The organism is Flavobacterium sp. RSSB_23, assembly GCF_051547145.1.
Taxonomy (GTDB): domain Bacteria; phylum Bacteroidota; class Bacteroidia; order Flavobacteriales; family Flavobacteriaceae; genus Flavobacterium.
The window spans coordinates 346,028-403,698 of record NZ_JBPTTO010000002.1 but is presented as its reverse complement, the minus strand read 5'-3'; the positions used below and the strand labels follow the sequence as shown (position 1 = coordinate 403,698).

The following is a 57,671-nucleotide window of genomic DNA, read 5'->3' as shown; positions in this document are numbered from 1 at the left end:
ACGGATTGGACATCAACAACATTGCCGTGCTAACTGCTTTAGGGAAAGAAGTTGGATTGGAAGAGCAAAGCGTAAACTCAGTGCTCTCCTCTGATAGGTTTGGTGATGCCGTTAGAAAAGACCAACAAGAAGCACAAGCCATAGGCGTGCAAGGAGTTCCATTTTTTGTTCTGAATAATAAATATGCCGTTTCAGGAGCGCAATATCCAGAAACTTTTTTGAATGCCTTGAAACAAATTTGGGAAGAAGTAGAAAACACTAGCATCAACACGGAAGCAGATAATTCTTGTTGTGGCATAGACGGATGCAATTAAAAGACAATGGATATAAAAAATAAAACAATCCGCTGGGGAATTATTGGTTGCGGTAATGTAACCGAAATTAAAAGTGGCCCCGCCTATCAAAAAACAGAAGGTTTTACCATCGGAGCTGTGATGCGACGTGATGAAGAAAAAGCGGCTGATTATGCCAAAAGACACGGCATAGCCAAATACTACACCGATGCTGATGCCATAATCAACGACCCTGAAATAGACGCGGTTTATATTGCAACGCCTCCAGATGTTCATAAATTCTATGGCCTAAAAGTAGCCGAAGCCGGAAAACCCTGTTGCATAGAAAAACCATTAGCTCCTAACTATAAAGATTGTGTTGCCATCACTGAAGCATTTGCTGCTAAAAACATTCCTCTATTTGTTGCCTATTACAGACGTACTTTGCCAAGATTTGAGCAAATAAAAGAATGGATTAACAGTGATAAAATTGGCACCATTAGACACCTTCATTGGCATTTGAGCAAACCCACCTCAGCACAAGACCTTTCTGGAGATTACAATTGGAGAACCGATAGTAAGATAGCTACAGGAGGCTATTTTGATGATTTGGCCAGTCACGGATTGGATTTGTTTGTGCATTATTTTGGAACCATAACTAATGTTTCAGGAATTAGTCTCAACCAACAAGGGTTATACACCGCAAAAGATGCTGCAACAGCTTGCTGGCTCCATCAATCAGGTATAACTGGAAGTGGTAGTTGGAATTTTGGCACTTTAAAACGAGAAGACAAAGTTACTATTTATGGTAGCGAGGGTACTATTACTTTTTCCGTTTTTGAAAACGACCCTATTCTAATCACAACATCAGAAGGCACAACAGCACACGAAGTAGCACACCCCGAAAACATTCAACTGTATCATGTGCAACAAATGAGAGAGCACTTATTAGGTCGTTCACAACATCCCTCAACAGGAGCAACAGCTACTCATACCAACTGGGTTATGGATAAAATTATTGGAAATGAATTATAAAAAAAGCGACACTTGTCGCTTTTTTTACCATAAAATCTCTTGAATTTCACCCTTCTTTAGCTTTATCACTTTGGTTTGATTCCCATAAATAAGAGTAGCCTTCCCCCCCAATTTACTTGAAATAATCAGCTTATCAAGCCTTTTATTGTTCCAATACAATTCGAGTTCGAAGCCTCCTCTGGCACAGATTCCTTTGATAGTTCCAGCATCCCAAGCATCGGGTAAAGCGGGCAGTAGTCTTATTTCATTTTCATTAGATTGTACCAACATTTCTACTATCGCCGCAGTACCACCAAAATTACCATCTATTTGGAACGGTGGATGAGCATCAAATAAATTTGGATAGGTTCCCCCTCCTCTTCTAGGTTTTTCGCTTTTCTTTCCATCTGGGTCTACATATCGAAGTAATTCTCTAAACATCTTGTAAGCACGATTCCCATCCCAGAGTCGCGCCCAAAGATTAATCCTCCATCCTTTAGACCAACCAGTAGTTTCATCTCCTTTTATCTCTAAAGTATTTTTACAGGCTAAAGCCAATTCTGGTGTTTTGGAAGGTGTAATATGATTACCTGGAAACAATCCGAATAAATGTGATTGATGACGATGTTTAGTATCTTTATCCTCCCAATCAAAATACCATTCTTGTAAATTTCCCTTTTGCCCAATTTGATAGGGATGCAATCTCGCTAAATCTCTTTCGAGCCCAGCTCTAAAATCAGCATCAATATTTAGAACTTTTGAAGCTTTTATTGTTTTATCAAAACATTCACGAATCATCGCCAAATCGGCTGTTCCGCCATAAAGCGTTGCTCCCACAAAACCATTTTCAAGCTTGTATTGATTTTCAGGCGAAGTAGCAGGCGAAGTAATTAAATTACCGTTTTTATCTGAGACCAACCACGCTTTACAAAACTGTGCTGCACCTTTCATCAACGGATATCCCTCCTTTTTTAAATACTCTTTGTCTTGTGTAAACACAAAATGTTCCCAAATATGAGTACTTAGCCAAGCGCCCGCCAAAGGCCAACAAGCCCACATTGGGTCTTCTTTTCCGAATTGACCAACTGGATTTGACATCGCCCAAATATCGGAATTATGAGCAGCTGCCCAACCTTCATTGATTCCGTAAAAAGTCTTGGCAGTTACTTTTCCAGTTACCGAAAGATTCTTGATAAAACTCAATAAAGGCAAATGCATTTCAGATAAATTGCAATTTTCGGCCAACCAATAATTTTCTTCAAGATTGATGTTCATCGTATAATTACTGCTCCAAGGTGGATTTAAGTAAGGATTCCATAATCCTTGTAAATTAGCAGGAACACCTAGAGTTCTCGAACTACTAATGAGTAGATATCGGCCATAATTAAAGTAAAGGATTTCTAGATTTTTATCTTCTGCCCCATCAGCATAGCGCAATAAACGTTCGTCTGTTGGTAAATTAACTGCCGTAGTTTTCCCTAAATCAAATTGCACTCGTTGGTAAAATTTTTGATAATCTGTTACGTGTGCTTGCTTTAATTTATCGAAAGAAAGAGCAAAAGCTTGATTCAACTTTTTAGTTGCAATTTTATGCGCATCTAGCCCTTCTGAGGCGGGATTTTTATCAAAACCATTGAAGCTAGTAGCGATAGATACATAAAGTATTGCTTCAGTAGCATTTTTTACCCCCAAAGTTGAATCGGTAGTTGTAACTACCCCATCCGTACTTTTTATTTTTACTAAAGAAGTAAATCGCGTTCCTCTCTCTTTTTGAGTAAAGAATGAGGCAGGGACTGTGTACCCAGCATTTTCATGAATGGGTGCAGTACCATTCATTTCCAAAATTGTATTCTTGCTGGTTGTTTGATGTTGTAATAAACTATTGCTGTTGATATTAAACTCTAAAGCGCCTTTTTGACTGGATTTTATTTTGATAATCAAAACTTGATGTGGCGCAGAAACGAAATACTCTCGAGTATATGTTACTCCCTGACTAACATAACTAACCTTTGAAGTAGCAGTCGCAAGATTCAATTCACGATAGTAGTTAGTTGCCTTCTCTGTATGATGAAAATTAATTTCAAGTGTTCCCAAAGGAGCAAAAGATTCCGAATTTTTGCCTTGTATTTTTTTGTTTAATTCTTCGGCCAAAGAGTAGTTTTCTTGTTCCAATGCTGCACGGATTGCTGGAATATTTTTGTAAGCATCGGGGTTCATATTAGCATTAACAGGTTCGCCTGACCATAATGTGATATCATTCAAATAAATCTTATCTGAAAGGACGCCACCAAAAACCGTAGCCCCCATTTTTCCGTTGCCTAAAACCAAACTTTCTTCAAAAAAATCTGCGGGTTGTTTGTACCAAAGCACATGATTGGATTGAGCAGCAAGGTTTGAGTAAAAAACAAAAACAACCCAAAATATATATATCTTTTTCATCCTTATTTACAAAGTTGGACTCATACTAACAGATTTCAAAAGGAAAGTTTTAAAACCCGTATGCTGCGTTATGGATTTATTTTATATTTTTCATTGACAGTAATCAATTCCCAATTATCGGTTCGGAATGGGGAAGCTGGAAACTTTTCTTTATTGAAAAGATTGATTTCAGTATCATCATCTGCCCAACCGTAACGAACTGCAACAGGATTTAGCACCTCATCGGTAGAAACAATAATTTTATTGTCTTTAATAAAAGCTTTGGCTGGATGATAAACTTTGTCGGCACCCGCAATTTCAAATCCTTTTAGTGGAACGTTGTTTGGTGTTGCAAGTCCACCACCAATAGCATCGAAAGTTAAAACAATCTGATTCCCTTTTATTTGTTGTGCTTTATAAATTGGACCTCCAAAAACTCCTTTTTGACCATACAAATTATTCAAAGCAATAGCTGCCAGACGCAAACCAACGTCTTTTTTATTGGTTGGATGAATGTCTTTCGCATTACCTATATCAGTAGTAACCGCCATTCCTGTATTTTTAATGTGTAAGGTTTCGGATTGAGCTTCGCGCAATTCTGCCCAGCGACTTCCTTTGTTACTGTTTCCACCAAGCTCATCAAAAGTGGACAGTTGTACAAAATAAAACGGAAAATCTCCTTGCCCCCAATGGGTTCGCCAATCCTGAATTAGTAAGGGGAACGCTTTTTTATATTGATGAGCTCTCCAAACATTGGCTTCGCCCTGATACCAAAGTACCCCTTGAAAAGCATACGGAATTAATGGATTAACCATAGCATTGTACAATAACGAAGGGAAAGAATTGGGTGAAATGGCAATTTTTACTTGAACGACATTAAACTTCCAAGTGCCGTCAATTTTAATTTCAGAATCATTGAAGGTTAACTTTAAATCAGAGGCATCACCGTAAATTCCACCACCACCAGTATAGTCGCTAATTCGCACTGCAATAACATTCATGCCTTCTTTTAAAACTCCAGAAGGAATCGTATACTTTCTTGGAACATCCCAAAGTTTATTGGTTCCAACCTGAACCCCATTGACATAGGTAATATCTTCATCGTCTATTTTAGACAAGTGCAATACGGCTCCTTGTTGGGCTTGCTGTGCTGTTAAAATAATGGACTTTCGCATCCAAACGACACCATCAATATTGCCAATTTGCTGATTCTCCCATAAGGAAGGAAGCTTAATTTCGGGCCATTTCGAATCATTGAAATCTGGTGTCTTAAATTGATTTTCATTATTCAAAGACACCTCAAAGCCTTGAACTTTTTGAATATTGTCTAGAAGAGATTTCTTGTAGGTTTCAAAAACAGCGTCCATATTAACTTGGGGTATATGGGCAACACTATTTTTAAACTCGTTGTTGTTGGCCAACGCTTCTCGACTGGTCCAAGTTTCAACACAAGTTCCACCCCAAGACGTATTGATAATTCCAATGGGAACTTTCAATTCGGCATATATTTTTTGGGCAAAAAAGTACCCAACTGCGGTAAAATCTTTTAAGCTTTCAGCATTAGCATTTCTCCACTTTCCTTCTTTAAGCTGTTCTTTGGGAGTTCCACTCAAATCTTGAGCCACTAGAAACTGACGAATCATTGGGTTATTGGCTTGAACTTTTTGAGTTTCAAAATCCGGCAATTTATACATTTGAAATTCCATATTGGATTGTCCGCTACAAATCCAAACTTCGCCTACCAGAACATCCTTGAGAACTATTTGGTTTTTACCCTTTATAGAAAGTACAAAAGGCCCACCCGCTTTCTCAGAATTTAATTTTACCATCCACTTCCCGTTAGCGTCGGCAACAACCGTTTGGGTTTGTTTATTAAAATGGACAACAATTTTTTCATTGGCGTCTGCCCAACCCCAAACTGGAATTGGTTTGTTACGTTGCAATACCATTCCATCAGCAAAAATTAGCGGCATACGGACATTGGCATTTACAGCTATACCTGCAATGAAGAAAAGAAAAAAGATATATTTTTTCATTTTTTTGATTTAAAAAACAGCTAAGCTATTGAAGGTCTTTTAAGCAAATCAAAAACGCTCAACAACTTAGCTATTCAAAATTATTTTAATCCGTCTTGCAAAGCTGTTAAAGCCTGCGTATCGTATACTGTATTGTTAGTACGATTGAATATCGTCATAGTGTTAACCCCCATAAAACCAGCATCCCAATAGAATGGAATCATACCATTGGCTCTGGATTGTTTCACTACATATTTAAGGAAATCAGCTCTTGATTTAAGGTGTAAAGTCAATGCATCTCCCGTTAAATCACGTCTGATGGCACCAAATTCACCAAGAATCACAGGAATTCCTTTGTCTACAAATTGTGTTTTCATCGATTTGAAAAGCTTGTCTATATCTGCTTCTTCTCCCCAAGTTGGATTTCGCTCTGTATCGGTAGTAGAATGATTTCCTGCTCCCCAATAGTAAAACATTTTACCCCAAGATTCATCTTTGGTCATCAACGTAAATTGGTAAGGATAAAAATGAACTTCGGCCATCATACGATTCGCTACCTTATCTGTAGGTAAAGTAGTCATCAACTTATTGGTTTTTTCGATATCTGTTGATGGTCCTTGAATGATTAAATTACGATAAGCATTTTTCCCACCTGTAGAACGAACAGCATCAATAAATGTTTGGTGGTAAGAGTTTAGAACCGCCATTTGAGTTGCATTTTCAACGTTTGGTTCATTGGCACTAGCAAAGAGTAAATGCTCATCAAAACCTCTCAATTGTGTGGCAATTTGTTCCCAAAATGCTTTTTGCTTAGCATTATTTTCAACTTTCTTAGTCTCAGTACAGTTGTTTTCTAACCAACCACCATCCCAATGGATGTTAACAATTACATACATATCATTGTCTACACAATACTGCACCACTTCCTTTACTCTAGCCAACCAATCCGCTTTAATCTCTGCCGTCGTGCTATTGGCTAAATACTGATTCCAAGAACAAGGGATTCTAATGGCATTAAAACCATTGGCTTTTACAAAATCAATCAAAGCTTTCGTGACTTTAGGATTGCCCCATGCTGTTTCGCCACCGGTCGCTTCCAAAGTGTTTCCGATGTTCCAGCCCAGCTTCATTTTACTAGCTAATTCTGTTGCATTACTACTCATTCCCGTTGCATCTGCCGCAATTGGATTGGTATTATAACTAGGATACAAACTCGAACTTGCCGCTTGGGTTACAGTAACCTTAACATTTTTTTGCGCATTACCATCCATTACAAAAGTAAGAATGGCTTGGCGTGCTGATGTTGTCGTATTGGAGGTAACATTGATTGTAACTTCTTGACTTTGCAAAGAAGAGCTTGTAACCGATAGCGTACACCAAGCTTGGTCAGAAACAGCAGCCCAATCTTTACCAGTCATAGTAATGGTAATGGCTGCACTTCTACTAGACTCCGCAATTGAAACACTAGTTGCACTAGAAGTTATTGTTGTCTCAGCAGGCGTTGGATTAGTAGGTGTAGGCTCTGCATCGTCTTTACTACAAGAAATTCCTACGAATACACATAAAGTAAGTAAGAGTTTTATAAAATTATTTTTCATATGTTATATAGTTTTAATTAGTGGTTATGTGTTATCTCCTTATAATCTCTATTGTTCTTGACGATTTTATAAGTGATTTTTAGTTAATAGTAATTATTGCTTGGTTTGAATTATTTCTTGAAGAATTCCCAACAAGTAACGTATATTTTCCAGGTTCAACGGTCCATTTTTTGGTAGTCACATTGTAGTATGCCAATTCTTTTACAGGAATTTTTACTGTAACCAGTTGCTCACCCCCAGCTTTAACCCCTACTTTTTGGAATCCTTTTAGCTCCTGAGCAGCACGACTGATTTTAGAATCAGATTTAGTTGCGTAAACTTGTACGACTTCTTTTCCGTCAACTTTTCCAGTGTTTTTTACCATTACTGAAACTGTAATTGTTTCTGTTGGTTTGTATTCTTTTTTATCGGTTTTAGCTGAATCAAAAGCAAAAGTGGTGTATGATAATCCGTAACCAAATGGATAAAGTGGTGCAATTTTTTTGGTATCAAACCATCGGTATCCTACCAAGATTCCTTCCGCATATTGCACCGTTTTGTCACCAGGAAAACTATTCGTAGCATGTGCAGGAGAATCCATAATATTTTTTGGCATGGTCCAAGGTAATTTTCCAGAAGGGTTAATTTTTCCTAACAATACATCGGCTAAAGCATTACCACCTTCAGAGCCATTGAACCAACTCCATACTAATGCTTTGGTATTTTTGGCTACCTCTTGAATATCAAACGGAGCCCCAGCCACCATAACTACAATCGTTTTTGGATTCACAGCTAAAACTTTTTTAATCAATTCTTCTTGACCAAAAGGCAGTTTCAAACTTCTTCTATCCGAAGCTTCGGTTTCGTAATCGCGATTAGAACCTGCAAAAATGATGGCTATATCAGATTTTTTGGCTGCATCGATGGCTTCTTGTAGTTTAGCAGGGTCTAATTGGTCAATTGTCACTGGACCATTCAGGGTGATGTCTCCTAATTTTCCTTTATTTTTTTCGTCATAACGTTCCAAATAGCCTTCGGCATAATTGATTTGGATAGCTGACGGCAATCGGTTTTTCAAACCTTCTAAAGGTGTAATTTCTCTTTTGGTTTTTACCCCAGCACCAAAACCTCCTAAAGCATTTTTCTTGGTGGCATTGTTTCCGATTACAGCAATCGATTTAACACCATTCAATTGTAAAGGCAAAGCGTTATTTTCGTTCTTTAACAATACTATATTCTCAGAAGCAATTTTGTAAGCGTCTTGATAATGCGCTTCGGTCGCAATACTACCTTTTACACGGTCTTTACCACCCATTGCTTTTACTTGGAATAAAGTGCGTAAAATTCTTTTTACATGGATATCGATTTCTGCTTCTGAAATTTCGCCCGCTTTTACAGCTGCTACTAATTTATCAGCTAAGAAAAATTCATTGAACGGTTTTGGTGTTCCCATCTCAATATCTAAACCGCTTTTTAAAGATTTAACCGTAGTGTGAACTGCCGCCCAATCTGAAACTACAATCCCTTTAAAACCCCATTCATCACGCAAAATTTTGTTAAGCATGTAATCATTTTCACATAGGTATTCGCCTCTGAACTTGTTGTAGGCTCCCATGATGCTGTATGCTTTTCCTTCTTTGACAGCCGCTTCGAAAGCGGGTAAATAGATTTCACGAAGCGTACGCTCATCGATTTGTACGTCTACAAAATCACGATTAGTTTCTTGATTGTTGGCAGCAAAATGTTTAACGCAAGCCATCACATCATTATCTTGTAATCCTACTACCATTGGAACCGTCATCTTTTTATTCAAAAAAGGGTCTTCGGTCATGTATTCATACGTTCTTCCTCCCAAGGGTGTCCTAACAATGTTTATAGCAGGCGAAAGCAGCATGTCTTTGCCTCTAGCTCTCAATTCTTGCCCTACACTATTTCCAAAGGTATAGGCCATTTCTTGATTCCAAGTAGCGGCCAATCCACCTGCTGCAGGATAGTACGTTGCAAAATCATTCGTCAACCCAGCGGGAGCCCAACTATCTCGTGAAATTTCTTCGCGCACACCCAATGGACCATCGGCCATTTTTAGTTCTGGAATACCCAAACGAGGTACGGCTCCTGTTGAAAACATACTATTACCGTGAAGCATGCCTATTTTTTCTTCTAATGTCAATTGCGATAATAATGCATTTATTTCTGCATCATACTCAGTCCCGATTTCCTTTCCTTCATAGATTTTGGCATCGGCTGTAGCAACATTTCCTTCATTTTTACAAGAGACAACAGCCATAAAAGCAATCGCTGCTGATAAGTAAATTAGTTTCTTTTTCATAGGTCTATTTTTTTGTTTTTGGATGGTTAAAAATTAGTTTCTAATCCTAATTAATGATTAGCGTTTCACTAACTTTAGCAAGAAGACATCATTCTCACGAAGCTCAAAATCTCTCGTTAAAGTACCCTTGGCTCCAACGGTAACTGAATCCGTTGCTATGGGTGCTCCATTGTTATTTTTCTTTAATACATCGACTTGTTGTGTAGTCAATTGTTTGGGTTGGTTCATGGCCAAATAATCGGTAAAGACATCATTTTGCTTGTAACCCACTTTATAGATTTTTAAATCATATTTGCCTTTTTTCAATCCAGTCAATTCAACCTTTACTTTACCTTTGGGTTTTGCAGGCAAATCTTTGATGTAGTATTGTTGGTTATTGATATTATTCTCTGGAAGTGTATAAGTGTAATCCCAAAATAAAACTTGAACATCTCCCACTTCATTTTTAGTACTCCAAGAAGAAGTATCAGTATTTTGAAGTGCAGTTGTTCCTAATTGGTTCAAAAAAGCATACGGAAAGTAGGCAGGTTTTTTTATACCTTGTGTGTTCAACAATCCAAAACCTCCATGAAAAGGGGTAAATCGAGGGCCAGCTTCTTCAAAAATATCGGTAAAAACCCAATACGACATGGAGTTTGCAGCATTCCCCACTTGTTTTAATTTTTGAAGAATATAGGCCGCCGAGTGATAACTATCGTGAATAGGATCGGCGGGTGTGTAGGAAGAGCTCCATTCTGTGTAATGTAGTTCTAATTTTGGCATAGCCGAACTAGCAATCTGCTGACGAGAAGTGATTACTTCGCCACTTATACTCGATTCCTCTTTGTTCAACACCGTTCCAGAGGTACCAAACTCATCCAAAAAACCTTGCTTTACCCCATAAGTATGAGTCGAAATAAAATCTAATGGCACTTTATTTTTGGCACAAAACTCAATTGTTTCTGGAACCCAAGCTGCACCTGCCGTAGCAGGTCCACCTACTTTGTAAGCGGGATTTACACTTTTTACTGCACGTGCCGTGTATTCATACAATTTGAAATATTCTTCTTGTGTGCCTGACCAAAAACCAGGAGATAAATTAGGCTCGTTCCAAACTTCAAAATACCAATTCTTTACTTCTTCAACACCGTAACGATCTGTAAAATGTTGGGTTAAGTTACGGATGAGCTCTTCCCATTTTTTATAATCTTTTGGAGGCGTTACATTGCCTTTCCACCAAAAAATGGTTTGACTTCCACTTGCCAAATCCGATGGCATAAAGCCTAATTCGACAAAAGGTTTTATTTTGATACTCAAAAGAAAATCATATAAAGCATCGATATATTGATAATTGTATTCTGGATTCCCTTTCGAATCTTCGCGATACACTCCCATATCATCGGTTAGTAAACCATGCATTCGAATGTATTTGAAATCGCATTCTTTTTTTACCATTGCCAATTGTTGTTGCCAATCGGCACGCAAACCCTCATTGGCTCGACCCGCTCCAATACATTCTTTGAACATGGTATTCAATGCTCCTTCTGTTTTATTATAATCGACTTTTATGGTTCGAATCACAGCAGGATTTTGACCAAACAAACTAGAATTGTTTAGAAATAATAGAATAAATGCTATTGCTGAAAAATGCTTCATATGAAATTATTTTTTCAATAGTTGTATCAATAAACTCAACCGTTTTTAAAAACCTAACGGGTTGAATTTTCAGTTATATTTTTTTAAATCGCACGGCACCACCACCTGCACCACCTAAATTCAAAGTAAGTACATCCGAAGCTTTTACGGTTTTCTTTGAAATCGCTACTCCTTCGGGATTGTTTTTTTGATGGGTTCCTTCAGCATCTACATAAATCTGCGCTTCATAAGTTGCCTTTGGGTCTAAGAATGATAATGAAACTTCTACTTTTCTCGGATTTTCATTGGTTAAAGTTCCCAAATACCAATCGGCACTGTTTCTATCTTTTCTTACAGTTGTGATGTATTCTCCAATTTTTCCTTCTAGCACCTTCGTATCCTCCCAATCGGTAGGAACGTCTTTTAAGAATTGTAAAGCTGGTTTTCCTTCGTAGTTTTCGGGAAGATCAGCCAACATCTGAATTGGAGAATAAATGGTAACATACAAAGCCAATTGCTGCCCCACTGTTCCTTGAATCCTTTTGCCTGGATAGCCTTGTTTTACTTCTACATCAAAAATTCCGGGAGTGAAATCCATTGGTCCAGAAAGCAATCTCGTAAACGGAATAATACTTAAATGATTAGGCGGATTCCCTTCGCTCCACGCATTGTATTCCTGTCCTCTTGCGGCTTCTCTAGAAACCATATTCGGATACGTACGACGCTCTCCAGTATCTTTGATGGATTCATGATACAAAACAGCCAAATCATACTGGGCCGCTTTTTCTAAAATGTATCTGAAATAGTTTACTCCAAATTGGCCAAAGTGCATTTGTTTCATATTCAATTTAGAACCTACGTGACCAATTTTTACCGTGTGAATGCCCAACTTTTTATACAAAGCAAAACCTTCATCAACTTCTTTTAAGTAGTTTATTAAGTTAGAACCTGTTTCATGATAGCCTATTAACTCAATGTTCTTTTGTTTTCCGTAAGCCACTACTTTTTCTAAATCGAAATTGTCTGCATTTTTTGTAAAACTGAACATGTGCATGCGGTTTTCATACCAACCAGGTGTCCAGCCTTTGTTCCAACCCTCAATCAATAAATGATGAAAGCCTTCTTTGGCGGTAAAGTCAATATATTCTTCGGCGTGTTTTGTGGTTGCTCCTTGTTTCTCACTTTCCCAAAAAGTGTATTTCCCAATGTGCATTCCCCACCATATTCCTAAATATTTATAGGGTTTGAAATAGGTATTGGTGTTTTTTAATTTGTTGGGTTCATTCAAATTCAAAACCAAGTAAGACGTAATCAGATCTCCAGGTTGTTCACCAATTTGAATCGTTCTCCATGAAGAAGTAAAGCTGTCTTTTACGCGCACTTTTACCCCATCTGCCCAAGGCACCAAATCCGATTTTAGTTCGGTTCCTTTGGTATTGACCAAAGTCATACTAGCAAAATCTATCAAGTTGGCTTCGTGAAAACTCAATGCCAAGCCACTTTTACTTTCGATAGTTAAAGGCGTTAATACCGTGTCTAACGTACTTACCGGTGCATCTTTGAACAGATATTCGTCACGGTTTTCTCTGTTAGCAGGAATCCACCAAGCTTTTCCATCTTCTTTTAGATTGAAAGTTGTTTTTTCATCCATAATGAAAATACTGTCTTTCACTTTTTGTTTGGGATATACGTATCTGAAAGCGATTCCGTCATCAAAAGCACGAAACTGAATTTGTAATTTACGTTTGTTCCCTGTTTTTTGTTGTAAATCGACTACTAACTGATTGTAGTGGTTTCGGATATTTTTCTTTTCTCCCCAAACTTGCTCCCACGTTTCATCAAAAGAGGATGTTTTTACATTTTTAACTTCAAAATTAGAGCTGAAATCTTCATTTCCTTTCAATAAAAACCCCATCGTTGAAGGTGAAATAACTTCGGTTTTTCCGTGAGAAACAGTATATTTTGGAGCATTATTTACTAACTCAAATTTTATTTTGTTTTGACCTCCAGGCGAAGCCAATTCATAGGATGTTGTCTTTTTGCCTTGTGCATGACCCATACTAAGGGATAGAAGTACGGTCGAAAGGAGCAATTTATTTTTCATTGTTTCATTATTTTAAGCAGTTAAATTATCGAGAGTGGTAGCAACCAAGAACTACCCTCGATCTAAAAACCAATCCAACTTATTTATTTTATCCACTCGGTTTTGAAAGTGGTTTTTCCGTTTAGTGCATTTGAGTTGACTTCTCCCTCGTTTCCTTTTTTCACAACTGTTATCGTTTCTACTGCATCGGTTCCTGGTAAGAAGACTTTTGCTGTAGCCGTTGTAGTAGCATCAGAAGCATATACTTTTAAGGTCAATTTGCTCCAATCCATATCTTTGGTAGATTGTGCCAAAGCAATATGAGGAATCGCGGCTCCGTCTCTTACCAAAACTACGATAGGTACTTCGCCCGCTTTAATCTTATGCCATCCGCCTTGGTATACTTTTTTGGTTTGATAATCAATCCAAGTTCCTGCTGGTAAGTATACGTCTCTTTCGGTCACTTCTTCAAACAATGGAGCGACCAACATACTTGACCCAAATAAGTACTCATTATCGACCAACCAAGCTCCAGGATCATTTGGATATTCTACAAATAAAGCGCGCATCATAGGTAATCCTTTTTGTGAACTTTCTTTGGCTTGAGCATAAATGTAAGGCATCAATTCGTAACGCATGTTGTCTGCTTTTCTGAATCCTTCTAAGAATTCTTTACTGTACAACCACGGCTCTCTTGGAGGCTCGCCGTGACTTCTAACATGTGAGGTAAACATTCCGAATGGCGCCCAACGGCGGTATAAATTTTCTGGTGATTTGGTCGCAAATCCTCCCACGTCATGACTCCAAAAACTGAATCCGCTTAATCCTAATGACAATCCACCTCTCAATTCAGCCGACATCGCTCCATTTGTAGTTTCGGCATCGCCTCCCCAATGCAATGGATAGCGCTGGCTTCCAGCCCAAGTACTTCTGGCCCAGATTAAGGTATATCCTTTTTCTTTTTGAGTAACCTCAGCAACCGCTTTGTTGTAGCGCAAAGGATACAAGTTGTGTTCATAAAAACCTGTACGTCCTGAATGATAAATTCCGTCTGGTGGTGCTGCTTCTCCAAAATCTACTTTTATCACTCCCACACCCTGATCAAACAAATGTTTCAATTTAGCTTGATACCAAGTTACCGTAGCTGGATTAGAAAAATCTAAAACCGCATCTTCATAAGGAAGATTGCCTTTACGGTCTCTAACGGCAAGATTTTTATCCATGATTTCGTTGAACAACGTATTCTTTGGTGTAAAATAAGGCAATTGCCACAAGCATACCTGAAAACCATCTTTTTTCAAATCGCTCATCATTTTTACAGGATCTTGAAAACGCGCTTTGGCAAACTCATAATTGTTTCTCCAATCAACATCGAACCAGCCCGTATCAAAATGAATTACATCGGTAGGTATTTTGTAAGCACGTAAATCCTTGGCTACTTGTCGGCCTTCTTTTTCTGAAAAATACGTAATACGACTCATCCAAAACCCAAAAGACCATAGTGGAGGCATGGCCGCTTTTCCTGTCAGGTTGGTGTATTCGTCTAAGATTTCCTTTGGTTCACCAATGAAGAAAAACAAATCCGCTTCGTCATCACCAATGTACATTTCGTTGGCACTAGCATAATATTTTCCAAAATCAACAGTAATGGGAGTAGAATGATGCATAAAAACTCCATATCCACGGCTGCTCATATAAAACGGAACGGGTTTGTACATGGTTTCGTTTTGAATTCCATTGGCGTCATCGGTCCATAAAACAACTTTTTGTCCACGTTTATTGAATTGAGTAAACGATTCTCCACAGCCAAATATTTTTTCATCAGGCTCTAAGCTAAAAGCCGCGCCCATACTTCTAGAATAATCACTGTTTCTGCGTACATACGAAAAAGGAAGTGTTGGCGTGTAGGTGTTTTTAAAATCAGTATCATGTAGTGTACTGGTTAATAATTTCCCTTTTTTGTCATAAATTTTCACATGCCAAGGCTTGGACAAAATTTCTACAGCACCATAAGCACTGGTGTACTTGAAACCGCCTTCAATTTTTGAAAACTTCCATGACTCGGGATGATTTGGAGCTACTCCATTAATTAACATCAACGACTCTTTTTCTGGATGAAATTGTGGTCCCGAAGTCATTTTGATTCGCAAGGTTCTGTCTGAAACAAACTGAATTTGAAACGGTAATTCTGGTGCCACCTCATATTCTGTTGTAGGAAACTCATTGGCAAGAACTACTCCTGGTTTCATCATCATGTTATTAAACGCCTGACGCGTTTGATACGTATTTCGGATGTATTTAATGGTTCCTTTTCCTGTGGCTGGATCAAAATTGGTCAGCTCATCAGCAAAATAAAAAGTATTGAGATAATTCTGAAAATCTTTGCTGATGTCTATCGGTGCATTCAGTACGTCCGCATTTTGAATTTGAGCTGAGGCTTTTGGCATCAAAACAAATCCAAGCACGGCCATCGAAAACAATGCTTTTAGTGATGTGTTCTTCATTGGTTAATAATTCTTGATGTTAGTTTTCCTGCGAGGTTTTCAAAACTTCGTAGGTTTGCATTTTTATTATCTTTTGCTAATTAATAAATACCTACAAGGTTTTGAAAACCTTGCAGGAACTGTTCTTATTCAGTTGATATTACTATTGTCGCTTGTTTAAGTCCATTCGCTTTGGCAGTCAATTCTAGTTTATCGGATGTAGTACCTGATTGAATAATCACTAAGCATTTTCCAGCCAAAGCCGTATGTTTTGTTCCTTTATACGATTCATGACTTACGGGATCACCACTGCAAACGCCAACAATCTTTCCGTTTCCTTTTAATGAAAAATGGATTTCATTTTTGGCATTTGGAGCCAAAGTTCCTTTTGCATCCAAAATCGAAACGGTTACAAATGACAAATCGTTTTTATCAGCTTTGATGGTGCTTCTGTCAGCTTCAAGTTGTAGTTGATAGGGATTTCCTGCTGTTTTGATTTCTTTTTCTAAGACTACTTTTCCTTTTTTACGCGAAACCGCTTTTAAAGTTCCTGGCTGATATGGAATCCTCCACATAACATGTAAATCGTCTCCTTTTTTACTTCTAGTCCCTACTGATTTTCCATTTAAAAATAATTCAACCTCATCGGCTTTGTTATAGTACGCCCAAACATCAACCTTTTGTCCTACTTTCCAGTTCCAATGCGGGAAAAGATGCAAAACGCTTTGGTCTGTCCATTCGCTTTGATACATATAATACACGTCTTTGGGGAAACCCGCCAAATCAACAATTCCGAAATAAGAACTGATCGATGGCCACTCATAAGGCGTTGGTTCACCTATATAATCAAAACCAGTCCAAATGTACATTCCAGATAGGAAGTCGTGTTTTTTTATAATTTTCCAAGTTGCTTCATGTGTAGAACCCCAAGGAGCTTGAACTTGGTCATACGAGGAAACGGTATTTCCAGGATTTCCTTCCGTAAATTTAAGATCCCATCGTACAGGCCATTTTTTTAGACTATCCGAAACGGTATCATAATATCCTCTAGTGGCTAAAGCCGAAGTTGTTTCGGTAGCAATGAAAGGAATTCCTGGGAAATTCTTCTGATGAAATGCATAGGTTTGATGGGCATAATTGTATCCAATAATGTCTAATGCTCCCGAAGCAGCAATCGTATTGTATTGCACCTTTGCTTTATCAAACTGTAATGTCACCTCATCAATATTCATATTTACGGGTGGATTCATTGCCGCTGTAATAGGGCGAGTCTTGTCGTACTGACGGGTAATGACTGCGAGTTCTTTGGCTATTGTTGCTCCACTTTCGTCCCATTGTTGTGGAATCTCGTTTCCGATACTCCACATAAAAATACTGGCATGATTACGATCGCGCAACAATTGATCAATTAAGTCTTGCTTGTGCCATTGGTCCCAATCATTGCCATAATCAAATGGGGTTTTAGTTTTCTTCCACATATCAAAAGCCTCGTCCATGACAATAAATCCCATTTTGTCACAAAGATCTAAAAGCTCAGTAGCTGGAGGGTTATGCGATGTTCTGATACCATTGACTCCCATATTTTTTAAGATTTCTAACTGGCGTTCAATAGCGCGTGTGTTGATAGCAGCGCCCAAAGGACCTAAGTCATGATGCATGCAAACACCTTTTATTTTTACTTGTTTGCCGTTCAAAATAAAGCCTTTGTTAGCATCAAACTTAAAACTCCTAATCCCAAATTGGGTGGTATATTGATCTACAATTTTATCGGCTATGGCTACTTCTGTGATTGCAGTGTACAATTCTGGAGTGGCAACAGACCATAAAATTGGGGCATCAATAATTGTTTTTTGTTGGATAGTTTGTCGGCCATTTGCAGCAATCGTGATATCTTGGGCAACCGAAGTTACTTTGTTGTCTTCCTTATAAATAGTAGTAGTGAGTGTTGCTTTTTGAGCGGTTCCATTTTGATTTTGCACGGTAGTTTCAAGCTGTACTGTAGCTTGTTCATTGGTTACTTTTGGAGTGGTAATATACGTTCCCCATTGTGCAACGTGCAATTTATCGGTCGTTTCTAACCAAACGTTTCTAAATATTCCTGATCCAGAATACCATCTGGAGTTGGGTTGTTTTGAATTATCAACCTTAACAATAATTTCGTTGTTTTGATCTCCGTAATTCAAATAAGGAGTAAGTTCATATTGAAAACCAATGTATCCGTTGGGACGTTTTCCTAGATAATGTCCGTTGATCCAGACCTGACTGTTTCGGTACACACCATCAAAGGTAATTGTGGTTATTTTGGTGCTATCTTGAGCAGCGACTTTAAAGGTTTTTTTATACCAGCCTAAACCTCCAGTAAGCGCTCCACCACCATATCCTGCTGGGCTTTTTTCGTCAAACTTACCTTCGATGCTCCAATCGTGAGGCAAATCTAAACTACGCCAAGCCGTGATCGCACTGATGGTATCGTTGTCTTTGAGACTATCGTTTAAATGAAAACTCCAATCCGAATTAAAAGAAACCTTTCGATCGCTAAAAGCTTCGTTTTTTTTGCCACAAGCTCCTACCAGAAACATGCCTATAAGTAGGACAAGTAGTGGACTGCTTCTATATTTTCTTTTATTCATGAAGTAAATGTATAATGGTATTATTGTTATCACTGATATAAACATACCGATAAGTGGTTTCATTCACTTATCGGTTGTTCATTCAAATAAAAACGTAACTAACTTAAATAATTATTTAGCAATCAAATGATAAATCAAGACTTGACCATCGGCTCTGATGGCGGCATAACTCAAGGTTGTAGCCGTAAGCTCTACCAATCGAACATTTGAGAAACTAAAACCTGAACTCCAACTGTTTGCTGGCCCAGGATGTAACATTTCTAATCCTCCATTAAGAATAATTCTGTCATTTGTAAAATCAGCTGTTCTGTTATAGCTAAAAGTTCCTTTTTTGGTCGTTTTAGTAGTAGAATTAACCTCTGTTGACGTTTGCACTACGGTAACATTATAGCCTCCATTCAAATTAAAAGTAATTTCTCCCCAATCTTTGTCTTCGATTCCAGCCCAAGAAATATCAGAGAAATTAGGATACCAATTCCAATCTCCTCCAACGGTGCTATTGATGTACCCAGGACCTACAAATTCCATTGGTGCCGACATTTTTAGTATCCAAGTTTTACCCTTTACACCATTGGTTAGTAAATCCCATTTTGGATCACTAAATAAGGTTAAATCATTTTGGCTAATCACTACTTTTTTAGGTTCGGCCACTACAATTCCACCGCGAGTATAGGCTGTGAAGTTTACATAATAAGTTCCTGCAAATGGCAAAGCAATGTCTGCTACTTTGTTCGTATTAAAATGCCCCAATTCATTACCTAAAGCATCGGTATAACTCCAATATGGAATAACATCCATATCCAAATTCTCTAAGGTCATGGAGTTGCTTTTGGCTGTTACTGTAAATTTTAAGTCTGCCGCAGTTTTGGTTATGGCAGGCAAGCTATTTCTATCCTCTACTGGCTCGCAAGAAAACACGGATCCTAAAGTTATTATAGCTACTAATATGTGAAGTATACGTTTCATAATCGTTTGTTTTTTGAGTTAATTACCAACCTGGATTTTGTTTCATCGCACCGTTTGAAAGTAGGATTTGAGATTGAGGCAACGGAAACCAACCCAATGTTTCTGTTCTGAACGTAACATTAAATGTTGTTCCTGCACCTGTATTATCGATAGCAGCTTTTGCTACATCTACACCTTGTCTAAGCAAGTCGAAATAACGAAGGCCTTCAAGAGCTAATTCTAAACGACGCTCTTCCATAATATTGGCTTTTGTAGCCGTAACACGATGAGTTGTATCTTTGTAAGCGCGGTCGCGTACTCTGTCTAAACAAGTTTGGGCAAAAGCAAGATTGGTATCCAAGTTTAACTCAGCAGCCATCAATAGCACATCCGCAAAACGAATTACCGCATAATCTTGTACGTTGTCAATTTGGAAGTTTCCTGTTCCGTGTTCATTGGTTACAGGACAATATTTTTTCCAAGCATAACCTGTGTATTGACGTTGTTCTCTAGCCACAGGATCGAAACTTAACCCTTCGCCAGCAAAATCAATAAACGAAGCGGCTTTTCTGGTATCTCCAGTGCCATACGCATCAACTAATTTTTTATTTACTGTTGCACCTCCCCAACCAGTGCCATAAGGACCTATGTTTCCACCACGAGGAGCGATAAGTACTTGGAAACGATTTCCTTCGTGAAGGTTCCAATCGCCTTTTCCTGATCCGTTGAATCGTACAGCAAAAACCATCTCCGTATTGTCTTCTCCAGCAAATTGACCGAAAGAAGCAGCTAACCAAAGGTTGGCAAAATCTGCTACTAAAGCATGTCCGCTATTGTTTACTGCATCATTGATGTAAGTTACCGCTTGCGCTTTAGAAACGACACCCGCTAAATCTGCTTTTTTGTAATATCCTGTGTAGAATAAAAAGGCTCTAGCAATATAAGCCTCAGCCGCCCATTTGGTGATACGACCATAATTGGCATTTCCAGTTTGAGAATAATTTTCGGTTCCTAAATTATCAGCAGCAAATTTCAAATCACTAGCGATTAATTTGTAGGTTTCCTCGGCAGAACTTCTTGGAGAATAATACTCTGCTGTCTTTAAAGTATGATCTAAAGCCACTATGTCTCCGAACATTCTAGCCAACTGAAAATGGAAATGTGCTCTAAGAAATCTAGCTTCGGCTTCGTATTTGGTTTTTAGTGCGGTATCAGTTCCCCAATTTACTTTATTCAAATTTTCTAATAAAATATTGGCTCTATAAATTCCTTGATAACCTGTCTTCCAAGCTGTAGCATTCATGTCTTTGTCTGTAACAAACAAGAAACGATCCCATTCTAAATCTCCTTGTCCATCGGCAATTCCGTATCCTCCAAAACAGTTATCCGAAGCAATTTCGCTGGTAAGTAACGTATTACCATAGCCTTCTCTTTGTAAGATATCATAAACCGCTACTAATCCTTGAAAAGCATCTTTGGGTGTGGAATAAAAATTCTCCGTAACTAATTCAGTATACGGTTCATTCTCTAAGAAATCATCCGAACAAGATCCCAGTGCAAACAAACCTGATACTGCGAAAAGATATATATATTTTTTCATGACTTTTAAAAATTAAAAATTAACATTAAGACCTAACATGTATGTTCTAGGTTGAGGATAAAATCCAACATCGATTCCTTTGGCCCATGATTGGTTTGAGTTTCCAAATCCAATCTCTGGATCCATTCCTTGATATTTGGTAAAGGTGAAAAGGTTATTGGCCGAACCATAAATTCTGAATTTGCTAAAGAAGCCTAAGTTTTTGGTCAACTTTGTCAAATCGCAACCAATAGTTATACTTTTGATTCTAAAGAAATCCGAATCTTGAATGTACAAATCAGAGAATTTAGTGTAATTCCCGTTAGCATCTGTTCCGTAAGTCACTCTTGGAATTTTGTTTGAAGTTCCTTCTGTAGTCCAACGGTCTAGGATAGTAGTAGTAAAATTGTTGTAAGCACGAGTATAATCGTGAACTCCAAAAGCATTTTGACCACCCGCTACTCCATAAGTATAGATTGAAAAATCAAACGCTTTGTACGACAAGTCCATACTCAAACCATAAGTAAAGTCTGGGTTAGGGTCTCCGATTTTAGTTTTATCATTAGCATCGATTTTTCCGTCACCGTTCAAGTCGACAAAACGAACATCTCCAGGTACCGCATTAGGCTGAACAGAAGTTAACTCTGAGGTATTTTGAAAAATTCCGTCGGTTTTTAATCCATAAAAATAACCTATTGGCTGCCCAACTTCTACACGATTCATTTCGTCTAATCCTTGGAATAATAAATTAGATTCTCCATGAATAATACCTTCGGTATTGGCAATTCGTAACACTTCATTTTTATTGAATGAACCATTGGCGTTTACTGAAAAACTCCAGCCATCACCAAAAGAAGTTTTGTATCCTAATGCCAATTCAAAACCTTTGTTGCTAACGTCTCCACCATTAATAAATGGCGCTGCTGCTCCAGCAATATCTGGTACCGATGCCTGAACTAACCAGTCTTTTGTAGTTTTATCATAGTAATCAAACGATATCGTAAGCGAAGAAAACAAAGTCGCATCGAATCCTAAATCTAACTGTTCTGAAGTTTCCCATTTGATGTCTGGATTTTCTAAAGCATCTGGGCTCGCTCCAACTTCTAGCGCAGTACCTCCAGTTCCGAAATGGTAGTTTTTATCATAAGTGCTAATCGTTGACATGTAAGCAAATCGTTTAGCAAATTGATCGTTACCGTTTTGCCCCCAGCTCGCTCTAACTTTTAAGCTTTTCAATACTTTGTTTTCTGGGAAAAAGCTCTCTTTATCTACATTCCAACCTGCTGAAAAAGCGGGGAAGATTGCATATTTATTATTAGGTCCAAATTCTGAAGATCCGTCTCTACGAATGGTCGCTGACAATAAGTATTTGTTTTGATAATCATACAAGAAACGACCAAAGTACGATTGAATAGAATAATCTGTTCTATTACCTGCCACTGTATTAGACGTTTGATCGGTAGCATTACTCAAATAAGCATATTTAAATCCTTCACGAGTTAGATTTCTTCCCGTTGCACTTACATAATCCGAAGTGTTGTCTTTGGCTGAAGTACCAATTAAAAGGTCAAAATGATGTTTGTCATTTATTGAGGCTTTATATTGAAGTGTGTTTTCGAAGATCCAACCCAATCCTTTGTTCGCGCTTTGATTTACACTAGAAACATCGTTGTTGTTGTTGGATGACAAACGGTAGATTGGAGTATAAGAACGGTAGGTACTATTAGTGATATCTACCCCAAAGCTGGTTCTGAAAGTGAAGTTTTTCAAGAATTTAGCTTCTGCAAAAATATTCCCTACGTAGCGGTCAATTTTATTTTCGTTGAAGTTATTGTAATACAAAGCCCCAAGTGGATTGCTAACATCTGCTGAAACTATAGAATTAGCAAAACCTCCATTTGCATCATAAGCAGCATCTATAGGTGCAGCATTCAAGAACGCTCTAATACTGTTATTATAGATTCCGTCATCCGAAATTCCACTTCCTTTAATGTTAGCAAAAGAGAAGTTCTCACCAATTTTCAAATGACCTTCGATGATTTCTGAAGTTGAGTTTACATTGAAAGTGATACGATCATATTTGGACTGATTGGTTTGGCTACCAATTATACCGTCTTGACCATAATAAGAAAGACCAGTAGCAATGGTTGATTTTTTGTCTCCCCCTGTTATCATCAAAGAGTGATTTTGTTTAATAGCTCCCTCATTGAACAAATAGTCTTGCCAATCTGTATTTGGAAAAGCTGCAATTTGTGATTGAGAATACAACGGCGCCATACCTGAGTTTACTCTTCCTTCATTAATAATGGTAGTATACTCTTTAGTATTCAATAAATCCAATCGTTTGGCAATTTGTTGGAAACCTGTGTAACTGTTAAATGACACATTCATTTTTCCATCTTTTCCTTTTTTGGTGGTTACCAAAACTACTCCATTTGCGGCTCTTGCTCCATAGATAGAAGCCGCTGCAGCATCTTTAAGAATATCAACCCTTTCTATTGAAGAAGGATCCAAATACCCAATTCCGTTATCGATTACCACTCCATCTACCACATAAAGCGGAGAATTATTTCCTGCGGTACCTACCCCACGAATGTTCACTACCATTCCTGCTCCTGGCTGACCAGAAGTTGAAGTAATCGATACCCCTGTACTTTGCCCTTGCAAGGCATTTACAACATCTAAGCTGTTTACATTTTGAATATCTTTTGCGCCAACTACAGATGTGGAAGCAGTAGATACTTTTTTCTTTTGAGTACCGTACCCAATAACAACAATCTCCTTTAGTTCGGCAGTTTCTTGCTGAAGATAAATATCGATGTTGGTTTGATTGTTTATGTTTACTCGTTGGGTTCTATACCCTACAAAACTTACTAATAAGACATCGTTTGGTTTGGCATTAATTTTAAAGGTTCCATCAAAACCTGTACTAGTGCTAGTTTTTGAACCTTGTATTGTAATACCTGCACCAGAAACTTCTAAATTATCGTTTGAAGTGTATACTTTTCCTGTAACAGAAATAGTACGGTCTTGTGCATAACCAGATTGTAGCATAAAAATGCTCAATAATAGCGTCATACAAAAGGAAAGCATTGTCGCTATACCATAATTTCTTTTCATGATTTTTGAGTGATTGGTTAATTTTTTAATTTTCAAAGGTGTTTAGCTAATAAGCATTTGATACGATTTGCTCGAATAATTCTTGTTTACCACTAATGGGTTGAGGTTCTCCGTTTGCACGAGCGATTTGGCTTAATTCTTCAAGAGACAATTCTCCTTTTTCGAATTTGGCACCATTTCCGCTGTCAAATGATCCGTAACGCTGAGCGCGTAGTTTTTTGTAATTGGTGTTTTGTAGTATATGATCAGCACAAATAAGTCCGCGGGCAAAAATGTCCATTCCTGCTATGTGTGCAATAAACTTGTCCTCTAAATCGATTGAATTTCTTCTCACTTTAGCATCAAAATTGATTCCGCCTCCACGAATTCCGCCACCTTCTAAGATGACCAACATCGCTTGTGTAATCTCATAAATATCAACTGGAAATTGATCGGTATCCCAACCATTTTGATAATCCCCTCGATTGGCATCAATACTTCCTAACATTCCTGCATCTACCGCAACTTGTAATTCGTGTTCAAAAGAGTGTCCCGCAAGCGTAGCGTGATTGACTTCAAGATTTAGTTTAAAATCATCTTGCAAACCGTATTTATTTAAGAAACCTAAAGAAGTAGCTGCATCAAAATCATATTGATGTTTCATTGGCTCCATAGGTTTTGGCTCGATTAAGAAAGTGCCTTTAAAACCTTGTTTACGCGCATAGTCCTTACAAAGGTTCAAAAACTGCCCCATATGGTCCAGTTCGCGCTTCATATTGGTATTCAAAAGGCTCATGTATCCTTCGCGTCCTCCCCAAAAAACATAATTCTCACCTCCTAAAGCAATAGTAGCATCGATGGCTATTTTGGCTTGACCCGCAGCATAAGCCACCACGTCAAAATTAGGATTGGTAGAAGCACCGTTCATGTAACGAGGATTGCTAAATAAGTTTGAAGTTCCCCACAACAATTTAATTCCAGATTCTTGTTGTTTTTGTTTAGCATAGTCCACCATAGTATGAATGCGCTTTTCAAATGCAGCCAATGTAGGTGCTTCATCTACCACATCTACATCATGAAAACAGTAAAAAGGCATTCCTAATTTGCTCATGAACTCAAAAGCAGCGTCCATTTTATCTTGGGCTTTCAAAATAGCGTCTTCATTTTTATTCCAAGAGAATTTCTCTGTCGAACTACCAAAAGGATCTCCTCCAGTATTGCATAGTGTGTGCCAATAGGCCATAGAAAAACGCAAATGTTCTTTTAAGGTTTTTCCTGCAACTACTCTATTTTCATCATACCATTTAAAAGCAAGAGGATTATCACTTTCTCTGCCTTCAAAGCGGATGGTGTCCATATTTTTAAAATAAGCTTGTTGTGTTGTATTCATTATATTTCGGTATTAATATTATTTTTCCATTCTTGATAAATCTCTTGGTATTGGTCGGATGCGCTTTTGGTGGGTTCTGTTCGTTCCAAACATTGCAATCCTTCAAAGGCTTGTTCCAAAGAGTCATAAAAGCCAAAACCATAAGCGGCTCCACGAGCAGCACCCTCTGCCCCCGAAGTATTGTATAATTCTAAAGTAGTTTGTGTGGTATTGACAAAAATTTCTCTAAACACCGGACTCAAAAACAAGTTGGCTTTTCCAGCACGAACCACATCTCCTGAAGCACCTACTGCCTTCATTACATCAAAACCATAGTTCATCGCAAAGACAATTCCTTCACAAGCTGAACGAACAAGATGGCTGGGTTGATGGATGTTGAAATTGAGATTTTGAATACCCGAAGTCGCCTTTTTGTTATTAAAGATGCGCTCCACACCGTTACCAAAAGGATAAAAACGTAAACCTTCGCTACCTGCTTTTACTTTGGCCGCCTCGGTGTTTAATTGTTCATAGGCTATGAGTGTGTCACGATCTACCGACATTACTTTGCGCAACCATTGGTACAAAATTCCTGACCCATTGATACAAAGCATTACCCCATTATTTTTTTGGGCTTCGGTATTATTTACATGCAAAAAAGTATTGATGCGGTTTTCTTTGTCATAAATATCTTGATTGCTTACTGCATAAACTACCGCCGATGTTCCCGCTGTGGTAGCAATTTCACCAGGTCGCAGTACATTCAGCGACAAAGCATTGTTGGGTTGATCTCCTGCTCGATACGTAATTTTTGCTTTTGGATCCAATCCTAATTCTGAGGCAACGCTTGGATGTATTGTAGCTTGGTGTCCAAAATTGGGAACAATTTCCGGAATGAGTGCATCAGGAAGTCCCATGGCTTTAAGTACTTCTGTAGCCAATCTACCTTTAGAGAAATTCCATAAAGCCGCTTCTGACAAACCCGAAGTACTTATTTGTGCTTTCCCTGATAATTTTGCAGCTATAAAATCGCCCGGTAGCATCATATAAACTGCTTTTTCAAAAACTTCAGGTTGATGCGTTTGTACCCATTTCAACTTTGAAGCAGTAAAATTGCCTGGACTTCCTAAAATTTGTTGCTGGCAAAAGTCGTGTCCCATTTCATCATAAATGGAATTTCCAATAGTTGCCGCGCGACTATCGCACCAAATAATAGAAGAACGAACTGGATTCAACGCTGCATCCGTCAGTACCAATCCATGCATTTGGTACGCAATACCAATTCCTTCTATTTTTTTTAAATCAATACCTTCTTGACTCGATAATAGCTGAATCCCCTTTTTTACATACTGCCACCACAGATTAGGGTCTTGCTCGGCCCAACCAAATTGCGGTGCATGAATATTCATTTCAAATTCTGGGACACTTACTGCCGCAATCGCTTTTCCTTTTTCGGCATCCACTACCGAAAGTTTTATCGAAGAGCTTCCCAAATCTATTCCTAAAAAGTACATATGCTTCTTTTTTTTCGATGACAAATCATCCTTTTTTATCTTTTGGTCAAATCAACCTTAAGCTTATGGTTAATTTGACTACAAGTATAATTCAAATTCTGATATTAACAAAATTTTAGAAGTTGTTTTTTTTGAATTAGATAATTTAAAGCATTAAAAAATAAACATCTAACAAAACAAGAACTGAAAACCCTTGAAAAACCTGAAAAAAAATCACTACGCTTTTAATTCAGAAATCGTTTTCTTGATTGGACCCAAAGCAGAATAAATCATCCATTACTTACATTTTATAGAGAAAACCGCACATTCTATTTTGTATTCATTAGTAAATAATTGTGCGTTCCCATCAGATTACATTTTTATTTATTTATTTTGTAAAAAATCTACAAGAAATGGTAAGAGAAGAAGCATTAGCCAAAACTGAACATGCCGCTATGAATGCCATTACCATTGACTGTGTTATCTTTGGTTTTGACAATGGCATACTCGAAGTACTTTTAGTAGAACACGCTGAGGGGATTAGTAAAGGAAAATGGGCGTTGCCTGGAGGGTGGATAAAAAAGAAAGAAAGCATTGATGACGCTGCTCACCGTTTGCTAGCCGATCTTACAGGACTGGATAATATTTACCTAGAACAACTAAAAGCGTTTGGAGAACCCAATCGTTTTCCATTAAGAAGGGTTATTACTATTGGCTATTATGCCTTAATCAAAAAAGAAGACTACAACATTAAAGCAGGTTTTACAGCATCGGACGCCAAATGGTACCGAATTAACGAAATCCCAAATTTAATTTACGACCACAACGAGATTCTAAACTATAGCTTAACTCATTTGCGTAACCGAGTGCGACAAGCTCCAATAGGTTTCAACCTCCTACCCGAAAAATTTACCTTGCTACAACTTATGCATCTATATGAAGAAATTCTTGGGGTAGAAATGGATAAATCTAACTTTAGACGCAAAATATTGCACATGAAATTGCTAGTGGCACTAGAAGAAAAGCAACAAGATGTATCGCATAGGGCTGCAAAATTGTACAAATTTGACCCAGCTATTTATGACAAATTAACTAAAAAAGGATTCAATTTTGAGTTCTAAATCATAATTCAAATACATACATTTATACTCAATACCGTTGTCTTTTGATAAAACATCGGTATTGAGTATTTTTATATCGCTCTAATCCTATCTATTAACCAAACCAACCACAATGGCAAAAGTAAACGGATCAAAAATGCCAGCCTCAAGAAAAAAGGCCTTTGAAACACTCAACATCAACCCCAACAAAAGAGCAATTTTATGCTTAGATGGTGGCGGGATGAGAGGAATTTTAACCCTTCAACTGCTCAAAAAATTAGAAGAAACCGCTGGAATTCCATGTTTTGAATTGTTTGATATGGTTTCAGGAACTTCTACTGGAGGCATCATCGCGGGACTCATAGCTTCTGGCTATACCGCAGCAGCGATAGAAGAGAAATACAGTACATTAATCGAAGAAGTATTTGACAAAAAACCTTTGGGAGACCGTTTTGTAAATCCGCCAAAATACCTAAAAGGCAATTACCGAAAGTTACTTTTCGAAGAAATTCAAAACACTACCCTAGCCGAAAGTTGTGCCAAAACCGATATTGATTTGATGATTACGGCGCACGATATGACCGCTTCCGAAGAGACTTTTTTTAGTTGTTTCAAGCAAAAAGACGGTAGCTATTATGGCACCTACAAAGACGTATTACTCCGTGCCGTACTCGAAGCCACTATGAGTGCTCCTACTTATTTCAATCCACTTGAACGTTTTGTAGATGGTGGAACGACTACCTACAACAATCCTGTCCTTGCTGGATTTATGGAAGCCATTTCCTATAGCTTTCCCAAAGGCAAAGAAAAAGATTCTGCTTATGATATCACCAAATTATGCATTTTCAGTTTTGGCACCGGAATCTCCAGACAGTTTGTACAACCCGATGCAACTCTCAAAATCAAGGGGCTAGATATTAAGTTTTGGCTGGAATGGCTTATGACACAAATGGGTCAAGATTCCAGCGCTATGCAAGTAAACACCTTACGCTCTCCAATAATTAATAAAATCATCGATTTTCGCCGATTCCAAATTTCATTAGACCCTCTCTCTATCAAAAAAATACCGAATACCGACGGATTAAACCCCAAAAAATATCCTTCAAAATGGTTGCACGATGTAGATTATTCCATCTTGAACTCAATTGATATGGCCGATATTAATCGTTTTGATTTGATGCAAGTCATTGGTCAACAAATGGCCGAATACATCATTCAAAAAGGCGGCGCTTTTCAGAAAGATTTGGTCGACAGCAACAACAACGACGCTTTGGTGACTACGTTTGGCGACATCGAAAGGATTCAAAAACAAATGAGCGACCCCAGTTGGTTGGATAATTTTCACGCCTAAAAGGAGTCATTGTAACTTATCAACAGCCACAAAAAATTAACTATCGTTAGCTACTTACAGCCACTCGAATGCTGTAAATTTGTGCTATGTATGCTTTAGTCGATTGTAATAATTTCTATGCTTCTTGCGAACGTGTTTTTCAGCCGAAACTCAACGGAAAACCCGTTGCGATATTATCCAACAACGATGGTTGTGTGATTTCTAGAAGTAATGAAGCCAAAGCAGTTGGCATTCCTATGGGCGCACCTGCCTTTCAAATCAAAGACTTAATAAAAGAAAAAGAAGTCGCTGTCTTTTCTTCCAATTATCCTTTGTACGGCGATCTGAGTAATCGAGTGATGAACATATTGAATCAGTTCACACCGAATATAGAAATTTACAGTATAGACGAAGCCTTTCTGAATTTTGATGGTCTTTCGATTGAGGACTACCACAGCTACGGACTCCAAATGAAAACCCGAGTACAAAAATGGGTGGGAATTCCGGTTAGCATTGGCTTTGCCGAAACCAAAGCACTCTCTAAAGTAGCCAATAAAATTGCTAAAAAATTTCAAGTTCGTACCCAAGGCGTCTATGTTATTGACTCCGAAGAAAAACGCATCAAAGCCCTAAAATGGACCAAAATTGAAGACGTTTGGGGCATTGGGTATCGCACGACCAAAAAAGCCAAACTGCGTAACATACAAACCGCACTGGATTTTATACAACCCCAACACGAAGCTTGGATTAAGAAAGAAATGGGCGTTATTGGCCTTAGATTAAAACAAGAATTAGAAGGCAAATCCGTATTAGATTTAGAACCTGTTGTGCTTCAAAAAAAGAGTATTGCCACTACAAGAAGCTTTCCAAAACAAATCGCGGAATTTGATTTACTTAGAGAACGCATCGCAACTTTTGCCGCAGTTTGTGCCGAAAAATTACGCAAACAACATTCGTGTTGCCATACCATTATCGTGATATTGGTCATTGACAAACATTCGATTACTAGCTCAAAATACTATTTCAATAAAGCCATAACATTACCTTATGCAAGCAATTCGATACTAACCATTTCCAACGCCGCCATCGCTTTACTGAAAGAATTGCTCCAAGGCAACGAAGGCATTAGGTTCAAAAAAGCAGGGGTAATTGTGACAGAACTGATTGACGAGAACAAAAAACAACTGCATTTGTTCGAAGAAGAAAACCCAAAACATTTGGCTTTGATGCAAACCATCGACCAACTGAATCGTAAAATTGGAATGACCAAAGTCAAATTGGCTACCCAAAATCTGAGTCTGACTTGGAACATGAATCAAAATCATTTGTCACCAAAATATACCACAAAGTTTAAAGAAATACTCGAAATACAATGTCTGTAAACAAAGAACAAAAGCTCACTTTCTTCCGTCCAGACTTCGAAAGTGAACTTCGAATACCGTATATCAATGAGGGCGTTTCGGCAGGATTTCCTTCGCCGGCAGCAGATTTTATGGAAACCAACATTGATTTGAATAAAGAATTGAGCGAAAATCCATTGGCTACATTTTACATCAAAGTCAAAGGCAATTCTATGATTGATGCTGGTATCAATGACAAAGATGTATTGGTCGTTGACCGAAGTTTGGAACCCAAAAACAACAAAATTGCGATTTGTTGTATTGATGGTGAATTTACCGTAAAACGCATTCAAGTCGAGAAAGATTGCATGTATTTACTCCCCGAAAATCCAAGTTACAAACCCATTTTAGTTACCGAAGAAAACCAATTAATAATTTGGGGAATGGTAACTTATGTGATTAAAAAAGTATAGACTACGAACCTATTTTAAAAATACAATGTAACGCTGTTACCAAATAAAAAAGGTGAAACCGTATATTTGGCTTCACCTTTTTTAAACTAACTAATCTTTATTTTTACCAGAACTTCACGTACAAAGCAACAATAACTAATAAAGTAATCACTACTAAAACAGTGGTTTGTGGTTTTAATTTAAACATTTCAGTATCTAACTCAAATGCTTTTGGATTTACTTTTGGTCCAGCAAAACTTATTAAAATCATGGCCAAAGTAGTAAAGAAGAAAGATAAGCCCATACATACGTGGAAAGGAATTTCGAATGCTCCTTTTCCGTTAGCATAAGCTGTATACAACAATGTGTCGTTACCAAATAACATCGGTGCATATTCATTGAATAAAACCGATAATAAGAATCCTAAAATCACCCCAACAATAGCAGCTGTTCCTGTAGTACGTTTCCAGAACATCCCTAAGATAAACATCGCAAATACCCCTGGACTAATGAATCCCGTATATTTTTGAATGTAGGTAAATCCACCTACACCACCAATTCCTAATAAATCATTCCATGTAAATAAAACAGCCAACAACATTGCAGCAAAAACAGCGATACGTCCAATGTTTACTTGTTGTTTTTCACCTGCTTCTTTTTGAATGTATTTTTTGTGTACATCCAAAGTATAAATGGTAGAGATACTATTTACTTTACTTGCCAATGAAGCCACAATAGCCGCTGTTAAGGCCGCAACCGAAAGACCTTTCAGTCCTGTTGGTAAAAAGGTAAGTATGGCTGAATAAGCACCATCTTTACCTCCAACTAATTGAGGTAAATGACCATTTTGATACAACACATAAGCTGCAATACCTGGCAACATTACGATGATAGGCATTAATAATTTTAACAAACCTGCAAATAAAATACCGGTACGAGCCGTTTGTAAATCAGCACCCAAAGCTCTTTGAGTGATGTATTGATTGCATCCCCAATAATTCAAATTGATAATCCAAATACCTGCTGCATAAGACAACAAACCTGGGAAAGTCAAATACTTATCAATCTCTAATTGAGAAGAAGTAGCGGTTGGTTTAGGGATAATCATTTTGAAATGTTCAGGGGCTTCGCGCATCAAAACTTTGAAACCTGCAATGGCATTTTCACCCACTCCAAAGTACTGACCAACAGTAGTCAATGCAATATAAGACGTCACCAAACCACCAATAATCAATACTGCAACTTGAACCACATCAGTATACGCCACAACTTTCATTCCCCCCAAAGAGATGAACAAAGCGAAAACAGCCAAACCTACCATAATAACGTGCAGGTATTCTCCACCAGCAAGCCCATTGATTGCTACGGCTCCTAAGTAAAGAATCGAAGTTAAGTTTACAAATACATACAAAAACAACCAAAAAACGGCCATAATCAAAGCTGTAGATTCGTTGTAACGCATTTTTAAAAATTGAGGCATTGTATAAATCTTATTCTTAAGATATACTGGAATAAACCAAACCGCAACAATAATCAAAGCTACTGCTGCAAGCCACTCATAAGCAGCCACTGCGATTCCTAAAAAGAATCCTTCGCCACTCATCCCGATAAATTGTTCTGCCGAGATATTAGAGGCAATAAGTGAGGCTCCAATTGCCCACCAAGTTAAATTCCCTTCGGCCAAAAAATATCCTTTGGCATCTTGTTCTTCTTTTTTTCGTTTGCGATAAACGGTGTAGCCGTAAGAAGAAACGGCAATAAAGTAAATAATGAATATCGCATAATCTGCGAAGGCTAGGTTTTGATTCATGGATAATACTTTTTTGAAAATTAATAGTTCTGTTGTAATCCGAATGTAATGCTACTATTTTAATTGCAACTAAAAAAGCCAAATCATTCGTTTTGTTATTAAAATCACATTTTTAATGCGACATGTGTTTTATTTTTTCTGTTTTTTTGTCAAATCCAAAAATAAAATAAAAATAGTTATTTCAATTGATTATAAATGTGTTTTTTACATTTATTTTTTATTTTATTATGTTAAATTTTTCATCGCAAAAAAAATAGTTCGTTAAATATATAGTAAACAACTACTTACCACCTCTAACCTTTTGTTCCCATTTCCAAGCACTATCGATGGCTTCTTCAAGGGTTGCTGCTGTTTTCCAGCCTAGTACAGTATTGGCTTTTTCGGTATTGGCATAGGCTTCGGTTACATCGCCTTCACGTCGTGGTACGATGGTATACGGCAACTTTTGCCCACTCACTTTTTCAAAAGCCGTAATCACTTCGAGTACAGAACTTCCTTTACCTGTTCCTAAATTGAATACCTCTAATGCCATTTCATTTTTCTTATCCAACAAACGTTGCAAAGCCACTACATGCGCCTTGGCCAAATCTACTACGTGGATGTAATCTCGCACACATGTACCGTCAACCGTAGGATAATCATTGCCATAAACGGACAGCTCTTTGCGCAAGCCCATTCCGGTTTGTGTAATAAAAGGGACTAAATTTTGAGGAACTCCGATAGGTAATTCTCCAATTTCGGTAGAAGGATGCGCTCCAATTGGATTGAAGTAACGCAATAAAATAGCATTGAGTCCACTTACTTTGGTCACATCGGCAATGATTTCTTCTCCAATTTGTTTGGTATTTCCATAAGGAGACATCGCAGCTTGAATCGGTGTAGTTTCTGCAATTGGCATCACTTCGGCTTGACCATAAACGGTGCAAGAAGAACTAAAAATAAAATGAGCTTCTGGTTTTTTCTGCAATTCTTGCAAAAGATAAACCAAAGAAGCAATGTTGTTCTCGTAATACAATAAAGGATTTTGCACACTCTCACCCACTGCCTTTGAGGCTGCAAAGTGAATCACTCCTGAAACCTCAGTATATTTGGCAAAAAAAGCTTGTACTGCCGCTTTTTCTCTTAAATCAATCTGTTCAAAAATAGGCTGTTTTCCGGTGATTCTTTCAATTCCACCCAAAACATCAATAGACGAATTCGATAAATTATCAATCACGATTACCTCATACCCTACATTTTGTAGTTCGACCACCGTATGTGAACCTATAAATCCTAAACCTCCTGTGACAACTATTTGCATCTTATTTGTTTTTATAATGAACTACTGACAATCCTCTCAAGACCTCAGCACTTTTCTCTGGAGTAATATCACGCTGTGACTCACCCATCATTTCGTAACCTACCATAAACTTCTTTACCGAAGCTGAGCGCAACAACGGCGGATAAAAATGCATATGAAAATGCCATTCTGGATGTTCTTGACCATCTGTTGGCGCTTGATGAATTCCCGAAGAATAAGGAAAAGAAGTCTCGAAAAGATTATCGTATTTGGTGGTTAATTGTTTTAAAATAATAGCAAAATCTGTAACCTCAGCTGAAGTAAATTCAGTGATTTTAGACACGTTGCGTTTGCTTACAATCATGGTCTCATAAGGCCAAATCGCCCAAAAAGGCACCAAGGCTACAAAATGCTCATTCTCGATAACGATGCGCTCTTGGACTTTCAATTCTTCTTGAACATAATCTTGCAATAAGGTTCGGCCTTGTCGTTCGTAATACTGCTTCAAGCTATTATGTGTTTTTTCAACCTGCGTAGGCAAAGACGATTGTGCCCAAATTTGACCGTGCGGGTGGGGATTACTACAGCCCATCACACTTCCTTTGTTTTCAAAAATTTGAACATGGTTAATGTAATCTATAGCGCCCAAAGTGGTGTATTCTTTTTGCCAAGTCGCTACAATATTTTCGATATTCTCGACCTCCATTTGAGGTAAAGTCAAATCGTGTCTTGGTGAAAAACAAACCACTCTAGAAATTCCTCGTTCAGGTTTTGCTTTAAAAAAAGTAGGCGTATTGTTTTCTTCAAAAGCAATAGGTTCTTGTTTTAGCGCAGCAAAATCATTTTCGAAAACATAACAAGAATCATAAGCAGGATTCACTTCGCCATTGGCACGCACATTACCTGGGCACAAGTAACATTCGGGGTCGTACTCTGGCAATTGCGCACCTGAAATGCTTTCTTTTTGACCTTGCCAAGGTCTTTTGGAACGGTGAGGAGAAACCAAAACCCATTCGTTGATTAAGGGATTAAAACGTCTATGTGGGTCTTCGTTGATATCAAAATTTTTCATGCTATTCATTTTATGTTTGTTACCGCAAGGGTCGCAATGTGTATTAAACAGATAAGTCATTTAAGCTTATGACGCTTTTATTTTTGGATTTAAAAGGTCATAAAAGTTTTTAAATTATTCGTGCATTCGTGGCTAACATCTACCCTACAGGTTCATACAATGATGTACCGTTTCCGATTTTAACATCGTAAATTTTCAACTCAATGTTCCATTTTTCTTGGTACAACTGAGCGAATTTTTGTTTAACGGCTTCTTCTTTTCCTTTCTTAATCAAAGTAATGGTGCAGCCACCAAAACCACCGCCCATCAATCTAGAGCCTATTACGGCATCATTGGCTAAGGCCAATTCTACCAAATAATCCAACTCGGGACAGCTTACTTCGTATTCTCTAGACAGACCATCGTGAGTTTCAAAAAGTAATTGCCCCAAAAGCTCAATATTTCCAGCATCCAAAGCTTCGCAGGCTTTAGAGACACGAGCAATTTCTTTTACTACATAATGCACGCGTGTAAAAACAACAGCATCCATTTTGTCTTTCAAAGTCAACAATTGCGCTTCGGTACAATTTCTGAAACTTTTGACTTCAGGAAAATTAGCTTTGATAATCGCCAAACCTTCCTCGCATTCTTCTCTTCTTTTGTTATACGCCGATGTGAACAAAGAATGCTTCACATTACTATCGAACAACACCAAAGCATAGTCTTTAAAATCAGCGTTGTGGTACTCAAATTCTAAGGTATTGCAATCCAATTTAATAACCTTATTTTCTAGTCCATGCACACTAGCAAATTGGTCCATAATACCACAATTAATTCCCACCCAATGTTCTGCCTTTTGGCTCATCAATGCCCGATTTTGTTGGCTAATGTCTAAATTGAAAAGTGATTGTATTCCAAAAAGAAAACCACATTCTAAAGCAGCCGAAGACGACAATCCAGAACCTACTGGAATGTTGCTACTAAATACACAATTGACTCCACTAAAATCAAAGCCATTGTCTTTAAGCTGTTTCAAAACTCCTAAAATGTAATTGTTCCAAACGGTTGAACTCAATTGAATGTTTTGCGATAAATCGACTTCGAATTCTTGATTCAAATCGACAGCCACGATTCGAGAAGTAGTCGTGTTACTTTTTTCGAAAGCAAAGCAAATAATCTTATCTATAGCAGCAGGCAATACATAGCCATCGTTATAATCTACATGTTCTCCAATGATGTTAATTCTTCCTGGAGAAAGCACTATTTTTTCAGGTGCATTACCAAATGCATCCTGAAAAAAAGCCGTCGTTTTTTGTATTAATGAATCATTCATTATTCTTAAAATTATTAAAGTATTGCATCGCAAAAACTCGCTTTAATGTCTTTGCAATAATTTTGTTTTTGAAGTATGATAACGAGTCATACCCTTTGTTCATCTATTTATTTCTTTGCTTCCAAAGTCAATTTACCCGACTTCAACCCATCACCGGTTACTTCCAATTTAATATCGCCTGTGATAGTTTTCGATTTCACAAGTACTACCAATTTTCCACTAAACAATTTCATCGTGTCTTTATGGAACATTTCGAGTGAAGTTGCATCTCCATTACAGACGGCGCGATACGTACCTGCTCCAGAAACTTTAAATTTTAATTGGTTGGTGGCTGTTGGACAAGGAACTCCATTTTTATCCACTACAGAAACCGTCACAAACGAAATATCCTCGCCATCGGCTGTGATGGTTTTTCGGTCTGCATCCAAAACAATCTGGTACGGTTGACCTGCCGTTTGAATTTCCTTTTCTTCAGCTACTTTGCCATTGTCATCATAAGCTACAACCTTTACCGTTCCTGGTTCATATTTTACATCCATCCACATCAAACGGTAACGGTTTTGTGGAGTATTTTTGTTTTTGGTTTGTACGCCCATACTTTTACCATTGATAAAAAGTTCGGCACTGTTGTAACTAGTGTACACAAAAACGGGAGTTGTTTGTCCCTCGCGACCTTCCCAGTTCCAATGAGGTAAAATGTGTAGCGTAGTTGCCTTGGTGTTCCAACGGCTTCGGTACAAATAATAACGGTCTTTCGGTAAGCCTGCTAAATCGTTAATTCCGAAATAAGAACTACGTGACGGCCATATTTCATCATAAGGTGTCGGTTCACCCAAATAATCAAATCCTGTCCAAACGAATTCACCAATTACCCAAGGTTTATCATCCTGAAGTACAAAATCTTCATCGGGAACATTTGACCAACTACAGGCCTCTAAATCATAGGAAGAAGATTGTAAATCTGGATATTGCTTCATTTTTTCTTGTACGACAGGAAATTTGTAAATCCCTCTAGAACTCACCGTTGAAGCAGTTTCGGAACCTAAGATAAATCCTTGTGGAAATTTTTTGAATGCCTCATCATACAAATGCACGCGATAATTCAATCCTGGAATATCCAACAAAGCTCCAAAACCAGACTCCATAGTCGCTTTCACTTGATCCATTCCTACTGTTACAGGACGTGTTGGGTCTTCTCTATGAAAAATCTCCTGCAACCATTTGGCTCGTTTTACACCTGCTTCTCCCCACTGATCTGGAACTTCATTTCCTGAACTCCACATCACAATAGAAGGATGATTTCGTGTGGCTTGTACCAAATTCACAATGTCTTTTTCAGCATATTCGTCAAAAAAGCGATGGTAACCGTTTTCTACTTTTGGTAAAACCCATTCATCGAAACTCTCTGCCAAAAACAAAAAGCCCATTTCGTCTGCTAACTCCAATTGTTCGAAAGAAGGCATATTGTGCGAACTGCGAATGGCATTGCATCCCATATCTTTTAAAATGGTCAACTGTCTACGCAAAGCCGCTTTGTTTACAGCAGCACCAAGAGGTCCCAAATCGTGATGCAAGCAAACCCCTTTGAATTTGGTCACTTTCCCATTAAGACTAAATCCTTTATTGGCTTCATACTTAATTTCACGGATTCCAAATCGGGTGACAACCTCATCTTTTAGTTCATTGCCAACATACAATTGAGCAACCGCTTTGTACAAATAAGGTGTTTCTGGGCTCCACAATTTTGGATTCTCTACTTTTATATTTTGGTCAAACTCTTTTCCGAAGCGTAAAGAAGATTCCTCTGCACTTACTTTGTGTCCTTCGGCATCAAAAATGGTGGTCACCAAACGCGTATTTTCGCCGGAGGCTTTGGTCTTAATATTGACTTTGGCAACGGCATTACTAATAAAAGGTGTCGTTATAAATTGCCCCCATTGGTCAATACTTTCATTGTTCTTAATAATAACACTTACTTTTCGATACAAACCCGCTCCAGGATACCAACGGGAGGCAAATTCTTTATTGGATAATTTTACTGCTAAAGTATTGTCGCCTTCTTGAATGAATTGAGAAACATCAAAATAAAAATAACTATAGCCATACGCCCATTCTCCTACTTTTTTCCCATTTAAATACACTTGAGGTTCACTCATCGCGCCTTCAAAAAGTAGTAGTACTTTTTTTCCTTTGGCTTCTTTAGGCAAAGTAAAAGTATTGCGATACCACGCCGTACCCATATGAGGTAAGGCTCCGGTTCTTCCCGTTTTTACAGTAGGAGTATTTTCGCCATTTTGAGAAATAGCAACTGTTTGCATATCATTTTTTTTGTCAAAAGGACCATAAATTGCCCAGTCGTGCGGAACAGTAACCGATTCCCATTTCGAGTCGTTGAAGTTCGTTTTGAAAGCGTCTTCAACATTTCCTTTTTGAAATTTCCAATGGGTATCCAATACCTTTACCACTCGGGCTTGAGAAAAGGCTATGGCGGTGAAGGCTATAAAAACCAACAAAAAAGAGGGTATTTTTTTCATTTGTAAACCTGTATAATTATTTACTATCTAATCAATTCATAAACATTTAAGTCATTTAAGCGAAAGTTATTTAGCTTGCCCAATACTGTTCAAAAGGGAATATAAGTTCAAAACATTCTCTATAAGGCTAACAGTAGTTACTTAAACGAACTGATATTTTCACTTATAAGCAAATCAAAAACTTATCTAACTTATATGTTGTAACATTTTTAATCCAATTCATTATTCTTTAAAAGCATCCAAAGCTGGCGAGGGTTTCCCATCTGGTTGCCAAGCACTCAAGCCATAACCACTCCAAGATTTGGCTCCTTGCGGTTCCCAATACAAAACGCCCAAGCCTTTATTATTGGGAACAGCTCTTACGGCTTTGATTGTAGCTGCTAGGAGTTCTTTGGTGTTTTGTACTTGTTCATCAACACCACCAACTTCAACCACCATTACCTCTTTCTGATAACGTGAAGCCATATCGTTTAGGTTGTTTTGTAAATCGGCTATGGTTTCTGAATAGTCTTTCTTAATCCAAAACGGATAGTAAGACAGACCAATAACATCATACTTTACTTGATGCTCGGTAGCTTTATCAAAAAACCAACGGAATTTTTCGTTGTTGTTTCCTTCGTCTACGTGCACAATTACTTTAATTTTGGCATTCACAGCTTTGGCCGCTTCGCATCCTTTATTCAACAATTGCGCCAGTTGCACCCAATTGTTAGTGCTCCCATCAGGCCAAAGCATTCCGCCTGGAATTTCATTCCCCACCTGAACCCATTCCGGAGTAACACCTGCTTTTTTTAAAGCGGTCAACACATCAAATGTATGTTCATAAACTTTTTTCTGTAACGCATCGAATGATAAATTGGCCCAAGCAGCAGGTTTGGCTTGTTTGGCTGGATCGGCCCAAGTATCGCTGTAATGAAAATCAATCATAATGCGCATTTTGGCTTTTTGAGCGCGCAAAGCCATAGCTACCGTTTCTTCCTTACTGCAATGACCATTAGTTTTGTCTTGACTCGGATTGACAAACACACGCAAACGAATGGTGTTCATTCCGCGTTCTTTTAGTAATTGCAAACAATCTTTTTCCTTTCCTTCGGTATCATAAAAACGGTAACCAGTGGCTTCCATTTGCGGCAACCAACTCACGTCGGCTCCTTTGGCGAAAGCCAATTTATTCTTCTTTTGTGCCAAAGCGATAGTGGTACTACTTATAAAAAGAAGCAGTAGCACTATTCTTTGAAAAACGCTAACTGTAGTATTCATAACTAATTGGTAAATGCTTGTAAAACGGGCAATGCTTTATTTGAAAAATCATAGAATGCCTGATTTTCGAAAGTAGAACCATTGGTAGCTTGGTTGCCTTTGAAAGACACCCATTCGCCTCCCCAATACGCAAAACCTTGTCCGTAAGTAGATGATTTCACTAAATCTTTAATCGCCAAAACAAAGTTTTTTTGCCCTTCTGCTGTAGCTGGATAACCACTAACCAATTGTGAATCTAAGCCAACAATATTATTCGTCCAGTCATTGAATCCTAAAGTAAATGGATAAGCAGTTTCTGCAATCACTACTTTTTTAGAAAAGTTTTTCCCTAAGGCATCGATAGTGGTTTTTATGGTAGCCAAATCTTTCCCGTGCCAAATAGGATAGTACGACAAACCGATATAATCATAATCAACACTTTTTACTTTAGTAAAAAACCAATTAGTATCTGTAGCCGAAACGCCTGCATAGTGAATCATAATTTTGGTATTTGGCGCTTTGCTTCGAATGGTAGCACTCGCTGTTTTTAACAAATCTATACATTGCGCTTCTTTATTGATTAAATGCCCTTGAGGCCAAAGTAATCCGCTATTGATTTCATTCCCGATTTGAATAATATCTGGATTTATTTCGGTCAAAATAGTTGTGGTGTAGGAAGCTACCGCTGCTTTCAAATCGGTAAAAGATAAGTTTTTCCAAGCAGCTGGAGTGGTTTGAACCGCAGGATCTGCCCAATCGTCAGAATAGTGAACCGTTAACCAAACTTTTAAGCCCGCTTGTTTTACACGCTGTGCCAAAGCCTTTACCTCGGTCAATCCAGAATGTCCATTGGCAGGATCTTTCCACAAACGAATTCGGATGGTATTACAACCAGCACTTTTTAATGTAGTCAACATGTCTTCGGTTTTTCCGTTGTTGGTAAAAACTACACCCGCCGCTTCTATTTCTGGTAAAAAAGAAATATCAGCCGCTTTGATAAAATCACTGGTTACTACAGGTGGTGTAACGGTTCCGCCATCACTTTTTTCGCTATCGCTAGAGCATGCTGTTTGTAACAAAACACTTAGGAGAATAACGATGTTTAAGAAGATTTTTTTCATATTTGTAAAATTTATTTTTTATAGGTCAAATATGTTATCGCCTTTATTTATAGGTGTTTGTTTTCAACAAACCTGTTGTTAATGGCGATTTCATAATTAGGTAATTAAATTGATTTGGATTGGAATTTATAGATGGTTTTGTGATAATAATTTTTACCTTTTTTTAAGACAGCCGAAGGAAAATGATTGTTATTGGGTGCGTCTGGAAAATTTTGTGTTTCAAAACAAATGCCACTCAACGGATGATAGTTTGCACCTTCTTTCCCAGAAATGGTATCAAAACAATTGCCTCCTACATACACATGCACTCCAGGTTGATTGGTATAAACCGATAATTGCAAATTGTTTTTGGCACTGTAAAGCGAAACCGCCATTTCTTCTTGATCTCCTAAAACGAATGTATCATCAATAGACGTCGGACAGTTTTTAGCTTCCAAAAAATCGAAGGCACTTTCGGCTACAGCCAAAACCCTACCAGTTGGTATATTTTCATGATTTTTCTCTATTACTCTATCTGCATTAACGAATAATTCTTGTTGCGTTACCGTATGTTCATGACCATCTAGATTAAAATAACTATGATGGGTAAAGTTCAACACAGTGTCTTCAGTAGTGGTTGCGTTGTACTCCACTAGCAACTCATTGGATTCTGTCAAACAATAAGTAACCGTTACGGTTAACTCGCCTGGGAAATTTTCTTCGCCAGCGGGACTTGTATACGACAAAGTAACTGCTGAGTTGATGCCTTTTTTTACGTTCTCTATTTTCCAGTTTTTTTGATGAAAACCAGAGGCTCCACCATGCAACAAATGCTCACCATGATTGGGATTCAACTTAACGGCTTGGCCGTTTAAGTCAAAGCTACTACCCTTAATTCTTCCGGCATATCGACCAATTATTGCCCCAAAATAAGGAGGACTTGGCAACTCAAAGGACTGAATATAATCCTCTAAGGTTTCGAATCCCAAAACCACATCTACTTTTTTGTGATTTGCCAATGGTATTTTTACAGATGTTACTGTAGCTCCATAACTTATCACGTGAACTTGCATCCCATTTTTATTGGTTAATTGAACCGCTTGGACTTCCTCACCGTTAGGCAATATACCATATGATTTGTTGATGGAGAGTGTCATAATTTGAGAAATTTATTTTATTTGAGCTTATTTTTTATCAAATGTGAAATTCAAATGTATAGAAAAAAAGAACAAAAACATACCAGTACCTACCAGTTTTTTAAACTTCCAAAAAACAATTAGAAGAATAAAAATCAGCATACTAAAATTGATCTTTTTAGTAAGGAAAAAGAAACTAAAAACCTCTGTAAAAAAACAATCCCCGATAGCAAAAACTACCGAGGATTGAAAAGTATAAAAAAACCAAAATTTATTACTGTGCTACAATGAACGTGTAACGTCCATCTAAATCATTGAACCAAATATCGTATTTACCTGCTGTTACAATAATATCACCACCATTATCTCCCCAATTCACATCCCAGCTGTTGTTGGCTCTGAATTTCATTTTTCCATCAGTAAGCGTTTGAGTAACTTTCCACATATGGGCATCAAAAGTAGATTGTACCATTGGCACACTCACATCCCATCCAGAAGGCAAAGCATCACCAACAATTCCTACTGTTGCATAGGTAGTCATAGGCCCTGTGTAAGGTGCTAAAGTATAGGTTAATGATTCCAAATTCAATTCAAAATAATAGTATCCTGCTTTATCTGTAGGAAAAACGGCTGGGTCTGGTGCGCTATCATTGGCTCTGTATTTTACTTTGCCTCCATCAACACCATACAAAGGTGCCCAGAAACCTAATTGTTCAATTAATTTGAATCCACCAGCGTTGAAGTATCCTGTGTAGTAAAACTTAGCGTTGTCTTTGGTGTCTCTAAAAATAGGCATATTCCCTTTATTCACATCCCAACCCGCGATTGTCGCAGGACCAACTTGATACAAATCCACTTTAGGGAAAACGCCTCTGTAAGGTGTTACTACAATACTTATTGCTTTAGAATATTTAGGTTGAGAACCAGTAGTACCGACAGTAGATTTGATACGAATATCAATAGTTCCCTCAACCTCTGGAGTTAATCCAAAATCCAACGCTTTGGTGTTTAGCTCCGACACTTTAATCGTAGCGAAAGAATTTGATGTTGCATTGATTTCGACTGGTGCAGCAAAATCAGTTCCGCTTTTGGCAAACTCTACCGTATAAGTTACAATAGTTGGCGTACCATAAGATACTTTTTCCCAAGTTAAAGTAAGTGCTGTGTTATCTGGTGTAGCTTTGTTCAAAATTACTTTCGAACCCGCATCTGGAGTAATAATAGCAAAATCAGCTTCTTGTGGTTCAAGAATCATCAAATCAGTTTCGTTATCACAGGACCAAAATCCTAAAATAGCTACAAAAGCAACTAATAGTTTATATGTATTTTTCATTTCTTTAGTGTAAAGTGGTTATTTTTTTAGTATCCAAGGTTTTGAGTTAGGTTGCTATTTGATCCCAAAGAACCCGCAGGAATTGGAAACAAATCCATAAAAGCTGGAATAGAAACTCCAGTAGAAGCATTGCCTTTCCAAGCCCAATTGTAAGAACCGCCAGAGAATTTTCCGAAACGGATTAAGTCTTGTCTGCGGTGTGCTTCCCAGTGGAGCTCACGTGCTCTTTCGTCTAAAACAAAATCAAGAGTCAAATCAGCAGGTACAATATTACCAACAGTGGTATTGTTATTGGCTCTTCTTCTAAGTGCATTTACATAGTCTAATGCTTTGGTAACATCTCCGCCAGCTCCTCCGCGTAAAGTAGCTTCAGCATACATCAAGTATACATCGGCCAAACGGAATAATGGAAAATCAGTATCGGCATAAGTAGAACTTGTCCCATTTTGTCCCGTAGACGTTTTATTAGAAAATTTAGACAAAATGTACCCTTGGGTTTTAACTCCAATATCTGCAATATCAATGGTTCTTTGTTTAGAAGCACTTCCTGCCACGCCAGTTCCTATTGTTTTACGAGTATCTTGGTTGAATTTGGTACCATCAAACTTTTGAGCAAATTCTTTTCTAATTCTCAAGGCTCCACTCCATCCACCAATTCCAAAATCAGCTCCATTATTTTCCCACACACCAATTTGTCCATTGGTCAATACAGTAGTAGCTCCCCAGTTTTGAGTTTTGGCACCATCAGACTGAATGGTGAAAATCATTTCAGGTGAAGTATGATTATCAGCTTTGAAGTTGTCCAAATAATTTGCTTTCAAAGAATAACCCGCAGCAATAAGGTCATTACACATGGTAATACAATCTCCGTAACGCTTAGTTTTGGTATACACTTCGGCATTCAAGTAAATTTTTGCCAAAATCATTTTTGCCATTCCTTGGTCAACGCGTCCGTATTCATTGGTTCTTGCGGCTTTCAAATTAGGAAGTGCAGCTTTTAATTCTGTTTCTACAAAATCAAACAATTGTTGTCTTGTAAACTCAGGCCCTTTGAAGTTGATAGGATCCGCTTCTGTATACATAGCTGCTTTCCCAAACAAATCCATCATATTATAGTAGGCATACGCACGCAAAACCTTCACTTCATTTCGGTACAATTCGATTGCTGCCAAATCTTCAGCACTAGTAATGTTGCGTGATTTCAATTTTTCAGGAGTACTTTGGCGCAAAAATTCATTAGCATAAGCTACAGAAGCCATAGTTCGTGAGTACATTCCCAAAAGAATTGGATTGGCTGGTGTCCAAATATTGCGTTGCAATTCGGCTGTTCCACCATCATTTTCATAACTCCAAACCAATTCGTCGGTTGTAAGCTCTTGCAAATACAACAAACATCTACTAAACTGACTTGTTCCTGCATCTACTCCTTCAAGCGAAGAAGCATCTGGGCCCCAAGTACTCGTAAGCGATAAATTTCCGTATACACCTGCCAAGGCATTTTTGTATCCAGCTGCATCTTTATAGACAACATCCGAAGCCAATACATCGTCATCTTCTGACACTACATTCAAATCATCGGTACACGATTGAAATAAAGTAGCCAAAGCTAAAAAGGATAGTATTATATATTTCTTCATCATTTATTAAAATTTAAGATTAAGACCAAATAGAATTGTACGTTGTCTAGGATAGATGGTTTTATCGACACCATTATTAGTAATCTCAGGGTCTAAACCGCTGTATTTTGTCAAGACAAAAACATTTTGAACTCCTGTAAACATTCTCAAGCTAGTATTTTCGTTCATTATTTTTCTAAAAGTATAGCCTAAGGTTACGTTATCCATTTTGAGGTACGAAGCATCTTCTATATAAATATCAGACAACAATACGTTTGAAGTAGTTTGGAAATTCGTATCTAAAATAGAAGAAGGAACATTGCTTAAAATACCACCATTTTCCATTGCCTCATATTGCGCTCTAGAAGCGTCTACTGCGTTGAAAATACGGTTGCCAATGCTCGCTCTTAAGTTGAAAGAGAAATCAATGTCTTTATAATTCATTGTAGAAGCAAAACCTAAAGTTACATCTGGATCTGGGTTGTTATAGATGTAGCGATCTGAATCATTTTTGATGTTATCTCCATTCAAATCTGCAAAAGCACCTTCAATAGCTTTTCCGTTGGTATCATATAATTGTTTGTACACATAAAACGAATACGGCGTGTATCCTTCTCTAAAAAGCTGACCTGGTGTTCCCGTTCCAGCAATGTTATCGCCTACATAAATATCTGTTCCATACACTAAATCTTTGATTCTTCGCTCGAATTTAGCTGCATTGAAATTGACATTCCAATTGAAATTTTCTGTTTTAATTGGAGTAGCGTTCAAGGTAAACTCAATTCCTTTGGTTGTAAAAGAACCCACGTTTTGGTATACACGGTTCGAGAAATTACTTCCGTCAGAAATGGCAGCATTTACCAATAAATCTTTGGCTTCTTTATAAAAAACATCTACCGCACCTGTAATCACATTGTTGAACACCCCAAAATCAAGACCCGCGTTGTACGAAACGGTTTCCTCCCATTTTAAGTTTTTGGTACGCTTGCTCGGCAAGGCAATTGGGAAATAAGCATTCCCAAATTGGTATTGTGAATTACCTCCACCTAAATCGTATTTCTCTAAATAGCCATTTGGATCAGGAATATCTTGTTGTCCTGTAATACCATAGCTCAAACGCAATTTCAAATCGGACACCACATTACTGTCTTTAAATAAATCTTCTTTTACTTTCCAAGCAAACGCAGCAGAAGGGAAATTCCCCCAACGGCTTTCTTTTTCAAATCGAGAAGAACCGTCTCTACGATAAGACAAAGTCAATAAATATTTGTTTTTGAAATTAATGTTGGATCTTCCAAAAAAGCCTAACAGTACGACATCCGTATTCAAGGTAGTTTCAGGGAAAGTCGAGGGTAGATCTGGGTTTAAGATGTTACCGGTATCGAATCGATTGGATTCGAATTTTTGATACGAATGTCCGCCTGTTAGTTCAACATTAAAATCATTAAAACTCTTGTTATATACAAAATAAGCATCAATCAACTTATTTCTTCTAGTCGATTCAGAGTACTCATCTGTTCCGAAAGGAATATTATTATTGGATGGAGCCGAACCAGCATTGGCACCTACCAAACGTCGTCTTTCTCCATTCGATTCATCAAAACCAAGATTCACCACAGCTCTCAAAGAAGGCAAAAAGTGAAATTTATAATCGATTTCAAAATTCCCAAAAAGTCTATTGCTCTTTCCACGATCATTCGTTTGAAGCAACTGCGCTACAGGGTTTCTTGCTGCGATAGCGATTAACGGATAATTTCCGTTGGCATCTACACCAGAAGTATACTCAAAAAATCCACCATAAGGAGCGCCGTCAACACGAATGGGTTGTGTAGGGTCAAAACCAATAGCGGCACCTTCAACAGCATCTGTAAAACGGTTTCTTTCATTGGCATAATTAGCAGAAAGTTTCACCTTTAAATGATTTTCAAAAAAAGACGGGTTCATAACCAAACCTACCGTATTTCTTTTGAACTCATTGGTAATACGCAACCCTTGTTGATCGGTATTTCCTAAAGTTAAACTTGTTGGAATCACACCGAAAAGACTTCCTCTAACCGCTAGATTTTGATCTACTAAACCAGTATTGCGGTAAATTGCCTCTTGCCAGTTGGTATTGGCCGTGCCTAATTTATCTAAATCTTGTGGACGCACTTGAGCGATGGTATTTCTAAAAGCTGTTGGGCTCAATACATCAACGGTATTAACCAACTCTCCCGCTCCAAACTGCACATTGTAGTCTACAGAAAGGGTTTTGCTTCCCTTTTTAGTCGTGATAATAATTACCCCGTTTGACGCACGTGAACCGTAAATAGCAGTTGCCGAAGCATCTTTCAAAACTGTCATCGACTCAACTGTACTTGGATTCAAAGAAGCCAAAAACGAAGCTGAACCCGTGTTCGTCGTGTTTTCAAGAGGTAAACCATCAATAACAATCAATGGATCATTACTTGCAAATAACGAACTTCCCCCTCTAATTCTAATTTCGGATAACGAACCAGGTGCTCCTGATGAATTGATAGACAAACCTGCTACTCTTCCTGTAAGCATGTTCTCTGTAGAAACGTTTACCCCTTTGTTAAAATCTTTGGTAGCCAAAGTAGTTACAGAACCAGTTGCATCTTTTCTTTTTACAGAACCATATCCTACTTGCACTACTACCTCCTTAAGTTCATTGTCTTGTTCTTGCAAAAGAACAGTAAGCGAACTTTGTCCAGAATAAATCACAGTTTGTGATTTAAAACCCACAAACGACACTACGATTTGATCTCCTTTATTCACACTAGACAGCTGAAAAGCCCCAGAAAAATCAGTAGACGTACTAACTTTAGAACCCTTAACAACTAGATTCGCTCCAGGTATTGGTTGTTTGGTTGTATTATCAACCACCGTTCCAGACAATTTATTTTGTGCCTGAACAAAAAACGGAACAAGGAGCAGTAAAAAGAACAATCTGAAATGCATTGTTTTCAAACTTTTTGTTTTCATTAAATTGATTTTGTTAGTTATTATTTTCTTGAATATTCCCAAAAAATCAAAAGAACCGTTTCTGAATCAAAAATTAGTTTATCATAGTTTTGGTTGCTAAAAAATGATAATCCTATTTTTTTTTATTTTTTGTGATAAAAACGTTTATTTTTTCTATTTTTTTTGTGAAATATTAAAATCCAAAATTATACGAAGGATTATATTTTACATACCAGTACCTACCAGTTTTTTTGTATATTGCCAAAAAAATTTAACTAACTATGAAATATATCACTGTCCAAAACAACCAAGGTGTACCCAAATACAAACAAATAATTCAATCGATTGAGAAAGCCATTGAATCGGAAAAATTAGTCAAAGGCGATCAACTGCCTTCGGTAAATAAAGTGTGTTTAGCACACGAATTATCTCGAGACACCGTACTCCAAGCTTATGATGAATTAAAGAAGCGAGGTATTGTATTTGCTATACCTGGCAAAGGATATTACATAAAAAGTGTAGAAATAAATATCAAACAAAAAATATTTTTACTCTTTGACGAATTGAATATTTTCAAGGAAGATTTGTACAATTCATTTTTAGAAAACATCGGAAAAAACGTTCAAGTTGACATTTTCTTCCATCATTTTAATTTTCAATTTTTTCAAAAAGTCATTGCTGAAAATAATGGCAACTACACAAAATATATTATCATGCCTACCGCTTTTGAAGAGGCTCATACCACTATAAAAAGCCTACCAGTAAATGATGTCTACATATTAGACCAAACCAATTCCGAATTATTTTCCTACCCTTCAATTCATCAAAACTTTATTCAAAACATTTACGATGGCCTTTTGGAAGGAAAATCTAGATTGGACAAATACAAAAAACTCATCATCATCTTCCCTGGATTTAGAGAACCGCTGGGTATGAAAATCGGTTTTTTAAACTTTTGCAAGGACTTTGGATTTGAGCATGAAGTAATTACAGAGTTCAAACACCGAAGCATCACGCCTGGTGAAGTCTACGTCATTCCAAGTGATCGCGATTTGGTAAGGGTAATTGAAAAGGCAAAATCGCAACAGCTTACTATAGGTCAAGACTACGGAATCATTTCGTATAATGAAACGCCACTCAAGAAAATCGTAGAAAACGGCATCACGACCATCTCCACTGATTTTGAACAAATGGGTAAAATTTTAGCCGAAATGATTTTGAAAGGGCGAAAAGACCAAATAGAAAACAAATGTAAATTGCTATTGAGAAGTTCGCTTTAGAATAAACCAAAAGAATTGAATTTTTAAAGAAAGGATCCTACTTGTTTTGGTCCTTTTTCTTTTTTATCAAATTACGATTTTTAAAGCAACCATATTATCATATCCGTATAAAAACTAATAAAAAAATATAAATATAATTTCCTTGGTTATATGAATTAAATTTGCTTCATTTGTAAATGTATTTTTTACACTTATTATTAAACGCAACGAAACAAGTCCTTTAGAATATTCTATATAAAAACTGTCGTTGAAAAAAGACACGTAATTTAATATCATTTACTATGAATCATAATATTGAAAAAAAAGCTGCCGATAACATTCGAGCACTAGCGATAGCAATGGTCGAAAAGGCCAAATCAGGTCATCCAGGAGGAGCTATGGGTGGAGCCGATTTTTTGCACGTCTTATATACTGAATATATAAAGTTTGACCCTAGCGATATGGAATGGATCTTTAGAGATCGCTTTTTTATGGATGCAGGTCATCTTTCCGCTTTATTATATGCCCAATACTATTTACTAGGCCACTACGAAAAATCGGATTTGGAAAATTTTAGACAATGGGAATCTGTTACACCTGGTCATCCAGAAGTTGATGTAAAAAGAGGCATAGAAAATACCTCTGGACCACTAGGACAAGGACACGTTATGGGAATTGGAGCCGCCATTGCCGCAAAATTCCTAGCAGCACGATTTACAGGTCTTTTTGATCATAAAATTTACGGTTTCATTACTGATGGTGGCATACAAGAGGAAATTTCGCAGGGCGCAGGAAGAATTGCTGGACACTTAGGCCTGAATAATTTCATTATGTTCTATGATTCTAATAATGTTCAACTGTCCTCTATGACTGATGAAGTTACAACAGAAGATACCGCCAAAAAATATGAAGCTTGGGGATGGAATGTACTAACAATCGATGCACATAATTATATCGAAATCAAAAAAGCACTAGACTTTGCCAATGCTCAAACCGAAAAACCTACACTGATTATTGGTAACACCATTATGGGGAAAGGTTGTGTAACAGCCCAAGGTGAAATGTATGAAGGAGAATGCGAACTGCACGGAAAACCAATTGGTGCTACCAAAGCCGATTTTACCAAAACATTACTAAATCTTGGAGCAAATCCCGAAGATCCTTTTGCAAAATTTGAAGCCGTAGACGCTTACTACCAAACCGTCCTTGCCGAAAAAAGACAAGAAGCCGCTACAAAAAAAGAAGCCTATAAAAATTGGGAAAACCAAAACCCTGCTTTGGCTCAAAAACTTAACGCATTCTTTTCAGGAAAAACACCTGAACTTGATTTTGGCAGTATCATTCAAAAAAACAATGCAGCTACTAGAGACGCCTCGGCATCAGTACTGAGTTATTTAGCAGAAAAGGTAGAAAACATGATTGTATCCTCAGCCGATTTATCCAACAGTGATAAAACGGATGGCTTCTTGAAAAAAACAACTGTACTGCAAAAAAATAATTTCAAAGGTGCCTTTTTACAAGCTGGCGTAGCCGAATTAACAATGGCTGCTATCGCAAATGGTATGGCTTTGCATGGAGGTGTGATTCCAGTAGTAGCAACTTTTTTTGTGTTTTCCGATTATATGAAACCTGCCATTCGACTATCGGCTATTCAAGAATTACCTGTAAAATATGTTTGGACTCACGATTCCTTTAGGGTTGGTGAAGATGGACCAACCCATCAACCTATCGAACAAGAAGCTCAGATACGATTAGTTGAAAAAATAAAAAACCATTCAGGTCGTCAAAGTTTTCTAGCCTTACGTCCTGCAGATGCTATAGAAACATCTGTAGCTTGGGAAATGGCGATGCAAAACACCACTACCCCAACTGGATTAATTTTATCACGACAAGAAATTAGCAGTATTCCAACCCAAGGCGACGCATACACAGCAGCAAGTCAAGCCAAAAAAGGAGGCTATTTGGTAAAAAAGATAAGCCAACCCGATATAACATTGGTTGCAAATGGTTCAGAAGTAGCAACTCTACTAGACGCCGCTACCATTCTTGAAAAAGAGACTGCTCTTAAAATCAATGTCGCCTCAGTCATTTCTGAAGGGCTTTTTAGAAACCAATCCATCGAATACCAAGAAAGCATTATTCCAAGCAATCAATTAACTTTTGGATTAACCGCTGGTCTTCCCGTAAATCTTCAAGCATTGGTCGGCTCAAGAGGAAAAGTCTTTGGTTTAGAACACTTTGGCTATTCGGCTCCTGCCCAAGTATTGGACGAGAAATTCGGATTCACAAGCCATAATATTGCTAACGAAATCAAAAACTATTTATCAGAACAAAATTATTCAACTCAAAAATAAAGATTATGAAATTTTTTATTGATACTGCCAATCTAAAAGATATTAAAGAAGCCAACGATCTTGGCATTTTAGATGGGGTTACCACTAATCCATCATTGATGGCCAAAGAAGGAATTACAGGAGCGGAAAACATCTTGGCTCATTATGTTAAAATTTGCGAATTAGTAGATGGCGATGTAAGTGCCGAAGTTATTGCCACAGATTTTGAAGGTATGGTTGCCGAAGGCGAAAAGTTAGCCGCTTTGCATCCTCAAATCGTAGTTAAAATTCCGATGATCAAAGAAGGAATCAAAGCTATAAAATACTTTACAAATAAAGGAATAAAGACCAATTGCACCTTGGTCTTCTCTGCAGGACAAGCTTTATTAGCGGCAAAAGCTGGTGCAACGTACGTTTCTCCTTTCATAGGACGCTTAGATGATGTCTCTACAGACGGTATGACTTTAATTGAAGATATCCGATTAATTTATGACAACTACGGCTTTGAAACTCAAATTTTAGCAGCCTCAGTTCGCAACGTAATGCACATTGTAAATTGTGCAAAAACAGGAGCCGATGTAATTACAGGACCATTGAGTGCCATTGAGGGATTATTAAAACACCCCTTAACCGACATTGGACTAGCTACCTTTTTGGCTGATTATCAAAAAGGCAATAGCTAAACTAGAAACTATAGAAGTTTAATTTTTGGTTTTAATTGAAAAAGCCCTGACGTTTTTTTGTCAGGGCTTTTTTTATAGGTTAAGAACAAAATCATTCAGGAGTTTTTCTTCATACTTTTCTTTATCAAAACGATACAAGTAAGAACCTTTTCGTGAAGATTGCATGTCTTTTTCATCCAGTTTTATCAATATATCAAGCGAATTTATTTTACTTATAAAATTACGCTTATCGAGTTCTTTACTCAAAATAGCCTCATACAATTCTAACAATTGTCGCATCGTAAACTTTTCTGGCAAAAGTTCAAAACCAATAGGTTTTATCGAAGTACGATAACGCAATCTTCGGATGGCATTACGCAACATTTTGTCGTGGTCAAAAATTAATTTTGGAGCTTCGGCCATACTAAACCATTGAGCATGATAATTTTTAATCAACTCTTTATTATGATTTTCTATATTGATCAAAGCATAATACGATACAGAAATCGTTCGCTCAACAGGATCACGGTCAATTTCGCTATAAGCGTACAATTGCTCCATATAAATATCATTCAGTCCTGTATAAGTATTCAAAATACGGATGGCTGCTGAATCCAAAACCTCATCATTTTTTAAAAACCCCCCTATCAAAGACCACTTCCCTTTCTCAGGTTCAAAGTCTCTTTTGATCAAAAGTATCTTTAACCCTTCGGCATCAAAACCAAAAATGATACAATCTACTGCTACTAAAATTTTATCGGTATCACTATACTTGTTGAGCATAATTCTTTTTTTTGGTAAATATATAAACTTCTATTTGTTTTTAGTGAAATAATTAATGTCAAAAAAACACTTATTATTTTGTCTTTTGTAAATTCTACCTACTTCTGAAAGCTAAAATCATAATTATGAAGCTTTTTATAAGTACCTAAGTTGTAAAATTAAACAAAATAATTAAGAAATACCCTATAATAAATAGATTTTAAAAGGCTTTGGAAACGAAATCTCGAAAACGTTATAGCTTTTTTTAAAAAAATTACGAAAACGATTTTCGTAAAAGAAAACCAGCTTTTTATTAAAAAGTGTATATTTTACACAAATAATTAATTAAAAAAGACACTTTTTTAAAACAAACTTCAAAAGGAAATCTTAAATAAGTACGCAAAATTAAAAAATCTGTTTTTTTATCAACTTTTTTTTGTCAAATATATTTGTTTACAACAATTTTTTTTAATTATATTTACAAATGTAAAAATAACACTTATTAAACAAACTAATTAATTTAACCCAATATGATAACAAACCAAAGATTGTTTTTTTTCAACAATTCATTATTGTTAAAAAAAGAATGGCTAGTGGCGTTACTAATCATACTGTTCTCTTCTTATACAGTATCTGCGCAACAGCTTAATGAAATAAAGGGAATCGTAACGTCTGGCACAGACAACCTCCCTTTGGTAGGAGTGAATGTAGCCTTGAAGGGTGCAAAAGGAGTAACTTCTACCGGTTTTGACGGAGAGTTTACCATCAAAGCCTCTTCTAATGACGTATTAGTATTCTCATTTGTAGGATTTAAAAACCAAGAGGTACAAGTAGGATCAAATACGTATTTGAAAGTAACGCTAAGAGAAGATGTAAATTCTCTTAACGAAGTAGTAGTGGTAGGCTACGGAACACAAAAGAAATCCGATTTAACCGGTGCAGTGAGTGTTGTAAAAATGGAAGATGCAAAAAAAACCGTTACTTATGATGTTGCTAAGATGATGCAAGGTCAAGTAGCTGGTGTTACAGTACAATCTTCTGGAGAACCTGGAGGTTTTGTAAACATCAAAATTCGTGGTATCAATTCTTTTAGCAATAACAATCCTTTATTTGTAATAGACGGTATGATCGTAGACAGTCCTTATGATTTTGCTACTGGCGAAATCGAGTCAATGCAAGTATTAAAAGATGCTTCATCTGCTGCTATCTACGGAGTTAGAGGAGCCAATGGTGTAGTAATTATTACAACCAAAAAAGGAAAACTGGGCAAACTCGACATTAAATACAAATCATTAATAGGTTTTCAAAATGTAGCCAAAAAATGGTCATTGACAGATCGATTAGGATACCAAAAAGTTACAAGCGCAGCGGAAGTAAATGCGGGCTTAACAATAGCACCAGGTAATGATCCTAATAGCGCCTCTTATATTAATAACGTAAATACAAACTGGCAAGATGCCGCTTTTGGAACAGGAATCATCGAAAATCACTCATTAACCTTTAATGGTGGTGCCGAAAGTTTAGGGTACAACTTGAATGTTGATTATTTCAAAAACAAAGGATATGTAAACACACCGCAAGATTATACTAGATATTCTACTACTTTGAATTTACACGGCAAAAAAGGAAACTTCAAATACGGATCAAAAATTGCCTTTACACAATCTGACAAAGAAAACTTTAATGAATACAACGGTGGTCAAACGCCTATCTCAGATTTATTAGGAGCGGTACCTACTATGCCAGTTCGTGATCCAAATCGTCTGGGAGGTTATGGTGGTACTGATAACCTAACCCAAAGAGCAATTTCGATGAACGTAATTGGATACAATAGTCTTATTACAAACAACAGCAAACGTAACCGTTTTGTAGGTGATATTTGGGGAGAATATGAAATCATCAAAGGATTGAAATACAAAATTGATGCAAGTTTTGATATCTTAAATTGGCAAAACAGAAAATTCGTTCCACCAAGTGATTTAGGATGGTATTACATTACCACAAATGATGAAGCTTCATTAGACGTTTCTACAGGAAGCCAAACTAGAACTTTCTTAAACAACTTATTAACGTATAACGTTGATATCAATAAACATAAAATAGATGCTTTGGCAGGTTGGGTTCAAGAACGCAATGATAATTACAACCACTGGTCAAGAGGTGTTGGCTATCTACCAGGAGAAATCAGTCACTTAGAGTATGCTGATGCAACAAGTGCTGGAGAATATGAAAATACAGTAACCAATATTTCATACTTAAGCAGATTGAACTATGCTTATGACGATCGTTATTTGTTAACCGTAAACTTCAGACAAGATAAAACCTCTTTATTTAGTGAAGAAAACAACACAGGTAACTTTTACTCTTTCTCTGCTGGATGGAAAATTAGTAACGAGAAATTCCTAAAATTACCAGAATGGGTAAGCAATATCAAACTAAGAGGTGGCTATGGAATCTTAGGAAACAACACCATCGGTCCTTATGCCTATTCACCAACAATCAACGCGTTTGCAGGCTATAACTTCAACAATGAATTGGCGCCTGGAACAACAGTAGTTAGTGCCATTGACCCAAATGTTCATTGGGAAGAAACCAAAACAACCAACGTGGCACTTGAGTTAGGATTTTTAGACAATGCCCTTCAGTTTACAGCAGAATATTACGAGAAAAAATCAACAGATTTATTGATTGGCGTACCACTACCTTTCTCTACAGGAGCTTTCCCTGCAAGTGTAGTTACAAATGCTGGAGCAGTAAAAAATAATGGTTTAGAATTTACAGCTTCATACAACAATAATAAAAATGAATTCAAGTATACTATTTCGGCGAACTTAGGTACAATGAAAAACAAAGTATTACAAATTGGTTTAGACGGAAATCCAATTTATGGAGCAGCGTCAAAAACAGAAGTAGGTCGTTCTATTGGTGAAATTTATGCTTACCAAACTGTAGGAATTTTTAAAGATGCTGCTGATGTAGCTGCTTCACCAACGCAAGTAAATGCTGCACCTGGAGATGTAAAATTCAAAGATGTAAACGGAGACGGAATGATTTCTGACTTAGACAGAACTTACCAAGGAGTTACCATCCCAAAATATAGTTATGGTTTGAACTTTAGTGCTTCATACAAAAATTGGGATTTGTCTATGTTCTGGCAAGGTGCTGGTGGACATAAAGTGTTCAATGCCATGTATCGCAACCTAATGTTAGGACAATATGGTAACCATCATACTGATATGTTGGATTACTGGACACCAACAAATACAGATACGAATGTACCAAGACCAATAATTGGTGATCCTAATGCCAACGCAAGAGATTCTAATAGATTCATCGAAAAAGGTGATTATATTAAATTACAAACCATGCAAATTGGCTATCAAATTCCTTTAGAAGGCATTAAATTCATTCAAAAAGCAAAAATATTTGCCAACGGACAAAACTTATTGATATTAAGTAAGTACAAAGGGTACGATCCTGATTTTAATAGTAACGATGGATTGTTTTCAAGAGGTTATGACGCAGGTTCCTTCCCAAATCCTAGAACCGTTTCATTAGGAATTGAAGTTGAATTTTAATATTAGCTAACCCATAAAAAATATAAAAATGAAATATAAAATATATAATTATCTAACAGTCTTCTTTACACTATCTGTAGTAATGACCAGCTGTGTAGACAATGAAGATTTATTACAAGTAGATCCAAACGTAGAGACATCAGGCTCTTTCTGGAAAACAGATCAGGATGCTATTGAAGGAGTAAATGCCGCTTATAGTAGCTTATTAACAGATGGAACTTACATGAGAAGTACTCCGCTTTTATTAGACCTAAAAGGTGATGATACCCGCAGTAACAGCCCATGGGATGCAATGTATAATGTAGGTCGCTTCAATTCTAATGTTTCTAATGCAGCGATCTACGGATGGGCTTATGAAACCTACTATCAAGGAATTTATAGAGCCAATCAAGTCATCAAAAATGTACCAAACATAGACATGGCCGACAAAGGTTTAAAAGACAGGGTACTTGGACAAGCGTACTTTTTGAGAGGATTGTATTTATTTCACGCAGTAAATATGTTCAAAAATGTACCTGTTCCAACAGACATTGCCACTTT

36 protein-coding genes (2 of these 36 running past the window's edge) are annotated in these 57,671 nt (G+C 37.4%); 11 read left to right on the top strand and 25 right to left on the bottom strand.

Annotated features, from left to right (window positions below):
• Both ACSVH9_RS05185 and ACSVH9_RS05180 read left to right on the top strand, forming a co-directional pair.
• On the top strand, positions 1-314 hold the 3' portion of the coding sequence (locus tag ACSVH9_RS05185; protein ID WP_438062782.1) for a DsbA family oxidoreductase. 394 nt of this gene lie to the left of the window's left edge; 314 of the gene's 708 nt are visible here — the last part of the coding sequence; the start codon falls outside the window, past its left edge; the stop codon is at positions 312-314.
• Positions 315-320: 6 nt separating this feature from the next.
• Positions 321-1,307: a Gfo/Idh/MocA family protein gene (locus ACSVH9_RS05180; RefSeq protein WP_438062781.1), complete on the top strand. Its 987-nt coding sequence runs from the start codon at positions 321-323 to the stop codon at positions 1,305-1,307.
• A 24-nt stretch (positions 1,308-1,331) separates the two neighbouring features.
• Here ACSVH9_RS05180 and ACSVH9_RS05175 read toward each other — a convergent pair whose 3' ends face one another.
• The 13 genes from ACSVH9_RS05175 to ACSVH9_RS05115 all read right to left on the bottom strand — a co-directional run bounded on the left by ACSVH9_RS05175 (position 1,332) and on the right by ACSVH9_RS05115 (position 26,941).
• Positions 1,332-3,725 (bottom strand): glycoside hydrolase family 95 protein, encoded by a 2,394-nt coding sequence (locus tag ACSVH9_RS05175; RefSeq protein WP_438062780.1) that lies wholly within the window; start codon positions 3,723-3,725, stop codon positions 1,332-1,334.
• Between the two features lie 68 nt (positions 3,726-3,793).
• Positions 3,794-5,740 carry a sialate O-acetylesterase gene (locus ACSVH9_RS05170; RefSeq protein ID WP_438062779.1) on the bottom strand — a complete coding sequence of 649 codons (1,947 nt, stop codon included), beginning with the start codon at positions 5,738-5,740 and terminating at the stop codon, positions 3,794-3,796.
• Between the two features lie 80 nt (positions 5,741-5,820).
• Entirely contained in the window at positions 5,821-7,317 is a 1,497-nt protein-coding gene (locus tag ACSVH9_RS05165; protein WP_438062778.1) for a cellulase family glycosylhydrolase, read from the bottom strand.
• A gap of 79 nt (positions 7,318-7,396) precedes the next feature.
• The gene (locus ACSVH9_RS05160) at positions 7,397-9,625 is read right to left on the bottom strand and encodes a glycoside hydrolase family 3 C-terminal domain-containing protein (RefSeq protein WP_438062777.1); all 2,229 of its coding nucleotides are present in this window, start codon (positions 9,623-9,625) and stop codon (positions 7,397-7,399) included.
• 57 nt (positions 9,626-9,682) lie between these two features.
• Positions 9,683-11,260 (bottom strand): GH39 family glycosyl hydrolase, encoded by a 1,578-nt coding sequence (locus tag ACSVH9_RS05155; RefSeq protein ID WP_438062776.1) that lies wholly within the window; start codon positions 11,258-11,260, stop codon positions 9,683-9,685.
• Positions 11,261-11,333: 73 nt separating this feature from the next.
• Positions 11,334-13,343 carry a glycoside hydrolase family 97 protein gene (locus ACSVH9_RS05150; RefSeq protein ID WP_438062775.1) on the bottom strand — a complete coding sequence of 670 codons (2,010 nt, stop codon included), beginning with the start codon at positions 13,341-13,343 and terminating at the stop codon, positions 11,334-11,336.
• Between the two features lie 83 nt (positions 13,344-13,426).
• Positions 13,427-15,826: a TIM-barrel domain-containing protein gene (locus ACSVH9_RS05145; protein WP_438062774.1), complete on the bottom strand. Its 2,400-nt coding sequence runs from the start codon at positions 15,824-15,826 to the stop codon at positions 13,427-13,429.
• A gap of 125 nt (positions 15,827-15,951) precedes the next feature.
• On the bottom strand, positions 15,952-18,435 hold the full coding sequence (locus ACSVH9_RS05140; RefSeq protein ID WP_438062773.1) for a glycoside hydrolase family 2 TIM barrel-domain containing protein: 2,484 nt from the start codon (positions 18,433-18,435) through the stop codon (positions 15,952-15,954).
• 111 nt (positions 18,436-18,546) lie between these two features.
• Positions 18,547-19,401 carry a hypothetical protein gene (locus ACSVH9_RS05135; RefSeq protein WP_159688451.1) on the bottom strand — a complete coding sequence of 285 codons (855 nt, stop codon included), beginning with the start codon at positions 19,399-19,401 and terminating at the stop codon, positions 18,547-18,549.
• A 22-nt stretch (positions 19,402-19,423) separates the two neighbouring features.
• On the bottom strand, positions 19,424-20,980 hold the full coding sequence (locus ACSVH9_RS05130) for a RagB/SusD family nutrient uptake outer membrane protein (protein WP_438062772.1): 1,557 nt from the start codon (positions 20,978-20,980) through the stop codon (positions 19,424-19,426).
• A 12-nt stretch (positions 20,981-20,992) separates the two neighbouring features.
• On the bottom strand, positions 20,993-24,079 hold the full coding sequence (locus ACSVH9_RS05125) for a SusC/RagA family TonB-linked outer membrane protein (RefSeq protein WP_438062771.1): 3,087 nt from the start codon (positions 24,077-24,079) through the stop codon (positions 20,993-20,995).
• Between the two features lie 46 nt (positions 24,080-24,125).
• The gene (gene xylA, locus ACSVH9_RS05120) at positions 24,126-25,448 is read right to left on the bottom strand and encodes a xylose isomerase (RefSeq protein WP_315172579.1); all 1,323 of its coding nucleotides are present in this window, start codon (positions 25,446-25,448) and stop codon (positions 24,126-24,128) included.
• Positions 25,448-26,941 carry a xylulokinase gene (locus tag ACSVH9_RS05115; RefSeq protein ID WP_438062770.1) on the bottom strand — a complete coding sequence of 498 codons (1,494 nt, stop codon included), beginning with the start codon at positions 26,939-26,941 and terminating at the stop codon, positions 25,448-25,450. Before ACSVH9_RS05115 ends, xylA begins: the two co-directional genes overlap by 1 nt.
• Before the next feature lie 392 nt (positions 26,942-27,333).
• On the opposite strand from ACSVH9_RS05115, the gene ACSVH9_RS05110 reads away from it, so the two are divergent.
• The 4 genes from ACSVH9_RS05110 to ACSVH9_RS05095 all read left to right on the top strand — a co-directional run bounded on the left by ACSVH9_RS05110 (position 27,334) and on the right by ACSVH9_RS05095 (position 31,163).
• Complete coding sequence (locus ACSVH9_RS05110) at positions 27,334-28,041, top strand: NUDIX hydrolase (RefSeq protein ID WP_438062769.1); 708 nt, start codon at positions 27,334-27,336, stop codon at positions 28,039-28,041.
• Between the two features lie 112 nt (positions 28,042-28,153).
• The gene (locus tag ACSVH9_RS05105) at positions 28,154-29,371 is read left to right on the top strand and encodes a patatin-like phospholipase family protein (RefSeq protein WP_438062768.1); all 1,218 of its coding nucleotides are present in this window, start codon (positions 28,154-28,156) and stop codon (positions 29,369-29,371) included.
• 86 nt (positions 29,372-29,457) lie between these two features.
• Positions 29,458-30,732 carry a Y-family DNA polymerase gene (locus ACSVH9_RS05100; RefSeq protein ID WP_438062767.1) on the top strand — a complete coding sequence of 425 codons (1,275 nt, stop codon included), beginning with the start codon at positions 29,458-29,460 and terminating at the stop codon, positions 30,730-30,732.
• Complete coding sequence (locus ACSVH9_RS05095) at positions 30,723-31,163, top strand: LexA family protein (protein ID WP_064715334.1); 441 nt, start codon at positions 30,723-30,725, stop codon at positions 31,161-31,163. Before ACSVH9_RS05100 ends, ACSVH9_RS05095 begins: the two co-directional genes overlap by 10 nt.
• Positions 31,164-31,266: 103 nt before the next feature.
• Here the strand turns inward: ACSVH9_RS05095 and ACSVH9_RS05090 are convergent, their stop codons facing one another.
• The 11 genes from ACSVH9_RS05090 to ACSVH9_RS05040 form a co-directional block, all read right to left on the bottom strand.
• Positions 31,267-32,952, bottom strand: coding sequence for a sodium/sugar symporter (locus ACSVH9_RS05090; RefSeq protein WP_438062766.1), 1,686 nt, complete (start codon positions 32,950-32,952; stop codon positions 31,267-31,269).
• A 280-nt stretch (positions 32,953-33,232) separates the two neighbouring features.
• Positions 33,233-34,252, bottom strand: a complete 1,020-nt coding sequence (gene galE / locus ACSVH9_RS05085; protein ID WP_438062765.1) for a UDP-glucose 4-epimerase GalE — start codon at positions 34,250-34,252, stop codon at positions 33,233-33,235.
• A 1-nt stretch (position 34,253) separates the two neighbouring features.
• Complete coding sequence (locus ACSVH9_RS05080) at positions 34,254-35,303, bottom strand: UDP-glucose--hexose-1-phosphate uridylyltransferase (RefSeq protein ID WP_438062764.1); 1,050 nt, start codon at positions 35,301-35,303, stop codon at positions 34,254-34,256.
• 139 nt (positions 35,304-35,442) lie between these two features.
• On the bottom strand, positions 35,443-36,615 hold the full coding sequence (galK, locus tag ACSVH9_RS05075) for a galactokinase (protein WP_438062763.1): 1,173 nt from the start codon (positions 36,613-36,615) through the stop codon (positions 35,443-35,445).
• 107 nt (positions 36,616-36,722) lie between these two features.
• Entirely contained in the window at positions 36,723-39,149 is a 2,427-nt protein-coding gene (locus tag ACSVH9_RS05070; RefSeq protein ID WP_438062762.1) for a DUF4982 domain-containing protein, read from the bottom strand.
• A gap of 222 nt (positions 39,150-39,371) precedes the next feature.
• Positions 39,372-40,409, bottom strand: a complete 1,038-nt coding sequence (locus ACSVH9_RS05065; RefSeq protein WP_438062761.1) for a glycoside hydrolase family 53 protein — start codon at positions 40,407-40,409, stop codon at positions 39,372-39,374.
• A 2-nt stretch (positions 40,410-40,411) separates the two neighbouring features.
• Positions 40,412-41,509, bottom strand: coding sequence for a glycoside hydrolase family 53 protein (locus ACSVH9_RS05060; protein ID WP_438062760.1), 1,098 nt, complete (start codon positions 41,507-41,509; stop codon positions 40,412-40,414).
• A gap of 104 nt (positions 41,510-41,613) precedes the next feature.
• Positions 41,614-42,645: an aldose epimerase family protein gene (locus ACSVH9_RS05055; RefSeq protein WP_438062759.1), complete on the bottom strand. Its 1,032-nt coding sequence runs from the start codon at positions 42,643-42,645 to the stop codon at positions 41,614-41,616.
• Positions 42,646-42,898: 253 nt separating this feature from the next.
• On the bottom strand, positions 42,899-43,957 hold the full coding sequence (locus ACSVH9_RS05050; protein WP_438062758.1) for a SusE domain-containing protein: 1,059 nt from the start codon (positions 43,955-43,957) through the stop codon (positions 42,899-42,901).
• A 26-nt stretch (positions 43,958-43,983) separates the two neighbouring features.
• Positions 43,984-45,597, bottom strand: coding sequence for a RagB/SusD family nutrient uptake outer membrane protein (locus ACSVH9_RS05045; protein ID WP_438062757.1), 1,614 nt, complete (start codon positions 45,595-45,597; stop codon positions 43,984-43,986).
• A 3-nt stretch (positions 45,598-45,600) separates the two neighbouring features.
• Positions 45,601-48,558: a SusC/RagA family TonB-linked outer membrane protein gene (locus ACSVH9_RS05040; protein WP_438062756.1), complete on the bottom strand. Its 2,958-nt coding sequence runs from the start codon at positions 48,556-48,558 to the stop codon at positions 45,601-45,603.
• Between the two features lie 260 nt (positions 48,559-48,818).
• On the opposite strand from ACSVH9_RS05040, the gene ACSVH9_RS05035 reads away from it, so the two are divergent.
• The 3 genes from ACSVH9_RS05035 to fsa all read left to right on the top strand — a co-directional run bounded on the left by ACSVH9_RS05035 (position 48,819) and on the right by fsa (position 52,812).
• The gene (locus ACSVH9_RS05035; protein ID WP_438062755.1) at positions 48,819-49,817 is read left to right on the top strand and encodes a GntR family transcriptional regulator; all 999 of its coding nucleotides are present in this window, start codon (positions 48,819-48,821) and stop codon (positions 49,815-49,817) included.
• 281 nt (positions 49,818-50,098) lie between these two features.
• A complete protein-coding gene (locus ACSVH9_RS05030) occupies positions 50,099-52,150 on the top strand; it encodes a transketolase family protein (protein WP_438062754.1) in 2,052 nt (683 codons plus the stop codon).
• A 5-nt stretch (positions 52,151-52,155) separates the two neighbouring features.
• The gene (fsa, locus tag ACSVH9_RS05025) at positions 52,156-52,812 is read left to right on the top strand and encodes a fructose-6-phosphate aldolase (protein ID WP_159688527.1); all 657 of its coding nucleotides are present in this window, start codon (positions 52,156-52,158) and stop codon (positions 52,810-52,812) included.
• 72 nt (positions 52,813-52,884) lie between these two features.
• Here the strand turns inward: fsa and ACSVH9_RS05020 are convergent, their stop codons facing one another.
• Positions 52,885-53,574, bottom strand: a complete 690-nt coding sequence (locus ACSVH9_RS05020) for an NUDIX hydrolase (protein ID WP_159688530.1) — start codon at positions 53,572-53,574, stop codon at positions 52,885-52,887.
• A gap of 509 nt (positions 53,575-54,083) precedes the next feature.
• Between ACSVH9_RS05020 and ACSVH9_RS05015 the strand changes: the two genes are divergently transcribed.
• Both ACSVH9_RS05015 and ACSVH9_RS05010 read left to right on the top strand, forming a co-directional pair.
• Entirely contained in the window at positions 54,084-57,131 is a 3,048-nt protein-coding gene (locus ACSVH9_RS05015) for a SusC/RagA family TonB-linked outer membrane protein (protein ID WP_438062753.1), read from the top strand.
• Between the two features lie 28 nt (positions 57,132-57,159).
• A protein-coding gene (locus ACSVH9_RS05010) for a RagB/SusD family nutrient uptake outer membrane protein (RefSeq protein ID WP_438062752.1) crosses the window boundary here: on the top strand, positions 57,160-57,671 show its 5' end (the start). The gene runs 1,051 nt beyond the window's last position; the window shows 512 of its 1,563 coding nt (coding positions 1-512); the start codon lies at positions 57,160-57,162; its stop codon lies beyond the right edge, outside the window.

What these genes read in the sequence shown, in the direction of transcription:
- ACSVH9_RS05055 (WP_438062759.1), bottom strand. Translation starts at nt 42,645, where the DNA reads ATGACACTCTCCATCAACAAATCATATGGTATATTGCCTAACGGTGAG.
- ACSVH9_RS05040 (WP_438062756.1), bottom strand. Translation starts at nt 48,558, where the DNA reads ATGAAAACAAAAAGTTTGAAAACAATGCATTTCAGATTGTTCTTTTTA.
- ACSVH9_RS05180 (WP_438062781.1), top strand. Translation starts at nt 321, where the DNA reads ATGGATATAAAAAATAAAACAATCCGCTGGGGAATTATTGGTTGCGGT.
- ACSVH9_RS05030 (WP_438062754.1), top strand. Translation starts at nt 50,099, where the DNA reads ATGAATCATAATATTGAAAAAAAAGCTGCCGATAACATTCGAGCACTA.
- ACSVH9_RS05015 (WP_438062753.1), top strand. Translation starts at nt 54,084, where the DNA reads ATGATAACAAACCAAAGATTGTTTTTTTTCAACAATTCATTATTGTTA.
- ACSVH9_RS05065 (WP_438062761.1), bottom strand. Translation starts at nt 40,409, where the DNA reads ATGAATACTACAGTTAGCGTTTTTCAAAGAATAGTGCTACTGCTTCTT.
- ACSVH9_RS05115 (WP_438062770.1), bottom strand. Translation starts at nt 26,941, where the DNA reads ATGTACTTTTTAGGAATAGATTTGGGAAGCTCTTCGATAAAACTTTCG.
- ACSVH9_RS05020 (WP_159688530.1), bottom strand. Translation starts at nt 53,574, where the DNA reads ATGCTCAACAAGTATAGTGATACCGATAAAATTTTAGTAGCAGTAGAT.
- ACSVH9_RS05145 (WP_438062774.1), bottom strand. Translation starts at nt 15,826, where the DNA reads ATGAAGAACACATCACTAAAAGCATTGTTTTCGATGGCCGTGCTTGGA.
- fsa (WP_159688527.1), top strand. Translation starts at nt 52,156, where the DNA reads ATGAAATTTTTTATTGATACTGCCAATCTAAAAGATATTAAAGAAGCC.
- ACSVH9_RS05175 (WP_438062780.1), bottom strand. Translation starts at nt 3,725, where the DNA reads ATGAAAAAGATATATATATTTTGGGTTGTTTTTGTTTTTTACTCAAAC.
- ACSVH9_RS05110 (WP_438062769.1), top strand. Translation starts at nt 27,334, where the DNA reads ATGGTAAGAGAAGAAGCATTAGCCAAAACTGAACATGCCGCTATGAAT.
- galK (WP_438062763.1), bottom strand. Translation starts at nt 36,615, where the DNA reads ATGAATGATTCATTAATACAAAAAACGACGGCTTTTTTTCAGGATGCA.
- ACSVH9_RS05035 (WP_438062755.1), top strand. Translation starts at nt 48,819, where the DNA reads ATGAAATATATCACTGTCCAAAACAACCAAGGTGTACCCAAATACAAA.
- ACSVH9_RS05130 (WP_438062772.1), bottom strand. Translation starts at nt 20,980, where the DNA reads ATGAAAAAATATATATATCTTTTCGCAGTATCAGGTTTGTTTGCACTG.
- ACSVH9_RS05080 (WP_438062764.1), bottom strand. Translation starts at nt 35,303, where the DNA reads ATGAAAAATTTTGATATCAACGAAGACCCACATAGACGTTTTAATCCC.
- ACSVH9_RS05095 (WP_064715334.1), top strand. Translation starts at nt 30,723, where the DNA reads ATGTCTGTAAACAAAGAACAAAAGCTCACTTTCTTCCGTCCAGACTTC.
- galE (WP_438062765.1), bottom strand. Translation starts at nt 34,252, where the DNA reads ATGCAAATAGTTGTCACAGGAGGTTTAGGATTTATAGGTTCACATACG.
- ACSVH9_RS05165 (WP_438062778.1), bottom strand. Translation starts at nt 7,317, where the DNA reads ATGAAAAATAATTTTATAAAACTCTTACTTACTTTATGTGTATTCGTA.
- ACSVH9_RS05100 (WP_438062767.1), top strand. Translation starts at nt 29,458, where the DNA reads ATGTATGCTTTAGTCGATTGTAATAATTTCTATGCTTCTTGCGAACGT.
- xylA (WP_315172579.1), bottom strand. Translation starts at nt 25,448, where the DNA reads ATGAATACAACACAACAAGCTTATTTTAAAAATATGGACACCATCCGC.
- ACSVH9_RS05125 (WP_438062771.1), bottom strand. Translation starts at nt 24,079, where the DNA reads ATGAAAAGAAATTATGGTATAGCGACAATGCTTTCCTTTTGTATGACG.
- ACSVH9_RS05150 (WP_438062775.1), bottom strand. Translation starts at nt 13,343, where the DNA reads ATGAAAAATAAATTGCTCCTTTCGACCGTACTTCTATCCCTTAGTATG.
- ACSVH9_RS05140 (WP_438062773.1), bottom strand. Translation starts at nt 18,435, where the DNA reads ATGAATAAAAGAAAATATAGAAGCAGTCCACTACTTGTCCTACTTATA.
- ACSVH9_RS05045 (WP_438062757.1), bottom strand. Translation starts at nt 45,597, where the DNA reads ATGATGAAGAAATATATAATACTATCCTTTTTAGCTTTGGCTACTTTA.
- ACSVH9_RS05090 (WP_438062766.1), bottom strand. Translation starts at nt 32,952, where the DNA reads ATGAATCAAAACCTAGCCTTCGCAGATTATGCGATATTCATTATTTAC.
- ACSVH9_RS05135 (WP_159688451.1), bottom strand. Translation starts at nt 19,401, where the DNA reads ATGAAACGTATACTTCACATATTAGTAGCTATAATAACTTTAGGATCC.
- ACSVH9_RS05160 (WP_438062777.1), bottom strand. Translation starts at nt 9,625, where the DNA reads ATGAAAAAGAAACTAATTTACTTATCAGCAGCGATTGCTTTTATGGCT.
- ACSVH9_RS05170 (WP_438062779.1), bottom strand. Translation starts at nt 5,740, where the DNA reads ATGAAAAAATATATCTTTTTTCTTTTCTTCATTGCAGGTATAGCTGTA.
- ACSVH9_RS05105 (WP_438062768.1), top strand. Translation starts at nt 28,154, where the DNA reads ATGGCAAAAGTAAACGGATCAAAAATGCCAGCCTCAAGAAAAAAGGCC.
- ACSVH9_RS05060 (WP_438062760.1), bottom strand. Translation starts at nt 41,509, where the DNA reads ATGAAAAAAATCTTCTTAAACATCGTTATTCTCCTAAGTGTTTTGTTA.
- ACSVH9_RS05070 (WP_438062762.1), bottom strand. Translation starts at nt 39,149, where the DNA reads ATGAAAAAAATACCCTCTTTTTTGTTGGTTTTTATAGCCTTCACCGCC.
- ACSVH9_RS05155 (WP_438062776.1), bottom strand. Translation starts at nt 11,260, where the DNA reads ATGAAGCATTTTTCAGCAATAGCATTTATTCTATTATTTCTAAACAAT.
- ACSVH9_RS05050 (WP_438062758.1), bottom strand. Translation starts at nt 43,957, where the DNA reads ATGAAAAATACATATAAACTATTAGTTGCTTTTGTAGCTATTTTAGGA.